We start from the raw sequence: 57,426 nt of genomic DNA on the forward strand, positions 1-57,426 counted from the left end.
GATGATCGTAAAAAATACAGGACCAATAAGAAATGCCAGCACGATGCCGGACACAATTCCATTAATGACGATTTCCATTCACCTGGTTTTGGAGGAACATTTTCCAGTCATCGAGCTGTGCATTTTTCATCACCCTCGGAAATTTATTCTGCCCCCCTACTTTCCCTTTTGATTCCATCCAGTCGTAAAATGTCTTGACTGGCAGGACATCGACAATAACCTCTTTCAACGCAGCGCTCCGCTCCACAGCATAGTCGTCATTCAGCTCCTTCAAATGCAGGTCGATCTTCTCTTTTAAGGCCTTTGGATCAACCGTGTCGTCAGTGCCGACAAACCAGTGGTGTGCAAACAATGACCCGTGTGGTATGCCGGCCACCGTAAACTCGGGAACGACGATGTTAAAATCATTGGCCACCAACTCGATAGCCTTGTTCATGTTGTCTACCGACAAGTGCTCACCGCACAAGCTCAGGAAGTGTTTGGTGCGCCCCGTAATCACGATCTCCGCTTCTTCCAGCGAGGTGAACTTAATAACGTCGCCGATCAGATAACGCCAGGCCCCTGCGCACGATGACATCAGAATGGCATATTCTTTACCTTCTTCCACCTCGTCAATCATAAAGGTCTCGGCGTCAGGCGAAATTTCGCCGTTCGCATCAAAGTTACGCGCTTCAAACGGCACGAACTCATAGAAGATCCCGTTGTTCAACACCAGGCGCATAGAGCGCCGGTTGGGAAACGCCTGGAAGGCCAGAAAACCTTCCGAGGCCAGGTATGTCTCAATGTAATAGATGGGACGGCCCAGCAGCTTCTCAAACCCCTTGCGATACGGATCAATCGAAACGCCACCGTGCACATATACCATCAGGTTGGGCCAGATCTCGTGTATATTCTGCAGACGATGATATTGGATAATCTTCTCCATCAGGATTTGGATCCAGGCCGGTACGCCGACAATGATACCGATGTCCCAGTCCCGGGCTTTGCGAGCGATCTCGTCAAGCTTCGCATCCCAATTGCGGGTTCTGGCGATCTGCTTGCCCGGCTTGTAAAAATGCTGGAACCAGAACGGAATCTTGGCCGCCTGAATACCACTCAAATCACCTTCAAAATAGCTGCCCTTGTGGTTCAGGTGCGTACTGCCTCCCAGCATCAGAATGCCGGACTCGAAGATCGCCGGCGGCAGATCATACTTCGATAGCGTAAGAATCTGCCGGACGCTGGTCTTCTGCATCGCCTTGGTCATATCCTTGGTCACCGGTATGTATTTTGACGAAGCCTCCGACGTACCCGAGCTTAACGCAAAATATTTGACACGTCCCGGCCAGCATACATTCTTGACACCTTTCAATGCAAGCTTCCACCAATCGCCATAGATTTTGTTATAGCTATGGATCGGCACGTGCGCCTTATAACGGCGATAAAATTCCTTGTCTCCCTTGCGAAAGCTGTTCAGTGTATCGGCAAAGTTGTAATACTTACCAAATTCGGTCTGACTGGCAGTGATCAGCAACTCTTTGAGCTCTTTTTTCTGCAAGTCGAACGGAGACGTATATTCCTGTTCAAGCATTTCTCGAATGCGTATTCCTTTTTTCAGCAAGGTTCCCAGGATCGCCATATTTTTGCTTTAGCTTTGATGGATTTAACGGGCAAAAATAGGCATGAATATCAAGAATAACATCACGAATCTCCGGCAAACTTTGCCGCCGGGCTGTCGTTTGGTGGCCGTCAGCAAGACCCAACCCCTGGATAAGATCCAGGAGGCGTACGCTTCCGGACAACGGGACTTTGGCGAGAACCGTGTGCAGGAGCTTACCAGCAAGTACGAACAGCTCCCCCAGGACATTCACTGGCACCTGATCGGCCACCTGCAAACGAACAAGGTAAAATACATCGCGCCTTTTGTATCACTCATACACTCCGTCGACAGCCCCCGCCTGCTCGAAGAGATCAACAACCAGGCTGGCAAGGCTGGACGTGTCATCGACTGCCTGTTGCAGTTACACATAGCCCAGGAGGAGACCAAATACGGCCTGACCGAAGAGGAAGCCCGCACGCTGATCACCTCACCGGCATTGCGCAACTATCAACACATTCGCATTCAAGGGCTCATGGGCATGGCCTCCCTCACCGACAACACGGAACAGGTGCGCCGGGAGTTCCGCTCGCTCAAAACCTTCTTCGATCGCCTGCAGCAGGAAAACCTGCCGCCCAATACCACCATGACGATCCTGTCCATGGGCATGAGCAGCGACTATAAAATTGCCATAGAAGAAGGTAGTACGATGCTCCGCATCGGAACATCGCTATTCAAAACAACCTGATGCTATCTTTACACCAGCAACGCAGGCGCTAACCGCCGCATACTTTTACATTTACCGACTGTATATGAATCATCGTACAACCTTACTGGCCGCCGCCCTGCTCGGTTTCGCCGGCGTCAGCCTGGGCGCCTTCGGAGCGCATGCGCTAAAGCCCTTCCTGGTACAAGCCGGCCGTTTCGACACGTTCGAGCTGGCCACGCGATACCAGTTTTACCACGCCCTGGCCCTGCTGGGCGTGGGCATCCTGCAACTAACCTACCCAGGCAAGAAGCTGCGCCACGCGGCGCTCTTCCTGCTCCTCGGCGTATTGCTCTTCAGTGGCAGCCTGTACATGCTGTGCTTCTTCCAGCCCGGTATATTCGGACCAATCACTCCGGTGGGTGGTATCTTGCTCATCACCGGCTGGGTGTTTGTCTTTCTGGCGGTATACACCCGCGACGGACAAACCCGCTAAAAACAGCAGAGGCTCCCATCGGGAGCCTCTGCTTTGAATGCTTTTTAGAAACGAGCGCTTATTGAGGCTGTTTCTTTTCGGATACCTGTGCGGTAAAGGAGATTTTTGCTTCGTCAGGGTTCGCGGCGTTTGATACAACCGTAACAACCTTGTCCTGGCGACCGATTTTACCGGCGCTGTTGAAAGCCACTACAATTTCGCCTTTACCACCCGGTTGAATCGGATCACGAGGCCAGCCTTTCGGCGTTGTGCAACCGCACGTTACTTGTACGTTGGTAAGGATCAACGGTTCAGTACCCGTGTTGGTGAACTTGAAGGTCTCCTCTACTTTGTCGCCTTGTACGATCTCACCGAAATCATGCGTTTTCTTCTCAAACGTGATCACGGGGCCGCTTACTTTTTTAGTGCTTGCCTGTTGCGCATAAGCACCGGCGGCAAAGGCCACCATTACTATCAGAAACAGATACTTCTTCATACGCTATTTTTTTTCAAATTTAACTAGTTCATACCAACAATGCTGCCAGAATGATCGAAATTTCTGACTTTCTGCCGTGCTTTGCTACGCGGTAGCGGAAAACACTGAGCGAAATTGTTATGGACGGAGAAATAGCCCGGGTCTACGGAAACCGGCTACGTGTGCGGGTTTGCGGCCTGTGCTGGCAGGATGACAACCTGCTGGTGGTCTGCCACCGCGGGGTGTCGGCCAACGGCTTCTGGGCTCCACCCGGCGGCGGCCTCGAAACCGGTGAAACACTGGAAGATGCCCTCGTGCGCGAATTCCTCGAAGAGACCGGCCTGCACGTACTCCCCGGCCGTTTTCTCTTTGGTTGCGAATTCCTCCACCCACCCCTCCACGCGCTGGAGCTGTTTTTCGAAGCCACGATAACCGGAGGCACCCTGCGCGTAGGCGACGACCCCGAGCTCCCCCTCCTGACCGATGCCGCTTTCCTGCCGGTCACAACACTTGCAGGTAAAGCCACCCCCGATGCACATGGCATTTTCCGCCTGGCCGGCACGGCCGCCGAAGTGCGTAAACTGTGTGGTTTTTACAGGATTTAATCGGCGAGCCACCCACCCCAACTTGTGATTTCCCCGCTAAAATCTTTATTATTGCAAAGAACCCATCCCAAAACGCGCCACAAGCGGAAAACAGGAAGACATTGCAACCATCCACACTTCACTATAAGCTCATAAAAAAAGTCAGGGACGAGCGTTTCGATGAGGAATCTATTCATCAATACCATCTGCTGATCCAACTGGGCACCCGCGACTTTCAAATCCTTGTGGTCGACCCCTACGATAACCGCGCCTTGTTGCTGGAAGACTTTGTTCTCCCCAACCTCACCTCACACGAGGCGCTGTTGCAGCTCCTCGATCAACTGTTCGACTCACACGCGGTACTCAAAGCAGGGTTCTGGAAAAAGATCAAAATCTCGATCAAGAATCAAAAATTCGTACAAGTACCCGTGGCGTTGTTTGCAGAAGAATCGATGGAAGACTACCTGAAATTCAACGCGCACGTGGATCCCGACCGTGAAGACCTTCTGGCGACGTACAACCCCACGGCGCAAGCGGTAACCGTTTTTGCCATCAACAAAGACCTGCACCGCTGGCTGCTTAACATGTACCCCAGCAACCCGCCCGTGTTCACACACCAGTCGGCCGCGCTGATCGAAGGCACACTGTCATCATCTCAGGACCGCGAAGACACACCCCTCTATATTTACGTAGATCGGTTCAAGCTCCATATACTCGTCTGCAAAGACGGTAAGTTGATGTACTATAATCAGTTTGCGATTAAGGAGTTTTCCGACTATATCAAATACATCATGCTGGTCATGAAAGCTCTTAACCTGAACCAGCAAACAAGCCAGGTAATTCTCTGGGGGTACATCGGCAAGAACTCGCCGCATTACCACGAGTTCTACAAGTATATCAGCAACGTCTGGTTTGGAAGCCGGCCTGCCACCATGCAGTTCAGCTATATGTTTGACGACATCCAGGACCACCATTACTTTGATCTTTACAGCGTGCACCTGATGCCGTAATTTCCGTACCGTTATGAATAAACGCATTGCGCTTTTCCCCGGTTCCTTCGATCCCTTCACCAGGGGCCACGAAGACATCGTCCTCCGCGGGTTGCAAATGTTTGATGAGATCATCATCGCCATCGGCTACAACAGCCAGAAAAGCAACCGGTATTTCCCGATCGAAAAAATGATCGTCAACATCAACGAGGCGTTCCAGCAATATCCCAATATCACAGTCCTCACCTATTCCGAGCTCACGGCCGAGTTGGCGCGCAAACACAACGCCCACTTCCTGCTACGTGGCCTGCGCAACACCACGGACTTCGAATACGAAAACAGCATCTCGCAGGTAAACCGGCAGCTGTACGACGAGCTCGAGTCGGTGTTCCTCATCACCACACCGCAATTGGCATGGATCAGCTCGTCCATCATCCGCGAAGTACACAAGTACGGCGGCGATGTATCGCAGTTCCTACCCTATAAATTATAAGATTCTCCCGGCTCCGCAAATTAGCGGGGTGTCGACTTTACCTCGAGCGAGGCATAGTATTGTTCAAAGACGTAGTTGATGGACTTATACGAATGCTCCAGCGCGTGGTATACCTCCTTGCTGTTCATCCAGCGAACCTCTTCAATATCTTCGTCCACTGCCGGGCGCATGCGCGAGTCGTCGACAATATCCATGATAAACCAACGCGTCTTTTTTAAGAAGGCGTTCTTGTTCATGGTATAGGTGTGCCAGGTCGTGCAGACCTTCGGGCCGAGCTTAACGGATACGTTGCACTCCTCCTCCACTTCGCGTACGGCAGTTGTACGGTTGCGTTCGCCTTTTTCCTTCTTACCCTTCGGCAAATCCCACTTTTTCATGCGGTAGATCATCAGGAACTTATCTTTCTTCCGGATCAGTCCGCCGGCGGCTTTTACCACCTTAAACCGGCTGCGCAGATAGTCCTTGATACCCGCATAGTCCGTCACGGAAAGTGCCAGCGAAAGCACATTGGTCGGAACCTTCGAATCAAGAAAACCGATGATCGCATCAAAGTCGCGATCGGTAACATTTTTGATCCATACGTGGTGGATCAGATCCGCAGGCGTCAAAGGTCTCACAGCGGCATCGGCAGTCGAGTTGATCCGGCCGCCATCGGGCATTTCGTCGCTTTTAAGTATCCGGACGGGAATGTCGTTAATAAAAATGATCATGGCCGTTTCCTTTTTACACCTTCCATTCAGCGCAAAAGAATAAAATATTCGTAAGGAGACAAGCGGTTGCGAAAAAGATTTTTGGCAGTACCTTCGCGCCCATGGCAACGACCGTACACGTACAAGAGCAAACAGCAGCCTCCGTAGCGTCTATGCTGCTGGAAATCCAGGCTATTAAGCTGAACACCGAAAAACCCTTTACCTGGGCATCAGGCTGGAAATCGCCGATCTATTGCGACAACCGCCTGTCCCTTTCCTTCCCGGCCATCCGCACCGCCATCCGCGACGGCCTCGTACAGGCCATTCGTGCAAAGTTTCCCAGCGCCGAAGCCGTCGCCGGGGTAGCCACCGCCGGCGTGCCGCAAGGCGCCCTGGTAGCCGACGTGCTGCAGCTGCCATTCGTCTATGTGCGTCCGAAGCCAAAAGACCACGGCATGGAAAACCTCATTGAAGGAAAAGTGGTCAAAGGCCAGCGCGTCGTCGTGATCGAAGACCTCATCTCCACCGGTGGCAGCTCACTCAAAGCCGTACAGGCCCTGCGCGATGCCGGATTTGACGTATTGGGCATGGTGTCCATCTTCACATATGGCTTCGAAGTGGCCGTAAGCAACTTCCGGGAAGCAAACGTGCCATTGGTAAGCCTTAGCGACTATAGCAGCCTGATTGCATACGCATCCGCCCACAACCTCATTTCCTCGGACCAGATCACCTCGCTAAAGGCCTGGCGCGTAGACCCCGCCAACTGGCGTGCCATACCCTAAACATTATAAAGGCTGCTGACACACCTTTGTCACCCCCGGGCATGTTATTTGACCTTTGGAATTTAAACCAAAACTCAAATACCATGGAAACAAAAGAAATTGCAAACCGCCTGGCAAGCTACTGCCGCAAAGGTGATTGGGACGGCGCCCAGAAAGAACTGTACGCCGACAATGCTAAAAGCATCGAGCCGTACGCTACACCTGCTTTTTCCAAAGAAACCGTCGGCTTGAAGGCCATTCTGGAAAAAGGCAAAAAATTCGATAACATGGTGGAGCAGGTGCACGGCATCGATGTTTCTGATCCGCTGGTCGCCGGCAACACCATTGCCTTTACCATGGCCATGGACGTAACCATGAAAAACCAGCCGCGTATGACCACGCCTGAACTATGCGTATACCAGGTAAAAGATGGCAAGATCGTATCCGAAGAGTTCTTCGTATAACGTACTTCCAACAATAGCAACAAAGCGCTTCCCGGCAATACCGGGAAGCGCTTTGTATTTTCACGGGATCAACGTTGTCGTGCGAGCCACGCCAGAATATAGTCGGCATCTTCCTGCCACGTAGGCTGCCCTAATACAAAATGATTCCGCCCGGCAAATTCTTTATACTCCGTTACCGATCCGTTCTGCGCATAGCGTTTGAAGTTGCGATAGTTCAGGTGTGCCGGTATGATCGTATCTTCCGATCCCGACGTGAGCAGCAGCGGTGCATGCGGCTTGTCAAAATCTACTTTCGCCACGCGCGTCAGACCACCACGCGCCGCAGTCTTCGACTCGGGAATAACGTTTGCCTGATATGCCCTTTGCTGCTCGGCCAACGGCATGCCATTAACAAAAGCATACTGCCAATCTTTGAACGACATCAGGTAAGTCTCGCGCAAAGAGGTGAACAGACCCAACGCTTTCCATCCTGCACGCAAAAAAGAAAACTCATAGGGAATCACACCCAACGGTGGCACGGGGTGAATAGCAACACCGGCAGCCGCCAGCCCGCGATTCACGATCACTTGCGTGATCAGTCCCCCCAGCGAATGACCGATTACAATGGGCCTTTCTTGTAAGCTTTGTACAATGGCCGCATAGTGATCAATCACTTCGCCCAGCGTCAGCGTTGCCAGCTCGACATCGTGCGGATGTCGTTGCCGCAATACATCGGGCGGCCCATCTTTAAAAGGCCACGGGGGGGCCAGGCACATAAACCCCTTGCTTTCAAAATAATCTTTCCAGGGATCCCAGCCGAGATGCGTAACAAAAGCACCGGTGATAAAAACAACGGTTCTCGCATGAATATTCATAACACGTAGGTAGATAGGTTCTGCTAAATGTAAGCAGTTAATCTCTTTCTTTCCTACAGGCTTATGCCCTCGATACGATCATCGGTGCGCAGTTCTTTTCTTCAATCGTTTACAACGACAACAATACCGTATATATCCGGTGTTGCATAAGCGCATTACTTCTCCACGTATTGCTGAAGCAGCTTGCCGATAAGCTCCGTCCATCCTCCGGCAAAGCTCTCTTTGGCAAAGTCCGGGTTGTTTTGGGGAAACGACTCGAGCCCTGCATGAGTCAGTTTCACACGCGTCTGCTTCCCCTCGGAAAAAAGCTCAAACGTAACGGTCGAATAACCGGGATAATTCTCGTATGTCCACGTGTGCGTGAGCTTCTTCTGTGGAATTACTTCCAGAATCTTGCAGCGATGAATGTACTGCTCGCCTTTGTGACCTTTGCCGGCAAAGGTGAACTCAAACCCTACCTCGGGCTTGAACTCATCCAACACAAAGTACCATTCCTTCATTTGATCTTTATCCGTAAGCGCCCTCCAAACCTTCTCCACGGGCGCGTTGTAAGTACGTTCAATAATAAAAGGCTGATCGTTTTTTTCCATAACAGACGCGTTAATGATTTAGTCGATTCAATAACGAAAATATATGAAACTATTCGGTTACACAAATAAAGTGATAAAAAAAACGGCAACCTGAAACAAACCCAGGCTGCCGCGCATAATTTGGTAGGAAGGACCTACTTATCCCACCAAACAGCTGTGTTGATATTGTCCTCACCCTGGGTGGTAACGGTCGCGCGCCAGTTCACCCCATTTACAGATTGCTCGATCTGGGGATACGCAAACCGCACTGGAATTTTATCATCGTTCAGGTTACTTACACCCGGCTGTAACGCCGGGATACCCGTACGACGCCAGTCGTACCAGGCCTCCAGACCGTTGAAAAACAAGGCAATCCACTTTTGCGTACCGATCTTCCGAAGCTTCTCCTCCTGCGTGCCGGTATACGCAACCGCCGTCTGCGTGAAATAACCCGCTGGCAACGTCAGGTCGGTGCCGTAAGAAGCTGGAACCGTCTCCGCATAATAATCCACATTGGCTTGTATCCCGGCGGTATAGTAAGCCTCGGCATCACCCGTAGTGATCATGTTGCGCTCCCGCGCTTCCGCCAGAATGAACTGCAACTCGGCATAAGTCATCAGTAGACCCCGCGCCACATTCGCCAGCGGCGCAGCCTCGCCCTCGTCGTTACACAACAGGCACGCATACGCAAGGCCCAGACGCGAAACGCCCAACGGACCACCGTTGTAATCCAGTGCTTTGGTATCTTCCAACCCATTGGGAATACCCGCAATCACGGGCGCACCCGCCTTGACAGACTTCTCCGTAGGACGCGCAAATACCTCCAACCGGGGATCGTTCGTCGCGGCAAGCACATCGCCCAGCGTTTTGCTCAACCTAAACTCATCAAATGATCCCACACGCGCGTTGTACAGCGGCCACTGATTCGGTGGCGACTCCAGATATTCCAGCACCGCATGGTCGGCGTTCGATTCAAATACCGGGTAGGAAACCGGATCGTTCACAATGGCCGCCATCTCTTCGTTCACGTCGAGCTTCCCCGACAACCGTAGCAGATAGCGCAGCCGCAGAGAATTGGCAAGCTTCCGCCACGACAGGATAGCGTCGCCGCCACCGCCATACAGAATGTCTCCCGCCAGAATTTCTTTACTGGTACCTAGAATCCCGTTCGCCATACGCAAGTCGGCCAGAATAGCCGCATAAACATCCTCTTGGCTATCGTACACCGGCTGGTATAAAGCCTGCTTCCCTTGCAACGACTGGGTATACGGCACATCGCCGTAGGCGTCAGTCACCAGCGAATACATCCATGCCCGCAGTACCAAAGCGACCCCAAGGTAATTGTTCTGTACAGGTTCCGACTCCTCCGCTGATTGGATGATATTTTGTAAATCGCGCAGGTTGCCATACACGCTGTTCCAGATCCGCGTGCGGTCGCCCCACAGGTAACGGTCTTCATTCACAAACTGTACCTTGGCGGTGTGTTGTACCACGATGTTGCCAATGCTCCACGCCTCGTTTACCTGGTCGTTCATGGTGTTACGAATCACGCCCGACAGCAGAAGCTCCGGCGGTACCGCAGCGGGTACATTGTTGTTCGTATTGACCTCTTCAAAATCTTTCGTACAGGCTGCCGCGGCCAACAGGCAGACAAAGAACAAAGTTACTTTTGCAATGTTTCTCATAACTAATATTGAAAATGCCGTGAGTTAAAACGTAATACCGATGTTGACACCATAGCTCCGCGAAGATGGGATAGACATGTATTCAATGCCCGGCAAAGCTGTGCCGCCAGAATACGACATGACCTCCGGATCGACATGCGGAACATCCGTCCACAATGCCAGATTTCTGCCCACCAGTGCAACACTCACTTTCCGGAAAGGGGTATTCTTGAAAAGACGATCCGGCAGCTGGTAACCCAGTTGCAATTCGCGCAGCTTCACAAACGACGCATCGTAGACCACGCCTTCCGCAATGGTTCTCCCGCCCGTCCAGGCCGAATGCCACTGACGAGGCTGGATGCGGTTGTCGTTCGGACGAAAGCTGCCGTCCGAGTTTTGCTCGACGCCCTTGCCCACCACATACGTGCCCTCAGGCGCGTTCAACAACTCGGGATCGTTGTCGACAGCCGACTGCGGATAATAACCGTTCTCGCGACCTTCCAGGGTCTCTTCAATGATACCACCCTCACGTCCCACGACCTGCGTCTGTGAATATAACTCGCCACCATGGCGGATGTCGAATAGAAAGCTCAACCGCAGACCCTTAAACGTAAACGTGTTGTTTATACCAGCCAGCCAGTCGGGATTATAGTTACCGAGTTTGATCTTGTCGGTCGTGGCAACCGGACGGCCCTTCTCGAATACCATTTGACCAGTATACGTGCCCGTAGCATCGTAGTAGGGTTTGGTATCGTCCGTACTCTGTACACGCGCAAAGCCGAGACCGTACAAGTCACCCATCCGCTCACCTACACGGGCTTCGATCGTTACGCCGCGGTCGGCCATGACCAGGTTCGTCAAACCGTCCGAGAGAGAGCCGATACGGCTTCGGTTAACGGAGAAGTTTAAATCCAGATTCCACTGAAACCCATTATTAAGTTTCACCGGCGTGGTGTTGAGCATAATTTCGACGCCGTAGTTCTTTATTTCTCCGGCGTTGACACCACGCTTCGCATAACCCGTCGCCATGGAGATCGGAATGTCGATAATCTGGTTCTTGGTAACCGTGCGATAGTACGTAACGTCAAGGCCTATACGCCCGCCAAAAAAACGCACATCCACGCCTGTTTCGTACGACGTGCTGATCTCGGGCTTCAGGCTATAGTTCGCCAGACGATCTGTTTCGCCATACACCTGCGTAGACCCGAACGGGTCAGACGGATTGAACGATTGCGAAAAAGTGAACGCATCCGTGTCATTGCCGATCTGCGAAAGTGCCACGCGTGCCTTGGCAAAAGAAATAAAGTCAGGAAGCTCCACCATGTCTGAAATCACACCGCTCAGCGCCGCCGAAGGATAGAAATACGAGTTGTCCTCCGACCCGATGCCGGCAGCTTTCAATACTTCCGGAAGCGTAAGCGCACTGGACCAATCGTTGCGGGCGGTCAAATCCAGGAAGAGCACACTACGGTAGCCCAACTGCACGGAAGCATATAAGCTGTTGATATACTTTTTGGTGTCCGTCTGCGATGTTTGCAACGGCGCCCGAAAGTTGGTTAAATTATAGATGCCCGGAATGTTCAGCTGCGGGGCATTCACCTCTAGAAATTCAGACTTCTGACGAAGTTGGTTTCCACCCGCCGTCACCGTCAGGCTCAGCTGCGAAGGAATGATATCGCGATTCATCGTCAGCAGGAAGTCGGAGTTCCGCTCTTCCGTAACAACCTTCTGCTCACGATACTGCCCGAACGGAAAACGCTGTGTGCTGAACGCCCGACGGAATTGCCGGCGCTCATTGGCATAATCTGTAGCCGTGCGAAGCTGCAGACTCAGCCAGGGCGTAAAGTCGTACTTCAGTGAAACATTGCCGATCAGCCTATCGACATCTTGCCCGTTCGTATTTTCATACATCGTGAAGTAGGGATTGTCATGGTAATTGTAGTTCCAGTTATATTGCTTCAGCCCCTCCTGGCCGGGCATCCAATAATCCCGCAGCGATGACATGTTGACCGAACGTGGAAACCAGCAATTAAACAGGTACATGATATTCTCCGTACCATAACTGATGGACGGCCGGTTGTCGCTCTCACTTTTAATATAGCTCACAAAGGCGCGGGCCGAAAACTTCTCGGTTAGATGATAGCCACCACCAAAAGAAATCGTGCTCCGGCGCAAATCCGTATTCGGAACAATACCCGTCTGATCCAGGTTGGTATAGGACAACCGAAAATCACCTTTATCGTTACTGCCGACAAGCGCAACGTTGTTCGTCAGCGTCCTCCCAGTCTCGAAAAAATTCTTGATGCCGTCCTTGTCGTTCAACCACGGCGTCGCCGTGATAACGCTGCCGTCAGGCGCATTCAAATCGCCTCCGCGACTGTCAATCGGCTGCCCGTTCAGCGTACGTGGCGAATTGAACTGCGGGTACAACTGGCCGTTAAACGCCGGTCCCCAGCTTTCATCCGTGCCATCGGTATTGCCGGCGCCGCCACCGTTGACGAAAGCGAAGTCGCCGCCATTGCCGTTACCCTGCCCATACACGTTTTGGTAGTCAGGCAGTCGCAGCACCGACTCAAACGTGGTGTTGGAATTCAACTCCACACCAATACCCTTCGTACCCTTCCCAGACTTTGTTTTGATAAGAATCACACCGTTAGCCGAACGGCTTCCATACAGTGCCGCAGCCGCCGCACCTTTTAGAACCGTCATCGATTCAATATCATCCGGATTAATAAATCCTGCGCCGTTGCCGAAATCCACTTCCAGGTTGCCCTTGCCAGACGCACCCGTAAACCCGTTGCTGATCGGCACGCCGTCTACAACGTAGAGCGGCTGGTTCTTGTCCAGCAATACCGAGCGCTCGCCACGAATGGTCACACGAGCCGACCCACCAATACCCGACGGACTGCCAATCACCGTAACCCCAGCTACCTTACCGGCAAGCTGATTGACAACGTTTGTCTCCCGCGCGGTCGTCAGCGATTCTGAACCGATACTTTGCACGGAATACCCGAGGGCCTTTTTATCTTTCTCGATACCGAGTGCCGTCACCACAATCTCCGTAAGTTGCTCCGCATCCGGGGCCAGCACAACATCGATAGAAGCCCGGCCGTTCAGTGCAACCTCCTGAGACTGAAAACCGACAAATGAAAAAATCAGGATATCTTGTTCACCGGCCGTCACGGTATAATTTCCACTAGCATCAGAAACAGTGCCTTGCCCGGCACCCTTCACCAAAACATTAACACCCGGTAACGGCGATTGATCTTCTCCTGAAACAATTTTTCCGGACACAGTACGCTGTGCAAAAGTGGTGTGCGTCACCGCGACCATCGCAAAAAACAGAAGCGGAAAGACAAATCGCTTCCACACAATAAATTCTTTCGATATAGATCTAAACATACGGGGGGTTTAAGAGATGTAAACCCCAAAGATCAACGATAACTTTGATGAAGCCTTTAGCCCAACGTTACCGAAGAATTAACAAGTACACCACATCGACCTCGTCCTTTCACGATTCTATAATCTGTGCGCCGTGTGATATATAGTTTATCCGCACAACCGGGTATCATCCGGAAGCGAGCTGCGATCGATCGCGATAGGCAGCGGTCCGTCGATATAGTGTTGCACAACTGCCAGCAACCGCTTCACATCAATCGGTTTCTCCAGGTAACAATCCACACCCGCAGCTTTCGCACGCGCCTGGCTGTCACTGCCCGAGATCATCACGATCGGCACACGCCGTCCGCCTGACTTCAGTCGTAAATACTTGCTGACGGCAATGCCGTCGATCACGTCCATATTTTTATCCAATATAAAAAGGTCGGGGTCTCCATGCAGGCCGTCGACGATGGCCATGGCGCTGGGCAGCCCCAGCACTTCGTAGCCCTTGTCTTGCAAGACCTTGCATAAGATCGAGAGCATATCCTGGTCATCCTCCACAATCAGGATCTTTTTCTTCCGGGAGGTACCGGCATCTGCCGGGCTAGGTTCCGGTGAAGTTGTTACAGAGAGTTTTCGTTCGCGCATAATCATTTTCGCCGGCGTAACATTTATAAATACCCTGCCACCGGGACAACCGCCCTAAGACACAACACGCACGATCAAATTGGGTAAACGAAGGGACAGAATCAATTCAATGCAGCCTCCACATAAGGCCAGAAAACAATCACCCCCATAACGACAGCCATTGCCGATGCCACCACCACCGCGCCCGCCGCCAGGTCTTTCACCTTGCCGGCCAGTGGATGCCGCTCACGCGTCACGAGGTCAACTAAATTTTCGAGGGACGAATTGACAACTTCCAGACTCAACACCAACGCTATATTGAACAATAAGACACACCACTCCAGTCGCGTGATGGAAAAATAAAAGCCAGCCGCCAGCACCAGCAACGCCATGCCCAGCTGTAGGCGAAAGTTCCGGCCGACAAAAGCAGCCTGGAGCCCTTGCAGCGCATACCGTACACTTTGTAGAAAGGTATTCATGATAACATCAGTGCTTCCTCAATCGCCCGGTCCAGCAATATACCGCGCGCACCCGTAACCGGCGCAAAACCGCTATACTGCGATGCTTGCTGCCAGGCCGTCTCCAGGTGGAAATCCTGCTGCGCCACGCTGTAGGCAATTCTCTTTTCCATCAACCTGGCCGCCAGATATTCTTGTTCCGTCTGCCCGGGCGTCGGAACAAAAATAGCATTCCCCCCAACATGTGCCAGATCCATCACCGTGCTAAAACCACAGCGCGCCAACACGCAACGAGATGCCTCCAATGCCTCTTGTAAACCGTCACTTGCCAGGAAGTCCACCACCGCTGCCCGCGTTTCCAACGGCGGCATCTTTCGCCCACCTGGCAACCCGCGTACAATCAATACGCGCAGCGCGCTGCGATTTATTTGCTCCGTAACCGTCTGCTCCAGCAACGTACGCTGCGGCTCAGGCCCGGAGAACACACACACGAGGTCATAACGTTTCTCCCGCGGCACGGCCGGCGACAGTCGTGACAGCGCACCAATATAACGATGCGTGGTATCGCGGATGGGCTCACCACACTCCACCAGCTTTCCCGCCAGGCTCGCCTCACCCGGGTAATCCGGCAACCAGCAACGCGTGAACCGTTTTATGCTCCGCTGATTCATACGCGCCACGATAGAGGCCAGCCATCCAAAGCGACGCGGCATGAGGATCGTACATTGATGCGTAATAAAGATACTGGGCACCAATGCCGACCAGCATCCATACCGGTTGTCGGCAATGACCAGGTCCACCGACTGCTCGCGCACGAGCCGCTCCACGGCCACATGCTCGCGGCGAATCACGGTGAGAAATTTGGGAAGCTGTAGCGCCATCGCCCGAACCATCGAGCCACCCGTTGCCGGATAGCGAGGTTGATAAGCCGGCAACACTGCATAAAATAAGGAAGGAAACTCCTGCCGTAGCAGCTGCAGGGAATCACCGCTGCCGGCCAACAACACCGTACAACCCCTGGCCTGCAGCGCGCGGATAATCGGAATGCAACGCGTGGCATGTCCCAGGCCCCAATCCAGCGGTGCAACCAGCACACGCTTCATTCGTTCAACGATTTAAAACTATACCCCTCCCCTGCCAACTGCTCCAGCAGGCGCGGCAATGCGTAGGTCATATTCTTCTCAGCCTTCAGGCTGTCGTGAAATACTACAATCGAGCCCGGGCGAACAGCCCCCAACGTATTGCGCAGGCAACGCTCCGCAGGCAGTGACTTGTCATAGTCCACCGACAGCACATCCCACATAATAATGCGATAGTCGCGCAGGTGTTGAATCTGGCTCCGTGTAATACGGCCATACGGCGGCCGGAACAAATGCTTCGCAGCCTGCATGCTGCCGGGCGCAAGAGCCTCCGCGCAAGCCTGTATATTTTGCAGGTAGTGATGCGTGGGAGTCTTCCAGCCGTTCAGGTGATTGAAGGTATGATTACCAACAGCATGTCCAGCCGCGACCAATTGGCTAAAGACAGCGGCATGCCGGCGCACATTGTCGCCGATGCAAAAAAACGTAGCCTTGGCGCGGGCGGCCGCCAACGTATCTAAAACAAACTCGGTGGGTCCTGGCACGGGGCCATCGTCGAAGGTAAGATATATCTCTTTCGCCTGCGTGGGCACGCGCCACTCCAGCGAAGGATATAACATCGGCAGAATAAACGGTGTGCGGTGTATCATGACTACCCCACGCGGCACGACAGGATCGTGATGTCGTCGTGGTATCCTTTGTTACCCTTAAACTCGTCCAGCGCTACGATAATGTCCTCGTGGATCTTCTTCAGATCACGCGTGTAGATATGATCGCTCTGGAAGTATTTCAGCAACGTCTCGACGCCAAATTCGCGGCCCGCTTCATTGGTGGTTTCCGTCAGGCCGTCGGTATAACAGAAGATCAGGAAGTCGTCGATGTCGGTCAGAAACCCTTCGTTGAGGAAGGGCAACGGGTCCATCGCGCCCAGTACCGTCGAGCCATCTTCCAACAGGCGAATACCATGCTGGCGATCCCACAGAATGGGCGGGTTGTGCCCGGCGTTCACATACACCATCGTCTTGAGCCGGATGTCATAGATGGCCGCAAAGAACGTGATAAACTTTTCGCCCTTGGTATTTTCGAGTACCTGGTAGTTAAGCGCTTCCACGATATCGGTCAGGTTCGGTGTTTGCCGCACCAGCGTACGCAACGATGCCTGGAAGTTCGACATCATCAACGCCGCCGGTATACCTTTACCACTCACATCCGCCACGCAAATCAGGAACTGATTTTTATTCATGGGAATGTAGTCGTAGTAATCGCCACCAATGCGGTCGTGCGGCAAATAGCTCGCCTCCACTTTCAGTACATCCGTGTTGGGTAGTTTCTTAGGAAACAAGAACTGCTGCACATCGCGCGCAATTTCCAGCTCCTTGCGCAGTGCCTCCTGCTCGAGCTGCTTGCGGGCCAGCTTCTTATTTTCAATGGCTACAATAATGATATTGCTCAGCGCCTGAATAAACCGGATACCGTCTTCGCTTTCATAACGCACATCGTACTGGTCGAGCCCACCCACAAACACCAGCGCCAGCGTTGTAGTCTTGTGCGCTACCGGCACGATAATATCAAACTCCGTAAACTCACAGTGCTTAAACTCGCGCAGGTGCGTAATGTCCTGAATGGTCTTGAACTCCGGCAGCAGCTTGATCTTGTAGTACGGATGTTTCGTGCCGAAGTGGGCCTTGCACTGCCAGTCTTCGTCGAACACAAACAACGCCAGTTTGGTAATATTGAGATTCGACCGGAGCGTGAAGTTATAGATCTTGTAAAGCGATTCTTCGGGCAGGTTGCTATTGATTGCCTGCGTGATTTCGAGCAGAGCATTCAGCTCCAGCTCCTTGATCTCAAATTGCTTCCGTATCTCGAGTTCCTCCATAACGTGTTGTACCGGTAAAGGTAAAGAATCCCATCAGCAATGCCCGTAAAAACTTCACATCTTTCTGCCCTTCCAGGTGTTCGGTAGGATGTTCGACAACAAGCCTGTGGCGATCACATACAAAGGGTACAATAGTTGTAATAACAGGAACGCCGGCCAATGCCAACGCACTCCCACGAACCGGGCTACCGGCCAGAGGAACCACGCATCCGCCAGGCACTTGCCCACCAGAAAGATTGCCGCAACACCTTGCAGTGTTCCTCCTGTCAGGACCAACACCAGGCTCGCACACGTCGTTACCTGAATCGCCCATACATACAACGCCACCAGCACTGTATACGCCGATGGATTATGCCGCCACTTACCCGCCCACCGCAGCCGCTGACGGGCAAAAGCACCCAGCGTCCGCGCCGCACGGGTAGTCACAACTGATTGAGGATGAGTGATAAAATACAGCGACCCGGGATAACGGGCGCCGATCTTGCGCAACAGAAATTCGTCATCGCCCGACGCCACATGAAAGTTGCCCGTATACCCGCCTACTTCCTGAAAAGTCACCTTACGGAAACCCAGGTTCGCGCCGTTGCACATGATGGGAAATCCCAACGCCATCGCCGCACCCGCCGAGCCGATCAAACTAAGAAACTCGATGGATTGTAACGTGGCGAAAAAAGTATCGGCCCGAATGGCCACCCCACCACACACCAGTTGCGTATGCGAGTCGGCAAACCGCGCCGTCAGCATCTGCAGCCACCCCGGCTGCACCCGGCAGTCCGCATCGGTGGTAACAATGATGCTCCCCGTGGCATGAAGGACGCCCGTCGTCAACGCAGACTTCTTCCCTTCTCCCGAGGCCGGAATACACCGGAACCGACTGTCTGCCTGTGCGATACTATCGGCAATGGCCACGGTCGCATCGTCAGAATGGTCGTCAACGACGATCACTTCAAAGTTCGTAGCCGTCTGGCGGGTTAAGTCTTGCAGCAGCATTTCCAGGCACCCCTGCTCGTTGCGGGCCGCAATCACCACCGACACCCGGTGTATGAGCGGCCGCGCCGGCCCCGGCGGAAGCGAAAACAACCGCCGCCACCCGAGGCAAAGCCCCAGGATGAAGCTCACATAGCTTCCCGCGAGGAATGCCAAAAGGTAAACCATGACGCAATTTCAATAATTTCCGGATTGCTGCCTATCTTGTCCCCGTGGGAAATATTATCACGGACAAAGTCATCTTAGGTGTCGATCCCGGCACAACCATCATGGGTTATGGCCTGATCGCCGTGCGTCGCCCCAAAGTTGAGCTAATTCAATTCGGTGTCATTCACCTGAGCAAATACGGAGACCACGCCCTCAAGCTTCAAAAGATCTTCGAGCGGGTGTCGAGCCTTATCGACGAGTACAACCCCGACGAGGTAGCCCTCGAAGCACCCTTCTTTGGCAAAAACGTGCAGTCGATGCTCAAGCTGGGCCGTGCCCAGGGCGTTGCCATGGCTGCAGCGTTGTCACGCTCCATTCCCATTGCCGAATACGCCCCCCGCAAGATCAAACAATCCGTCACGGGCAACGGTAATGCCTCCAAAGAGCAGGTCGCCAAAATGCTGATGAGCCTGTTTGCCATCGAGGAAATGCCCAAATTGCTCGACTCAACCGATGCCCTGGCTGTCGCCGTATGCCACCACTTCCAGGCCGGCAAAATCGAGCTCACCGCAGGCAGCGCCTCGGCACTACGCCCGCAAACAAAAACGCGCCGCGCCACCAGCTCGTGGGAAGCCTTTCTGAAAGATAATCCCGACCGCATCAAACCTGCCTAACGTGTTAGGCCTGCCTAAGACGAAATACTGCTATATACCTTCAACAGCGTCTCGTTCTCCTTCTCCCAATTATACTTACTGAAGATCAGCGCCTGCCCACGTTGCCCCATCGCTTCGGCTTCCGCCGGATGCGTGAATAACCAGACGATAGCATCCGCTACTTCCTGTACATTCAGTGGATCAACGAGAATGCCCGCATCCGCCTCTTTGATAAACGCCGCTGACTCGCCTGCCGACGACGCGATCACCGGCAACCCGGCCGCCATAAACTCAAACATCTTGACCGGATAGTTTGTCTTGTAGCGTTCAATAGGATTGGGAATAATAATACCGACACGCGAAGCAAACAGCACCTCCACCATCGCGTCAAACGAAAGCCACTCCAAAAAGCGCACCGTATAGTGTTTCAATACCTCCGCTTGCAACGACTGCGGTGCAAACTTACCGCCCAACACAAACTCGAACGACGCACGTGACGCCGCCAGCCGCGCACCTTCCAGCATCTCGATCAATCCACGCACCTTGCTCAGCGTGCCCACCGATGTCAGCACCTGTGGCCGCGTGCCATAAGGCACCGGTACATGCGTACGAAAGGCATGCGCCAACGGGAAGTTGCGGATCAGGTAAGTCTTGTTTTTGGGAAAATACTGCGCAATGACCGGCTCCGCGACAATGATCGCATCAAACCAGGCCCCGCAAAGTTTTTCGAGCAGGTAATAAAACGTAGCATACGGTCCCCGCAGCCAGCGCGGCAACCAATGCTGGTAACTGATTTGCAAAGGAGTGTCTTCGTGCGCATCATACACCACCTTACGGCCAAACAGCTTGAGGATCAATCCCACACCGAGGATGTCCGAGTCATGAATGCAAAACACCGACCGGGCAGGTTGCTTCAGGGCCTTGCCCAAAATACGCCAGGGACTGACAAAGAGCTTATCGAATCCTCCCCCCAGGGGTTTCACCACATACAGACGCACGCCGTCCTTTTCCGTGTCCTGCGTATGCGGCAGGATCATCGACACCGTGTAGCCCGCCTGCACCAGCGACCGGGCTTCTTTTATAAAGATGCGGGTATCAAAAGGAGGATGGCCATTGGCCAGCATCACGATGGGTCTTTTTACCTGTTCAGCCGATCTGTTCTCCACAAAGTTTCGTTTGACCGTATTAGTTTATGATTATGCCGTATGAGTTTACAATAGGCCACAAAATGCTTTTCTTTGCTCAAACCAAAGAAAGTACGCCTGGAAACCCTACAGCACCGGTTTCCGGCAAAAGTAAAAATACGGGTGCAACATTCCGCACGCGTGCTTCTGGGGCCGATAAAAACAACGACGTTATGTTCGGATTACTGATCAACTGCCTCACAGCCTTCGGCTGGCGCGGCCTTATTATCTATTTCAAGGTCCGGACCCGCATGACCCGCAGCGTCTCATTGCCAGGTATCCGGCACCCCTTCCGCCTGCGGCCGCAGCGGGCCGATGGTATCTCCTTTCGCGAAATCTTCCTGCGCCGCCTCTACGACCTGTCACTACCCCAGACCCTACAGCCCAAGGTCATCATCGACGGTGGCGCCAACATCGGCATGACCAGCATCTTCTTCGCCAACCGCTACCCGAACGCCCGCATCATCAGCGTGGAGCCCGACGAAAACAACTTTGCCGTCCTGGCCGACAACGTGCGCCCCTACCCCCAGATCACGCCCGTAAAAAGCGCCATCTGGCACAAAAAAGAACAGATTCACGTAGTGGATAAAGGCTACGGCGACCGTGGCTTCATGATCGAAAAGAATGCCACCGGCACCGTACTCGAGGCCATGTCTCTCCCCGACCTGTTGCAAACACACGGCATTACCCAAATCGACATCCTCAAACTCGACATCGAAGGCAGCGAAAAAGAAGTCTTCAGCGAAAACTACGAATCCTGGCTCCCCTACACCCGCTGCCTCATCGTCGAGCTCCACGACCGTATGAAGCACGGCTGCTCCCAGGCCGTCTTCAAGGCCCTCCTCGCCTACGACTTCTCCCTCTCCATCCAGGGCGACAACCTCCTGTTTATCAACGAGTCCCCAGAAATCGTACCCGTACCCACCCCAGCCCATCGCCCATCATTAGCGCAGGCTTAAACGTGGATCTGGTTCAAGTCTTCCGACCGAAGGGAGGGCGACTTGGACCTACCCCAATGCCAGTCTTCAGACTGGCGAGGCAGGGTCATACCCGTCCTACTAAAAGCATACATACTCCCTCCTAACCATATCCCAAAGCAAAAAAAAAGAGGGCGCCCACCGGACACCCTCCCCAAGCGCAAAGCGCTATTCCATCACTCCTTTTCATCATTCCCCGCGCCGTCCTTCCCATCCTTTCCCTTCTTCCCATCCTTCCTGGCATTCTTGGCATCCTTCTTCTCCTGCTTCAGCGCTTCCCACTTCTTCCACTGCTCAGCCGTCAGGGCCGCTCTTAAACTGGCATCGCGGTTATCGCGCAACGCCTTCATCTTGGTTTTCTCCTGACCTTTGGTTAATGACGTGTCCCGGCGCACAGTCGCCTGCTCCTGTTCATATGTCTCGTAGACAGCCTTCACCTTAATATACTGCGTATCGTCCAGGGCCACGTCGGCTTTCAGTTTGTCAGCGTGTTTGGCCGCGGCGGCTTTCGGATCGCCCGGGCCTTTGTGTCCTTTATCCTTCTGGTCACCACCGTGCTGGGCAAATACCAGCGTACAGGCCAGAAGCCATACAAATGTCATTGCATACTTTTTCATGATCGTCGTGTTTTTGTTTTCTGCGAGGAAATAAAGCCAAGTACGGGCCAGAATGTGTACGCCACAAGGAATTTCGACATTTCGGCCAAATTGCTATACTATGCGACACTTCCGACAGACAGAAGGCACAGTTTTTTACCTATTTTTAGTCCCGGTATCCCATCTAAACCCCTGAACGATATGCCCTTCGCTGCCAAAGAGACCGAAATCAATGGAAATAAAGTAAGCTATTTCGACGAAGGGCACGGCGATATTCCCGTGGTGTTCCTGCACGGTTTTCCGTTCAGCAAAAACATGTGGCAGCCCCAGCTCGAAGTCCTCAAAGAATCCTACCGCGTTATTGCCTACGACGTGCGCGGCCATGGCAGCTCCGACGCCGGCACCGCTGAATTTACCATCTCCCAGTTCGCCCACGACTTCATACTCTTCCTCGACGCCCTGCGTATACCCCAGGCCGTGGTGTGTGGATTGTCCATGGGTGGATATATAGCCTTGCACGCCATTGAAAAAGCACCCGAGCGTTTTGCCGCGCTCGTCCTGGCCGACACCCAATGCTTCGCCGACACCGATGCCGCCCGCGAGAAACGCAAGAAGGCCATCGACTCCATACGCGAGAAAGGCATGACCCCCTATGCCGAAGAGTCGGTTAAAAATCTGTTTGCGCCTGCATCATTGATCGACAAACCGGAAGCCGTAAACCGCATCCGGCATACCATTGCCCAGGCGTCTGACGACAACGTCACCAAAACGCTCATGGCCCTCGCTGCCCGTAAAGACACCTGTAACGTATTGCCGGCCGTTACCTGTCCGGTGTTGATCCTCGTAGGCTCCGAAGACAAGGTCACGCCGATCGAAGCCGCGCGCAAAATGCACGAGCTCGTGCCGGGCTCACACCTGCAGACCATCGAAGGTGCCGGCCACGTCAGCAACCTCGAAAACCCGGAAGCCTTTAACACCGCCCTGGAAGCTTTCCTGCATTCACTTTTATACCGGGTAGTGTAAAACAGAGCGAGTGTGAGAGAAAAAAAGCGCCGGCAGGGTCCCTGCCGGCGCGAACTATATAAACAAATCGAGCAGACACTACTACTGCTTGATAAACTTACGGCTTACCGTCTTCTTATTCTTCGTAACAATCACATTATAAAGTCCCGGACGCAGCGTAGATACATCTAACGCGCCTTCACTGACAACACTTGTCAACACCTTGTTACCCGTCTGATCGGTAATCACCACACGACCACCCACAAAGCCGGGCGACAAGCTCAAGCTGCTTTGCACAGGGTTCGGATATACTTCCCAGGAAACAACATCGGCCTCGGCAGCAGTTGCAACAGTTTGTGCAGCCGCCTGTCGCGTAAGCTTCCACCAGTTGATATTCCAACCACCGGTACCCGCGTACAAGCCAACCGCATATGTCCCCGCCGTGATATATACCGTGTGCTGCACCGTCGTCCAGGTGCTCGCGCTGCCCGTCGGCGGCACAGCCACTTCGCCCAGGTAGATCGCACCACCATTCAAGTCCAGGGCGATCAAACCACCGCTAACACTCGACACGCGGTATTCCGCCGTATAATTGCCGCTCTCCGGAATCGTAATGTTTGCATATGCCAGCCAGTCTTCAGTATCGATCGCCGTCACATGCTGCGCACCACCTTGCGGGTCCGTTGTCGTCACGATCGACACTGCTGCAGCCGACGTATACGACTCAGCCTGACGCAAGACCGAGAAAGGTGGCACTGCCACCGGCCCGACCACGACCGAGCTCGCAACATCGTTAAAGCCCTCGTTGTTCAGGCAGTTGTCATCCGCCGTTTTGACCAGCGATGTACCCGACAGGTTACTATTATCATAAAAAGTGACCTGATAACCCGATTGTACTTTTACCGACGAGATATCGTTATCAACAACACCCAGCGCCTGCAACTGCGCCAGCGTGTACGAACCCACCTGCAGCCCGACAGCATAGCCACCAAAATCGCAATGCTTATAGACTGTCACCACACCCGTGGGAGGCTGCGGCGTAGAAACATACTCCTGTCCCTGACGGTTGCGGCGTTTTACACCGCGACCACGAAACTCATCCACAATGGCCTGCACTTCGGCAGGGCTCTTACTCTGATCCTTCACATGCACAAACCAGTCTACCTTCATCGTGCTGCTACGCTGCTGCGTAGAAGGACCAAACGTCGAACCATCAATCGGCGGATACGCCCAGTTGGCAAAACTCACCAACATGTTGTAATCCGGATATACCGACACGCCATCCGACGTTCGCACCGATACGTTGGCTTTCTTTACGCCGTCGATAAAATACTCCACGTTCACGTCGTCTACAAACCGGAACACCAGGTCATGCCAACCCGCCAGGTCCTGTTTCAAAATGACGTGGGCGTTATCGAGCCCCTCGCCGCTGGGCAACACGTTAGACGACTCATAAGACGACATCCACATGGCGTTGTTATACGTACCACCGTACATACCGCTCCACGCATCCCACGGCAGATACTCGAAGTCCACCTCCGCATACGTCGCCGGATTAGCACCACCCGCCGCCGGTGAAATGGCATAAAACGTTTGAATGATCGGATCCTGGTTGTTGCGCGGCGCATTATCAAAATACACGCGCGCCGCATAAGTACCTTCAAAGTAATTTACATCGGAGCCCGTTTCAATACGGGAGTGTGTGGCACTGGCAGGCGTGCCCGCATTCGAGCAACGCAGCTCCATAATACCGTCCGTGGTAAACGTAACATTCGACTTCAGATAATCGGCACCCGACGGCGGCCCACTGTTCAGATCGTTCACAATATGCCACTTGTTAAAGCTCTCAATCGCCGGATCATCCGCGTTTGTGTAATTGAAGTCGTCAAAAATAACGGTCTGCGCAAAGGCCGGACTGCAGAGCAAAAGGATGATGGCCATAAGCCCCACCGCCACGCGCCCAAAGCGCAGCACCGTATATCGTGTAAGGGTAGTAGTAATAGTAATGTTTGATTGTTTCATAACGTTGTGTTTAAAGTAACAGAATGCGATAAACCAGCTACGACAGAACAAGTGGATCTCAATATTTTTCTTCTACCTTAGTTTTCAGGGTTTATGTTTCAACGCCCCAGTGTCCCGGAATGCTGAAGCAAAGATTTACACCAGGACCGACCGCGCGAAATTTCCAAAGGCTACATCAACTCCTACAACCCGTAGATTTTTGGGCTACAGATTTTAGAAAAAAGGCTTTAGAACACGAGCATTGACTTTTTTTAGGGCTACGCATGCTCCAGTGACTGAACCACCCGGTCTCCTGGCGTGTTAAAATTCTACAACTAATTCCAGGAATCTTATAACCCCGACCACCTCCGAATCCGCATATTTGTCCATGGCAACGACGTTCTTCATAAAAAATATGGTCTGCAACCGGTGCATCACCGCCGTCACGCAGGTATTCGATCAGGTCGGACTACACCCCGACCACGTAACCCTGGGCGAAGTGACCATCCCGGAAACCGACATTTCCCCGCAAACGATCGAACACCTCGACACCAGCCTGGTAGCGTTAGGATTCGAGCGCATCGACGACCGCCGCGCCCGGCTTATTGAAAGCATCAAAAACACCGTCATCCGCATCGTCCACAACCCCGACGGCATCGACCGCAAATTCAACTGGTCACACCTCTTGTCCGAAGCATTGCACTACGAATACAACTACCTGAGCAACCTCTTTTCCTCCGTGGAAGGCATCACCCTCGAGCACTACATCATCCGCCAAAAGATCGAGCGCGTCAAAGAGCTGCTCTTCTACGACGAGCTCAGCCTGAGCGAAATCGCTCACACCCTGGGCTACAGCAGCGTTGCACACCTCTCGGGGCAATTCAAAAAGGTAACGGGCCTGACACCCTCCGAGCTCAAAAAGAGCCGCGAGTCCGAAGCGCACCGCAAGCCCCTGGACAAGATCGCCTGACGGTAATTATATAATCCGTTCGGTGAATTCTGTAAAACCACCGTGGCGGCTTTCCGGTATACTTGCAGTGTAATCATTACCGGTTGCTATGACAATGACAACAAACATTCACCCCGGCAAAAACGCCTCGCGCACGCGCACCACCTTCCCGGTGTTGGAAATGACCTGTGGCGCCTGTGCCAGCAGCGTCGAGTCGATGCTGGCCGCATCGCCCGGCGTTTATACAGCCTCTGTAAACTACGCCAACCAAACGGCGCTGATAGAATACGACACAACCCAAACACAGCCACAAGCCCTGCAGGCCGCCGTGCGTTCCATTGGCTACGACCTCGTCATCGACACGGAAGACCCACAGGCCCAGGCCGCCGACGCGCAACAAAAGTACTATGCCGCGCTCAAGACCCGCACGCTGTGGGCATGTATCCTGTCCGTGCCCGTCGTGGTCCTCGGCATGTTCTTCATGGACTACGCCTATACACCCTATATATCGCTTGTCCTCACCGCGCCCATCGTATTTTACCTTGGCCGAAGTTTCTTTACACACGCCTGGAAACAGGCGCGGCACGGCCAGGCAACCATGGACACCCTGGTAGCATTATCGACGAGCATCGCCTTTCTATTCAGTACATTCAATACATTCTTTCCCGGCTACTGGCATGCCCGCGGCTTACACGCCCATGTATACTATGAAGCCGCTGCCGTCATCATCGCATTCCTCTCCATCGGCAAACTGCTCGAAGCACGCGCCAAAGCCAGCACCTCGTCAGCCATACGCAAGCTCATGGGTCTTCAACCCAAGACTGTTTTGGTTGTACAGGATACAGTCGAGCAGGAACTGCCGATCGCTGCCGTACGCATCGGGAACATCGTAGTCGTACGCCCCGGCGAACGTATTCCTGTCGACGGCGTGGTAGAATCGGGAACGTCGTATGTCGACGAAAGCATGATCAGCGGCGAGTCGATCGCCGTATCAAAAAAGGCCGGCGACAAAGTATTCGCCGGCACCGTCAACGAACGTGGCAGCTTCCGGCTGGAAGCCCGGCAGGTAGGTAGCGACACCGTCCTGGCCCGCATCATTCGCATGGTACAAGAGGCACAAGGCAGCAAAGCCCCCGTGCAACAGCTGGCCGACAAAATCGCAGGCATCTTTGTCCCCGTGGTGATTACCCTGGCGATACTCACCTTTGCCACGTGGATGCTGGCCGGTGGTGAGCACGCCTTTACCCATGGCCTGCTGGCAGCTGTCACCGTGTTGGTCATTGCCTGCCCATGCGCGCTGGGACTCGCCACCCCTACAGCCCTGATGGTCGGTGTCGGCAAAGGTGCCGAAAACAACATCCTCATCCGCGATGCCGAAAGCCTCGAACGCGCCCACCAGGTAACAGCCGTCGTACTCGACAAGACCGGTACGCTCACCGACGGCAAGCCGCGTGTCACCGACCTGGTGTGGCAGCAAGACACCGGCAACAATCTGGCGGCCTCTGTGCTCTACAGCCTCGAAACGTCGTCGGAGCATCCACTTGCCGCCGCCGTTGTACATCACTTAAAAGATACCGGCACGCAAGGTGTACTCCTGCAACACTTCGAAGCACTCCCCGGCCGCGGTGTAGCCGCCATGTATCAAACTATACCGTACTACGTAGGCAACACACGACTCCTGACGGAACACCAGATTCTGATACCACCGGCCTTACAAGTGCAAGCAGAACGTCTGCAAGAACTAGCCCGTACAGTGGTATACTTTGCCGACGCCCAACGCGTCCTGGCGCTGATCGCCATTGCCGACATCCTCAAACCTACCTCCCGGGCCGCAGTAGAAGCCCTGCAAGAAAAAGGAATCGCAGTGTACATGCTCACGGGCGACAACCCCCAGACCGCACGCGCCATCGCCCGGCAGGCAGGCATTGCGCACTACGAAGCCGAAGTCATGCCCGACCAGAAAGCAGCCTATATCAAAAAACTGCAAGCGCAGGGACACGTCGTCGCCATGGCCGGCGACGGCATCAACGACTCGCAGGCATTGGCACAAGCCGACGTCAGCATCGCCATGGGCAAAGGCTCCGACATCGCCATGGACGTGGCCAAGATGACCCTCATCACATCCGACCTGCAAGCTATTCCCAAAGCGCTGACCCTATCCACACAAACCGTGCGGGGCATTCGCCAGAACCTCTTCTGGGCATTTATATACAACGTCATCGGCATACCCATCGCCGCCGGTGTATTATACCCTGTCAATGGATTTCTGCTCGACCCGATGGTGGCCGGCGCCGCCATGGCGCTCAGCTCGCTCAGCGTAGTGGCCAACAGCCTGCGGTTAAAAGCCCGGAAGATCTGAACAGAAATTCTGTAAACCATACCCGGAAAAGTATAAAGCCCCCGCCCATCTATTCCGTTTCTTTACACAGCAAACAAGCACAACTATGAGTACACAAACATTCAATACCAATATCAAATGCTCGGCCTGCGTCGCCAAAGTAACACCCTACCTCGACGAGGCCGTGGGCGCCGGCAACTGGCAGGTAGACCTCAGCCAACCCACACGTCCCCTGACCGTCACCAACAACACCGACGCACATACCGTGCAGGAATCGCTTCAAAAAGCAGGCTATCGCGCCGAAAAAGCCTCCTGAATTCGGGTCGGCATCCACCGGGAAGCATGAGCACAACGCTCAAGGCTATGCAAACCTCGCCCGCTAACCTCGACGACCAACGACAGCAAAACCATCCGCAATCCCTACTTCGGTGACAAGATGTTGACCTGTGGGGAAGTGCGCGAAACTCTGTAGCGCAGACCGAACTTATTGGGGAATTTAATACACTCATAACTAGACGGCTATGTGTATTAAATTCCTCAATAAACGTCAAAATGCCATATATAAACGTTATTTTAATTGGTCGGGATATTGCATAGATGCCTGCTTCACGCTTCCCATAACCATTCATGAAAAACGAATCTATTAAAGTTCTCCAAAAGAAAAAGACGGCAATTTTAGAACTGTGGATGCAAAATCAGTTAGCCGAAGAAGGCCTGCGCGAAGACCTCATGAGCAATGACGATTTGCGCGTACAGTCGGAAGAGCTGCTGGATGCGTTGCTGGCCAACCTCTCCGATGAAAACCTGAGCAACGCGCAGTCGTCACATTTCGACACCGTGCTGGACATCCTGGCCGGCATTTCTGCATCACGGGCCAAACAGGGTTTTTCGCCCCGCGAAACCGGCGCCTATGTATTCAGCCTCAAAGACGCCCTGATTGACACCCTGCAACAAGAAATAAAAGATCCCGCGACGGTTCTTGCGCAAACCATCCGGATCGGTAAACTGATCGACAATTTCGGCATCGTCACCTTCGAAACCTTTATCAAAGGCCGCGAAGAAGTAATCCTCCGCCAGACCGATGAAATCACAGATATCTCGACACCGGTCATCCGCGTGTGGGACGGCGTCCTGGCCCTGCCCATCATCGGCACCCTCGACAGCTCCCGCACCCAGATCGTAATGGAAAATTTGCTGCAAGAGATTGTTGAAAGCGGCAGCAGCATCGCCATCCTTGACATCTCCGGCGTGCCGGCAGTCGACTCGCTGGTAGCCCAACACTTGATCAAAACAGTGAGCGCCACCCGCCTCATGGGTGCTGAGTGTATCATCAGCGGCATCCGTCCCGAGATCGCACAAACCGTTGTCCACCTGGGCATCGACCTCTCTCAAATCATCACTAAAGCCAGCCTGGCAAGCGCGTTGCGCACGGCCTTCAACATGCTTCAGCTGGAAGTTGTGAAAAAACGCAGGTTCGAAAAAGAGAACGCATAAGATCGTATGGAGAAGATACCGATACTACGGATGGGCCCGTTTCTGTTGGTTACTATCCAGGTGGACCTTTATGACCGCCTGGCAGAAAACCTGGAAGCGGACCTCGTTCAGATGGTAAGCAAAACCGGCGCGATGGGTGTGTTGATAGACATTTCCGCCGTATCTATAATAGACTCATTTATGGGGCGCATCATCGGCAACATCGCTTCGATGTCTAAAATCATGGACGCAGAGACGGTGGTAGTCGGCATGCAGCCCGCAGTCGCGATTACACTTATCGAATTGGGATTACCCCTGAAGGGAGTTCAATGTGCACTAAATGTCGAGCGGGGAATGGACCTGCTTCGAGCTAAGATTGCGCTAAATGAGGGAACTCCGGATGACTATTTTGATACTGAATAAGGAAATGATGCCGGTTGTGAAAGAACAAGATGTTGTACCCTTTCGCAACCGCGTCAAAGAATACGCCACGAAGATCGGCATGGGGTTGGTCAACCAAACCAAGCTAATCACTGCGGCCAGCGAGTTGGTGCGCAATATGCTCAAATATGGAAAAGGAGGAAAAGTGTACATAGAAGTAGTCAGCAAAGGTAGAGAGAACGGCATCCGCCTGATATTTGAAGACAAAGGCCCGGGTATACCGGATGTCTCGCTGGCGATGAAAGACGGTTTCTCCACCGGCAAAAGCCTGGGGCTCGGGCTGCCAGGCACCAGGCGCCTGGTCAGTGAATTTGACATACAGTCCGTGGTCGGCGAAGGAACAACGGTTACAGTGATCAAGTGGAAAAATGGATAATCCCCCACACTTCACCAGCTATAGCGTCGAAGACCGGAGTCATGTCGCGATCGTAAAACGGGAGATCCACTCACGGGTGGTCCAGGCCGGTTTTTCGAAAACCCGCGTCGGCGAAGTGGACATCGTCGTGTCGGAGGTTACATCCAACCTCATCAAATACGCCGGCAGTGGTGAGCTGCTATACCGTATCGTGCTATTCGGCGCAGACAATCCCGCCCTCGAGGTATTGTGCATCGACAACGGCCCGGGCATGACCGACCCCGCGCGCATGGTAAGAGATGGTGTTTCTACCCGTGACACCCTCGGACAGGGACTCGGCGCCATGCAACGCCTGAGTGACATCTTTGAGCTATACTCCCTCAAAGGCTGGGGCACAATTGTTTACACGCAATTAAAGGCAACAAAATGTGAGCCGGCTGCAAAGGCGAGTATCCGCATCCGCAGTCTCAATGTTCCCAAACCGGGCGAGACCGTCTCAGGCGACGGGCACCTGGTCAAACATGAAAAAAACGGCGTGCGTATTTTCGTTGCAGATGGTTTGGGGCATGGCGAGGCAGCGCACGAGGCGGCGAAGGCCGGACTGCAAGCATTTCAATCCACGCGGACAGAATCGCCCGTGGAAATGCTCCGATATGTGCACGAGCAGGTAAGAAAAACGCGGGGTATGGTCGGGACAATCGCATCATATAATAAGACGGAAAATGAGTGGACCTTTTGTGGCATTGGCAACATCAGCAATCGCACCTATACCGGCCTCGAGTTCAAAAACTATATGTCCTATAATGGCATCATTGGTCTCAATATCCCCGGCACCATGAAAGACGCCCGAATCCCCGGTGAAAAGAACCAACACCTCATCCTATGCTCTGATGGCATCCGTACACGCTGGGACATCACCAAATATCCCTCTGTCTTCAAACACGACACCATCATTCTGGCCGCATGTCTCTATAAAGATTTTTCGCGCCGTAACGACGACGCCTCGATCCTCATAGCCACCATCAACCCGAGCCGATGAAAGAGATCGTACGTGTAAGCCTCGAAAATGAAATGGACCTGATCCTGGCCCACAAGCGGTCTATGAAGCTAGCCGAGCTGTGTGGCCTCTCGCTTTCCGTACAAACTACCTTTGCCACCGCAGTCTCCGAGATCGCCCGTTGCGCCATCGAGTCCGGCGCCGAAGCCTTTATGATACTGGGCGTCGACTTCCTCAAAGCCAATCGCAAGCAGGTCACCGCCATAGTCTACGACACCGCCCCCTACACCGACAGATGGCAGGAAGCCGTATCGTACGCCAAGCGCCTGGCCGACAACGTAAAGGTTGTACGCAATGGCCCCCGCATCGAAGTAAGCATCCACCTGGAGATCAACTTCGCCGGCATCATCAGCACATCGAAGCTCGAATCGTTCACCCAGTACTTCGCCGAAGAGCCACCCATTTCGCCCTACGACGAGATCCGCCGCAAGAACATCCAGCTACAAGACCTCGCCCAACGCCTGCGCGAAAGCGAAGCGTCTTACCGTTTCCTGTCCGACCGGTTGCCGCTCATGATCTTTTCCGTGAACCACCGCGGCACGATCACCTTCTCCAACAAGTGGCTGCAAGACTTCCTCGGCATACCCATCACCCAGCTCGACATCGCCAGCTGGCAACAAGTAGTACACGCCGACGATCAGCACCGCATGGCCTCCGACCTCAGCCAGTTGCTGGTCCAAAAAAAAACACTGCGCGCACAATACCGGCTGCGGCAAAAGAGCACCGCCAAATACCTCTGGCACATGATCAGTATTCTGCCGGCCGAGAACGATCGCGACATGACGACACAATGGATCGGCTTCATCGTCGACATCCACGCGCAGAAGCAGGTCGAGCAAACATTAAAAGACAACACCGAGTTAAAAGATACCCAGCAAAAACTGGTATACCATCAGCAACAGCTGGAGCTCAAGATTGAAGCGCTCAACCGCAGCAACTACGAGCTGGAACAATTCGCGCACCTCGCCTCCCACGACTTGCAGGAACCGCTCCGCAAGCTGTTCTTTTATGCCGACGTGCTGCAACAAAAATACCGCGACACCATCGATACAGGTGGCGTGCAGATTCTCAACAACATGACCCAGGCCGCCGGACGCATGAAGGAGCTTATTCATGACCTGCTGGCATACTCCGAGCTTAACCAACACGAGTTTGAATTCGGCGACGTAAACCTCGATACGATACTCGAAGATTTGTTGAAGGATTTTGAGATCGCGATCCGCGACAAAGGTGCCGTCGTGCATAAACAGCCACTTCCCATCATTCACGGCAATGCCCTCAAGCTTCGCCAGCTCTTTAGTAACCTCCTGTCCAATGCCTTGAAATATTCCAAAACCAGCGCGACCGGTGTGATGCCCCGAATCGACATCACCTGTTTGCAAACGCCCGACGCGCTCGCCATTACCGTACGCGATAATGGTATCGGCTTCGACCCCAAACAACAACATCGCATCTTCGAGCTATTCGAACGCCTGCATAGCCGCGCGCGGTATCCTGGTACGGGCATCGGCCTTTCGATCTGTAAACGCATTGCCGAACTCCACCACGGTAGCATCAGCGCCTCCGCCGAGGCCGGCGAGTATGCCAGCTTCCAGGTAACACTACCCCTCTCTCAACAATCGTATACCCATACAGCATGAACCACGACTACAAAATACTCGTCGTAGACGATGACCCGGAAGACCACTTCATCATGCAGGAGTACTTCACCGAAGCAGGCCTGGGCGATGCCGTGGTCTTTCGCGAAAACGGCGAGGAAGCCCTTACCTACCTGGCCACGCTGCCGGCCAACGGCATGCCTGCGCTCATTGTACTCGACCTGAATATGCCCGTGCTCAACGGCCTGCAAACCCTGACCATGCTCAAAGCGCAGCCCGACTTCCGTCACATACACGTCGTAATCTACTCGACCTCCAACAACGATCATGAGCGTCAGCAATGTATGGAACAAGGCGCCCGCGACTATTTTGTAAAACCCTTCACCCTGCAAGACGGTACCACTATGGTGGAACGCTTCCGCCAAATGCTGCAGGACGAGCTGCACCAATCGTCGTAGGCACCCCCACCCCACTTCACCAGGCGGCAACAAACATCGCCGGCTCTGCCAACGCTGTAGGCTACTGTTACTTTGCATTTATTTTCGTATCTTCCACTACGAACACTTCTCCCCATGCAACCTATTGTCGAAAACCCCAGTGTCGATCTGCTGGTCACCGCCGTACAGGAGCTATCGTTGGCCCGAGACCTGGAAACCGTCATGCGCATCGTCCGCACCGCGGCCCGTAAGCTCACCGGCGCCGACGGCGCAACCTTTGTGCTACGCGACGGCGATCTGTGCTTCTACGCCGACGAAGATGCCATCTCGCCGCTCTGGAAAGGCAGCCGCTTCCCGCTGCACACGTGCATAAGCGGCTGGGCGATGGTAAACCGCCAGGCCGTCGCGATCGAAGATATCTACAACGACCCACGTGTGCCGGTAGAAGCGTATCGGCCCACATTTGTGAAAAGCCTGGCCATGGTGCCCATCCGCACACAGGAACCCATGGGCGCCATCGGCAACTACTGGGCCACCCGACATATGCCCAATGCGGCCGAAATGAAGCTGCTGCAATCCCTCGCAGACATCACCGCCGTCACCCTGGAAAACATCGAGCTGTACCGCTCGCTGGAAGCCCGCGTACAAGAGCGTACGTCGCAGCTGGAGGCCGCCAACAAAGAGCTGGAGGCATTCTCCTATTCCGTATCACACGACCTGCGCGCGCCACTGCGCTCCATTGACGGCTACCTGCATATACTCCTGGAAAATCACCTCGACGGTATGAGTGAAACGGGCAAAGGTCTGGCACAACGCGTGATGGCCAATGCCAAACACATGAACCAGCTCATCGACGACCTGCTGGCATTCTTCCGCATGGGGCAAAAGCCCCTCATCAAAACAACGGTGCCGGTAAACGACCTGGTACGCGCCGCCTGCAAGGCTGCTCAGGAAGCCGAAAACCCCAGCCGCGACATCGCCTTCACCATTCAAATGCTGCCCCCCATTCAGGCCGACGCCGCACTGTTGCAGCAAGTATGGGTAAACCTCATTTCAAATGCAGTAAAATATACACGCCGCCGGGAAAAAACCCTGATTGAGATCGGCTTCTACGAAGAGGGCGGGGACATTATTTACTACATCAAAGACAACGGTGTAGGCTTCAACATGGACTATGCCCACAAACTGTTTGGTGTATTCCAACGCCTGCATTCACCCCGGGAGTTTGAAGGAACAGGCATCGGCCTCTCCATCGTACAACGCATCATCACTAAACATGGTGGATCGATCCGCGCCCAAGCCGAAGAAGGCAACGGCGCAACCTTCTACATAGCATTACCGAAGACCTGATTACCGCGTGCCTTCCAGGCTTAACACATTCGCCCCCAGCGCGTCTTCAAATACCCGCTCGAGGCGTTGATCGTGTACGGTTACTAAAATCTCCACCGAGCCCGTGCCCACCGTCCCTTTCAGGATATGCCCGCCATACGCCTGAAACGTTTTATCCGTCACCACACCGTGCGCGTGCAAAGACACCTCGCCCTTCTGCCAGGCAATCGTGCCCTGCATCGAGGCCAGCTCTACATCGCGAAACTCTTTCGGATCGTATTGGCGTGTCTTGAAATCAAAGAACCCGAACGTAATACTCACAAAACCCATTCCGCTAAACGTAGCCGACGGAATCTTTTCCGCTTGCGCCAATGCCTCGATCTCGTTCAGAATGCTATCGCCCTGGCGCAGCACCATCAGGTACCCTGCCGGCACACGGGTATATTTCTTCATAGGGATCTGAGTTTTTCGGTTCGATTGTGCCAGTGCCACGGCGCCTGCCGATACCACCAGTAACATCGTCAGAACAAGATGCTTCATGGATAGTTGTTTATATTCTTACCCACGGCGGGAAAATACCATGCCATAAAACAGCGTGAACGTGAGCGAGAGAGAGACTGTAAATACGCTGCCTTTTCTCGCGCTCACACGCACGCTCACGCCGTCTCCTCGGGTATGATTATTTCGCACCCGCTTCCATTACACGCTTAAACAATACGACTATGGCAAAGTATTCCAAAACAGCACAAAAGAAAGTAGGACGTGCCATGCATGAAAAGAAAAAAGGCACGCTGAAAAGCGGACGCAGCGGTAAGAAAGTAACAAGCCGCAAACAAGCCATTGCTATTGGCTTGTCCGAAGCCCGCAAAGCAGGTGCAAAAGTACCTGCTAAAAAAGGCGCAAAGACCACGAAGAAGACCGGCCGGGGACCAGCCAAAAAGACGGCACGAAAAGGAACCGCCAAAAAGACCGCGAAACGGTCGAGCCGTTAATCGTCTTAAGTTAATCGTCTTAAAAAGAATGTTTCACCGGGCCTGTTCACACAGGCCCCCTTTTATCCGTCTATGATTCAAATCGACAAAGTAGCACTCGCAGCACTCACCGGCACAACCCTGATGACAGCATTCAGCTACGGCGCCTCACGCCACGAGCGCAAACAGTTCCGCGAGCCGGAGCTCCTCAACAAACTGCTGGACCGGATACCCGGCGCTCCCGCTATACCCACAAAAAGCCCTGCCGGCTGGCTCGTGCATTACGGTGTAGGGATATTCTTCACCTCGGTATATGATCAGCTCTGGCAACGCGACATCGGCAAACCCACCCTGGCAAACGGGTTGCTCCTGGGCACCATCAGTGGCCTGGTCGGCATCGGCGGCTGGATGTTGACCTTCAAGCTTCATCCCCACCCGCCCAAAACCGACTATACCGGCCACTACAAACAACTCCTCATCGCACACATGATCTTTGGCGTCGGCGCCGCGTTAGGGTATAATAAAATGAAAAAGCTGTCCTAAGCCGCCGGCGCCCTGTGCAAAAGTGGTATATATAAAATATCTGATTTTGCAAATCACCAATCTATCAGCTTTTTCCGGGCCTGTCAGATATAATCGCCAGTCATAACTCTGTAAAGCGGTTGTTTTCAGTATATTCACGCCCATGTATCGTATTTCGTTTCGTCGCCTGTTACCCCTGTCATTGGGGCTTGCAGCGATCTGTACCGGTGCCCGGGCACAGGGACATGTACCGGCAACAATGAATTTTAAGACAGAGGCCTTCCTCCTCAAGAACAAGATTGTAGCCGAGCACTACAGCCCGCCGGCGATAGACGATGCATTTTCCGCAGCCGCGTTCGACCTTTTTATGGACAACCTCGATCCGGAACGTCTCATCTTTACTGACGGCGAGGTACAAGCCCTGAAAACTTATCGCGACAAGCTCGATGACGAAATAAACGGTAAAAGCTGGAGTTTTTTGCCGGCAGCCACCAAAGGTTACCAAAAGGCTCTTGCCCGGGCTACACAGGCAATAAACCAGGGTACACAACGTGCGTTCGATTTCAGCGCAAAGGAAACCTATAATGAAGACACCCTCTGGACGAAAGACGAAGCCTTTATTTTTGAGCGCTGGCGTCTGTTGCTTAAATACGAAACACTCGTCCGTTTAACAAACACGAGGAGCAGGAATACCGTTGAGCCCGAAGCGATCTTCCTGAAGAACCAGGAACCGGCTACGCGCAACCTGGTAAAGACAATAAACCTTGCCCGGCTCAATCGTGTAATAAACAACGCCGCCGGCTTTGAGAATTATGTGGGAATAGCGCTGCTCCGGGCGGTCGCCAATACCATCGATGCGCATACGAACTATTTCTCGCCCAAGGAAATGGAAGATTTTATGAGCGAGCTGAGCACGGAAGGATACCTGTTCGGATTTCAGCTGAAGACCAATGACATGGGCGACCTCGTAATAGACCAGCTTACGCCCGGTGGCCCCGCCTGGAAGTCGGGAGCGATCCACACCGGCGATGTGCTTGACCGGCTGCGATGGGAAGGCGGTAACTGGATAGAGCTTGCCGGCCTCGACCCACACGAGGCCGGACTTATACTCGACGAATCGAATCACCAGACATTGGAAATAGAGTTTCACGGCCCAGGTGGCCAGCAAACAAAAGTGCTCCTGAAAAAGGAGAAAATGTCCGACGATGATAATATCGTAAAAAGCTTCGTGCTGCAGCGCGACGAACGGAAAATAGGCTATATCTATCTGCCCGGATTTTATACAGACTGGAACGGTACCGAAGGGTCGAAGAGTGCCAACGATGTGGCTGCGGCAATACTTAAATTGAAAAAGGAAAACATAGAAGGTATAATTCTCGATGTTCGCTTTAACGGCGGTGGATCTTTACAAGAGGCCGTAGCGATGGCAGGAATCTTTATAGATGCAGGGCCGATCGGGCTACTGAAAAACAAAGGAGGCGATATCGTAACCGTGAAAGACATGAATCGCGGCACGATCTATAACGGCCCGCTGGTACTGATGGTAAACGCGCTCAGCGCATCGGCATCGGAGTTCCTGGCGGCGGCGTTAAAGGACTACCATCGCGCTATTATTGTTGGAAGTCGCACGTATGGCAAAGCAACGTCGCAGCTTATTTACCCACTGGATCCTAAAAACGCAAGCGCCAAATTCACCGGTGTAACGAAAAGCCCGCTCGGCTATACGGCTATCACCGTAGAGAAAATCTATCGCATCAATGGCAAAACCATACAACGCAAAGGCGTCGTGCCTGATATTCAGCTGCCAGATTTGTTAAATGCCTTGCCCATTCGCGAACAAGACGTGGAGCATACACTGCCATCCGACTCGGTACAAAAAAAAACCTACTACGATCCGCTTCCATTCCTACCGCTGAAAATGGTGCGGGCTAAAAGCGACGAGCGCGTGGCAGCTTCCGGAGCATTCAAACAACAGCAATATTACGCAACCGCGCTGCGGCAGCAGGATGGCGGGGGCGAGTCGTTGTTATTTAAAGATATGCTGGCCGCCAGCCAACAGGAACAAACCCTCGGGACCGGCGCCAATGTAACGAGAGGTACAACGGCCTATCGCGTAAACCTGCTACCCGGTGATGTAGTGGCCGACCCAGCCGACGATTACAAAAAAAACATCAACACCGCCTGGATAACCCGCCTACTACAGGATATATACATTGAAGAAAGCTTTTATATATTAAACGATCAACTAAATCAATCTAAAAAACCATGACACACACTAAGTTGGCGCTTACTGTTGCACTGATCAGCCTGACCCTTTCAGGCTTTACAAAAGAACAACCCCATGCTGCGGGTACGGCCGTAGAACACATGGCCTTTCTGTCTGACCTGGAAGAAACACTCTCGGAAAAATACATGAGCTACATGAGCGAGGTGGCGCACGGCGGCCGCGCGCGCAAAATGGATAAACGCCGTCAGGACCTCATCGCCGCAGTGCGTACATCCATTACACAAGGCAATAAGCTCAAACCTTTTGAGGGCGACGCCACCCTTAAAACGGCTTATGTACAATACTGGAACGTATTGCTTTCGGTCTTCAACGAAGATTACCGCAAGATTGTAGACATGGAAGAGATAGCCGAGCGCTCGTACGACGAAATGGAAGCCTATCTGCTGATGCAGGAAAAAGCAGGCGACCGCCTCGATGAGGCCTATAACCAGGTATCGAGTGCCTACCGTACGTTCGCGGAAAAACACAACGTACGCCTGTCTGAATCCCAAAGCTCAAAGCTCACGCGCAAGCTCCAGCAAACCGGCAAAGTGAACAGCTACGTGAATAAGATGTACCTTCTTCATTTCAAGAGCACCGTACAGGAAGGCAACATGATAACGGCCCTGAATAATAAAGATGTAAACGGCATGGAGCAAAGCCGCGAGGCGATGAAACGCTATGCGGATGAAGGTCTGTCACGTCTTGACACCATAAAAGGCTTTAAAGGCGACGGGTCTCTCGTAACCGCATGCCGTAAAATACTCGAGTTCCAGGTGATGGAAGCTGGAAATATTACGGCACTGTCGGATTTTATGATCAAATCCGACGACCACGAAAAAGCGCGCAAGACCTTCGAAGCCAAGCCTGCCGCTAAACGTACCCAAGCTGATATAGACACCTACAATAAAAGTGTAAATACCTACAACCAGGCAGTTCAAAACTACACCAAAGTAAACGACGATCTCAACAAGAAACGCACCAGCGTCCTCAACAACTGGGATAACTCCCGAAAACGCTTTATGGACAGTCACGTACCGCATAAATAGCGAAAGCGCTCGAAGCCATAGTAAAAAGAACGCCGCGATAAGCGGCGTTCTTTTTACAATATCCCTTACCATCCCATGATCTGCGTCAGATTGGGATTCAGCAATACCTGCGGCTGTGGCACCGGCCGGTAATAAAACTTAGGCTCCTCAAAAGTACCCAGGTCACTTGCCGTAGCGATGTTACCATGCTCACCATCCTTCAGGTAGAACGTAGCGCCTTCTGTGCCAATAGCCCCCACTCGGTAATAGACCAGCGTCTTACCCAATGAATTCTTCTCTTTATTGGCTTCCCCCGGAATCTCAGCATCGGCCGGCAGCAAAATGATATCGTCGATATTATCCCCCGTCAGGTCATATTTACCCAGGCCAGGGAAATAAACTCCCTCCGGTTCTATCTCCGCGCGCTCGCCCGCATGCCAGCGCATCAAATCATCAAAACGATACCCCTCCAACGCCAGCTCCACACGACGCTCGCGACGAATCTCCAGCAACACCGCCGCCTGCCCACCGGCTACCAGGGGATATTGCGCTTGCAGCACCGGGTCAACGGACGGGTTGATCGCAAGTGCCGGCATACCCACGCGCGCGCGGAGCAGATTTACCGTACCATCCAAATCGCCCTGTGTCAGCGTGCCCAATTCGGCTTTCGCCTCCGCGAAGATCAGGTAGATTTCCGCCAGGCGAATCAGCGGTATATCCAGGTTGTTCTGCACATCGGTATCGGTATTGTTCACAAAACCTTTGATCTGGTGGTACCCGGTAAAATTCCGCGACAATTCTTGTATATAAATGCCGGCACCCTGCGCATACGTAGAGTTATTGATCAGCTCCCAGCCTGGGTAAGCAAAAGTTTGCTTCAGGCGCGGGTCGCGGTCTGCAAACTCTTCCACAAACTGATTAGTGGCGTAACCTGCCTGGCTGGTATACGGCGTGCCGTCGGCCATCAGGTAGGTTTGCAGCAAGTCTTTCGACGGGCTCACCTCGTAGTTACCGAACATATATCCCCACCAACCGCTGTTTAACAAGCCCGCCTCATAGAAACGGCCGAGAATGACCTCGGTGTTACCTTCCAGACTTCCACTGGTAAACAGCGACGCGTAATCCGATTCAGGCTTGCCGGTATTGTACAGCGCAAAGCCGCCATCGGTGATGACCTCATCCGCCACTTCACTCGCCAGCGTCAGGTATTTATCCGCCGTTGATTGCAGGTTGAGCTCTGTATGATACTTGCGAAATGTGCCTTCAAACAAGGCAGCGTCCGCCATAAAAGCACGAACAACCCATTTCGTTACAGCACCCGGACGGTCCTCGCTCGCATCTGCGTCAACATACTGACGGGCAAATTCAAGGTCTTCAAAGATCTTATCAACGACCGTTGTGCGCGTGTCACGTCCCTTGTACAGGTCCGGATCGTCTTGCGTCAACGTCTTTTCATACCAGGGCACGTCAGAATAGCGTGCTACTTTGCCCATATAAAATTTAGCCCGAAAGAACCGTCCCAGGCCCTCGTAATGACTGCGCTGCGCCTCGGTCAGCGTGGCTGTACCAAAGTGGTCAAGGTAATAATTGATCTTGCGCAACTGATCCCAGGTCCATCCTTCCGTAACGTTGGCTGCAGTCGGGCTCCCCGCCATCATGTTCTTGAGCTCGGTTACACCGGTTGTCGCGGTATTATCCGTCGACACATCCTCCACGTAAATGCCGACACCTCCAAAATTATACACACTATACAGGTAGGTATCGAGATCGTCAGCCGTGTGAAAGAAATCCTTTTCACTAATCTCTGTCTGTGGAGAACGCTCCAGGAAGTCATCGTTGCAAGCCTGCGTAGCCAGCAGGAACACAACAAACAGTATACTATATTTCTTCATGTTGTTGAGAGTAAGAATGTAAGTCCGACAGATTAAAATTGAAGCTCGATGCCAAACGAGTACTTCCGTTGAAAAGGATACGCATATCCCCAGCCGTTCTGATCACCGGTGGGCTGGTAGCTCGGATCGGTCTTGCCGATGTTGTTGGTGATCGCCTCAGGGTCAAAGTACTTCTTCAGCGCCGACCACTCCGTCAGGTTCTCGCCGCTAACATATACCCGCAGCTTGTTGACGTGGATGCGGTCCAGCAGCGCATGCGGCAACGAGTAACCAAGGGTGACGTTCTTCAGACGCAGGTAAGCAGCGTTCAGCAAATAATTCGTTTGAGGGATAGCAAGGCCTTGCGACTGGTCTGTCCGCTCACCCAGGTTCTTGTCGGCAAGCCACGCTTGCAACACCGGATACCTGGAATCGGTGTTGGCTTCCGCCAGACCCGCGTTGATATACGATTGCGAGTGTTGTGCACGCAGTGCTTCGCTATCCGCTTCGCCGCGGTAGAAGTCCAGCAAGTGTGCATAGCCACCCGCGTACGGCTGCTGATAAAAACCCCAATACAGGTAATTGGTGGGATAGTAGTCCATCTTGCCCACGCCCTGGAAGAAGGCGCGTAGGTCAAAGCCGTTCCACTCGGCACCCAGTGTAAAGCCAAAGCGGAAGCGCGGCGTGATGTTGCCGATCACCGACAGGTCTTTCGGATCATTTACCGTAGCGCCTTTCTCAATTGTACCACTGCCATCCAGGTCCCTATACTTAGGCCAGCCTTCTACAATCTCCAACGCGCCCCAGGGAATGATCGACGACTCGTCAAGATTAGCTATTTCCTCCTGATTCTTAAATAGACCGTCGCTCTGCAGACCCCAGATTTCACCCAGCGTCATACCTTCATAATATTGCGTCAGGTTGCGATTGGGGTTATCGAAGCGGGTGATCTTGGTTTTGTTGTCCGAGATGACAAAGCTGAAATACGTATGCAGCGATTTTCCACCGACACTGAACTCATCATCATACCCCAGCGACAGCTCCCAGCCAGTCGTGCGCAGGTCCGCGGAATTCTCTTTCGGCGGGGCCACGCCCAGTACCGCAGGCAGTTCCTTGCCGCGCATCAGCATACCTTCGGTATCACGACGGTATACATCAAACGACGCTGTAATACGCTGTTGCAGGAACCCCAGGTCAATACCCAGGTCACTGGATTTAACGTCCTCCCAGGTATAGTTCTTCGACACCAGGTAAGGTGACGATACCATCGACGGTAGACCACCGCCAATCAAATAGTTACCCTCGTTGAGCGACGAAAGCGGGAAGTAGCCGTACTCGTCAATGGCCGACTGGTTACCGAGGGAACCAAACGAGCCTCGAATCTTCATCGTGTTTACCACGGTAGATACCGGCTCCCAGAACGCTTCCTCGTCCACCTTCCACGCCGCCGACACCGACGGATAGAAACCGAAGCGCTTGTCTTTCGCGAACTTCGACGATCCGTCATACCGACCATCGAGCTCAACGATATACCGGTCATTAAAGATATAGTTCAAACGATAGAAGCCACCACGCAGCGCCCATTCACGAATCGATTCATCCACCGTGGCCAGGCCTGTAGCCAACCCAATAGAAGGGATCGAAGGCGAAATCACACCAACTTTCTCTGACTCCACCGAATCCAGCCGGCTATATTCCTGATTAAAGCCCACAATGGCGTTTACAAAATGCTTGCCCTTCGTTTTTTCGAACGTGGCATAGGTATTCAAAACATAATATGACAAACTGTTACCCAGACGGGAAGCGGTATTATTACCTTCTTCGCGAACATCTTCCGGCCCATAGCCGATCAGCAGCTTATTTTCGTTACTGCGATTGGTCAGGTTATCACGACGCACCGTAAAGTCCGCATTCACACGCAGCATCCGTTCGAAGAACGACAGCTCGCCGCTGAACGTACTTTGGAACATATTGATCCGGGTAATACTCTGACCACCATCAACCATTTTTGCGGCGGCACGGCCTACATCGGTGTTAGCCCACGTACCGTCAGGGTTGCGGTCCCAGCTGGTCGGGAACAGGTTGAAAAGATCTTCCATCGACAGCTGCGAAGGCGTTACCCGCTCCGTCATAGACAATGACGTATTATTACCAAACGACAGCCATTTATAAGGAGTAAAGTTTACTTTAGCCCGCACACTGTATCGGTCATATTTATCGTCCGCTACCTTCAGCGCGCCGTTTTGTGAATCGTACGCACCCGACAGATAATACGCCGTAGTGCCAGACTTGCCAGACATGGTTACATTGTGGCGCACCGACAGCGTGGGGTTGTCGAGGTAGTACTTCGTCCAGTCGCGATTGCCCATATAGGCCCAAAGCGAATTGTCGTCCGGATCGATACGAACCGGCCCGGAAGATGCCGGGTTATCAGAGCGCTCGCGAGCCCACGCATACTGGGTGGGTGTATAATCTACATAGTCCCACGGAGTGTTGTTTGTAGAGGTCTCCAACGTCCGCATGAAAATATAGGGATCCGCTACTTTGTTCGGCAGTACCGTAGCATTTCCCCACGCAAAGTTATTGTTGTACTCTACATTAAAACCTTCACGCACGCCGCTCTTCGTTGTCACAAGGATCACACCAAACGCAGCCCGCGAGCCGTAAATCGCAGCAGACGAGGCGTCTTTCAGAACCGACATACTCTTGATATCCGACGGTGCAATCAGGTTCAGGTCCGCCACGCTCATGGGTACATTGTCCACCAGTACCAGCGGCTGGCCACCATTGATCGAAGTAATACCACGGATGTTAATGTTCGGCGAAGCCCCCGGCGCACCACTTCCAAAGTCAACGTTCAGACCGGGAACAGCACCCTGCAACCCTTGCCCCACACTTTGAATAGGACGTGATTCCAGCACTTTGCTATCGACGACACCAACAGCGCCCGACAGGTTGGCTTTCTTCTGCTCGCCAAAACCTACGACGACTACTTCCTCTAAAGAAGTCGAGTTGACCTGCAACGGAATGTCGATTGTCGAACGATTGCCGACTGTTACCTCCGAGGTGACATATCCAATAAACGTGACGACCAGCACGTCACCGGCGGCAACGTCCAGCGAAAAGCTGCCGTTCACATCGGTCATCGTACCGGAAGCGGTGGATTTGATCAGGATGCTGGCGCCGATCACAGGCGATCCATCAGCAGCATCCGTCACCGTACCACGCAGCGTCATGCGCTGCGCAGGCGAGGCGTTCTGAGCCATGACCCATCCTGGAAGACACGCCAGTAAACAGGCGAGCACCACCACCTGGGCGAGGCCGGAAAGATTGTAGAGTTGCTTCATTGCAAAGGGATTGATGTTGTTTTACCGACCAAAGGTATAGGTAGAATAAATATTGAATGACCATTCAATCAAAAATTAACAGACTCTTCATATCGGGTCTGATTGAATTAATGTAGTTTTGACAAAACATTAACACGCATGGGAAGAACAAGCCTCAAGGAGGTACGACAACAGGAAATTATACTCGCCTTCTATAAAGTAGCCAAAAAAATAGGTCTCGAAAATGCCTCGATAGCCAAAGTGGCCGATCACCTCGAAATCAACCCCAGCCTGATCGTACACTATTTTAAAACACGCGAAGCGCTCATCGAAGGGCTGATCCACTTCATACTCGAACGGTATAGCGACATCTATAAAACCAACGGCGGACACTATACTACGGCAAAAGAGCTCACCACCCTGATGGACAATCTTTTCTCGCGCACCTGGGACAAGCTCTTCGACGACAGCGTATTCTATAGCTGTTACGCACTCACCTACCGGGATAAGAAGATCCGCGCATCGTTTAAATCGCTGCACGACTCCTTGCGCGAATCATTACGGGATGCACTCCACAAAGCCCGCGCAAACGGTGTCATTGAGGTAAAGAATGAAAAAGAAACGGCAGAGGTCATCTTCGCACTGATCGAAGGAGCCTATTATTACTTAGGGATGGTAGACTCACCAACAGAAAACACCCGCAAACTGAACATCATGAAGCGGCAGGCACTCACCCTGTTGGGCCTTTAGCGTGGGTATGATCGCTCTCACACTCACGCTGTTTTTTGTCGCTGACTCTTTTTCCGGACGATATAAATACGCAAAAGTGACGCCGCCGCAATCACAATCCAGAGTGCATTGACCACCAGGTTAGGCATATCCATGAGCGTATACGAAACAACCACCAGGCAAAGGCCACCGAGGGCATTGAGCAAATGATACGGTACCCCTTCCGCACGCATCCATCCCAGGCTCAACAGCGCATACGCCGTAACGTATGCCAGCACACCCGTCCATCCGATAATCTCGCCTGTAGAAAAACTTAACGTTTCATTCATGTGCCCGATTTTATTAGCTGCACGAAGATATTCAATTTTGAATGGTCATTCAATCTATTCATGTAGTACCTTTAACAGCATGGAGAGCGAATGCGCCCATACCGATTTACTACAAATCTTTCAAAGCATTTTATGACCAAGATTAAGTTTCTGTTATCAGTCGCTTGCTGCTGTATGCTGCTGAGCGCGGCTGCCCAAACGCGCAAGGCAGTATTTATGATCCTTGACGGTATTCCCGCCGACGTCATCGAAAAGACCGACATGCCCGTATTAAAAGAGATCGCAGCGCGCGGCGGGTATACCCGCAGCTACCTGGGCGGCGAAAAAGACGGCTTCAGCCAATCTCCGACCATATCAGCCGTGGGTTACAACCACGTCCTGACCGGCGTGTGGTCGCACAAACACAACGTGTGGGACAACGACATCCGCGAGCCCAACTACGCCTACTGGAATATCTTCCGCATCGCCGAGCAGGCCAACCCGTCGCTGCAAACCGCCGTCTTCTCGTCGTGGATCGACAACCGCACCAAGCTGGTCGGCGAAGGCCTGCCCGCCGCCGGCAACGTCAAGCTGGACTATAGCTTCGACGGTCTCGAGCTGGATAAAACACGCTTCCCCGCCGGTGAAAAAAGAATGTTCGACATCGATGAAAGCGTCTCCACCGAAGCCGGCCGCTACATCCGCGAAAAAGGCCCCGACCTGTCATGGGTATATTTGGAATATCCAGACGACATGGGCCATCTGTACGGCGACAGCCCGCAGTTCCTGGACGCGGTAAAAAAAGCAGACGCCCAGGTAGGCCGCGTATGGGAAGCCATCAAAGCCCGTGAGCAACAGTACGGCGAGCAGTGGATGATCGTCATTACCACCGACCACGGTCGCGATGCACAAACCGGCAAAAACCACGGCAGTCAAACCGACCGCGAGCGCACCACGTGGATCTACACCAACCTGGCCGACCGCAATGCCCGGTTCAAAACCAACACCGCCACCGTGGACATCATGCCGTCCATCCTGCGTTTCCTCACCATCCCCCTACCCGCTACTACCGAGCAAGAGCTCGACGGCGTGCCCTTCACCGGCAAGGTATCGGTGCACGACCTGAAGGCCGTACGCAATGGCAAGAACATCGAGCTGACCTGGGGTATATTTGACGGCGCCGGAAAAGCAGAGATCCTGGTCAGCACCACCAACAACGTACGCGACGGCAAGGGCGACGACACCTACACCCGTGTGGCAGAAGTGCCCGTATCCGCTGGAAAATATACGTTCACACAGCCGGAAACAACTTTCTGCAAAATCGTCGTAAAAGCCCCCAACAATACCATCAGCACATGGATCGTTGACAACAAATACGTCAAACACGTCCGCCCCTTCGGCCGCCAGTACTAACAACACAAAGGCCGCTGCCTGGCAAAACCCAAGCAGCGGCCTTTAAATTTACATTTCACACGCACATTATTCCTCCACACTCACGCTGTTTTTCGCTCTCACACTCCACACTCACACTGTTTTATCGTATCGCGCAGTCGTGCAAAAACTCATCAAAGATCAGCGAAATAATACGCTGATAGCCGTCACCCGGAGGCAGATCATTGCTGCCTTCAATATATTGATCGGGATTGCGCACGACACTTTCACGGGTGCGTTGCACCAGTGCCATCCATGCCTCGGGCGTCAGCGTATGGCGCAAATCCACCAGCATGACCTTCATGGGTTCTAAAGAACTATTAAACCGGCGCTTATATACTTTATCTTCTTTTTCCACAGCGATGCGTTCGGAAAACGAGATTGATCCGCCTATACCCATACGAATGACGGATCAATCCGGGCAAATTATGCTTTAGCAACCTTCGGTGCTTTTGCCTTTTTTGTAGTAGCTGCTTTGGCAGTAGCGTTGTTTTTACGCTTGATCTCGCGCTTTACACGAACCGACACTTTTTTAGAAATGCGGTCCAGCAGCTTCTTTGTTTTCTTCGAAGGCGCAGAGATCTCCAGCTTGTTTAGTGCAGTGCTTATCGCCTCGTGCAATACATCCTGGATCTCCTTCTTTGAAATCTTCTTGGTCATATAGGGGATTTACGTAAGTTGTTTAAACAAAAGTAGACCATGTTACTGAAATGTTAAACCACTTAACAAAAACTTAATATTAGATAGCCGGTAAATGCCAGAAATGTTCCGCCTATATCCCCTCATACAGGATGTATTCGCTATTAGTTTACTCCGCGTAAACTTAATTATACCATCATGAAACTCCACAAATCTGTTGCTAATTGACGGATTGCAGTGTCCCGTTCTTCTTTAACGTGCGAATCTCCGCTTCGAGCATCCGTTGTTGTCGCGTCATGTCCTCTTGCATCGCCTGCATTTCTTCGGCGTGCTGCCGTATTTCTTCCTCCTGCGCCTGGAGCCGCTGATTATTCTCGCGCGCATCCGCCAGCAACTTTTGCGTGTCGTCATATACCTGGCGCGAGCCCAGTGCCGACGCCACATATTCAGCAATCTTTTCGAGGAATTGTACCTGGTGAGGTTTCAGGCTATGGAAGCCCGCCAGCTCGATCGCACCGACTACATCCTCGCGTACTTTGAGCGGCAGCACGATAATATACCGCGGCGTAGCTTCGCCCAACCCCGACGTGATCTGCACATAGCCCACAGGAATATCCGTCAGCACAATGGTATTGCCTTCCGCAATGCACTGCCCGATGATCCCCTGGTCGGGGTCCAGTCGCTGGCTCACAAAACGTTTCCGTTCGTAGGCAAAAGTTGCCAGGCGATCCAGGTAACGCTCACCTGCACGATCCACCACACTGTACAGTGCTCCCTGGTTCATGCCCACGTATTTCACCAGGTGCTTGAGTACGGTATCTGCCAGCGCTGCGGTGTCCTCTGCCTGGTTCTTCAACAGCTCGCTAAACAACGCTGTACCTTCGTTCGCCCAGTGAATCATCGACTGACGCTCCTGCGCTTCCTTCAGCTTCTCCTGCATTTTGATGAGCGAACGCGCCAACACATCCTCGCGGAAATTCGCATCATAGCGCGACGACAGCTCGCCGTTGCCTAAAGCTTCGGAAAACGACGTGGCCGCCTGCATCCGGTCCAGCAGTTGATTAAAAGCTTGTTTCGTATCACCAATCTCCTCCGTGGTTTTGATAGGCATCTTGCCCGGGAATATACCGTCGGCCAGAGATTTCATCGCCTGCCGTATTTCTTTGATGGCACGCGAAAGAATATCCGCGTAAACAAACGCCAGCACAATGCCCAGGCCCAGCTGTACCAGGAACAGTACACCGACAAAGATGATGCGCTTCCGGGCATACGCATCGCTAAAATCCTTCACTTTCGTACGCAGCATGCCAATGGATGCTTTCAAACCGATCAGGTCGTTGCGAATCAGGCCCTTTAACCCGCCGGTATCTTTCAGGCCAATGACCGAATCGATGGCCACCACCTCGTTGAATTGCTTTTGATAGGCCGCGATCTTCTCTAGTATATCATCCTTTTCGGGGCCTTCGTGCTCGGCGGCAATACGCGCCGTGAATTCACCTACCTTGTTGTTAAATTCCTGGGGATACTTCATATCCTTGCGCAGGAAGAAGTCTTTCTCATGCCGCCGCAGCATCAGCATGTCGACCTTGTCGTAGGGAAAAGATGAGTTCTCCACCGCGTGAATCGCACGGCGCAGGTCACCCTCCAAACCGTAATCCTTAAAGCCCCGCTTCCGCAGAAGTTCTTGCAGGCTCTTAAACCGCAGGGCGATACGATTGACGCGGTCTTTGATCGACGCCGTCAGCGTATCTTGTTGGAAGAAACCCTGCTCACCACCAATACCCGCCAGCAGCGTGCGTACCGTGTCGTCGTGTTGGCGGTAGGTGTCTGTATACAAATTGGTACCCTCCTTCTGAAAATCCTCTTGTTTGAAGGCTTCCAGCATAAAATACTGCGCCGCCATGTCCATCTCCAGGATGTGAATGTTGACCGCGTCGACCTCCCCGCTGATTTTTTTATACTCACCAATGTTGGTGAAAGTCTGCCAGATCATAATCACCATGATCGCCGAGAGCAGCATGATTGATCCGAACGCCAGCAATAGCTTAATCCGAATCCTCAGGCTAAGAAAGAATTCAATAAGTTTCATGAGTACCCCACAGTAAAAACGCAAGATAACAGCCAACGGCTGGCCCACTGCGCCCGTCCGATTATGAAATTATTATACTTCCGGAAGAGCCCTTGCTGACCATAAAAAGGGCTTTTTGAGGCCGCTTTCCTTGACAATAACATCAACGTGGCGTAATATAAAGGTGATACCGGCCTGGTATCTTTACGCACGATTAAAAGAAGCGCATGCACATTTTAGTTGTCGACGATCTGATTACAGACCGGTTCATCGTGAAAAAAATACTCCAACCGGAGTATCATGTCACCACCCTTGCTTCCGCCCGTGAAGCCATGGCCTTTGCCTCTACCCGCCCCTTCGATATCGCCATTCTCAACGTCATGCTGAAAGACGACCTCGACGGCATCGATCTCTTACAAGATTTACGGGAAATGAAGGGACCGTCGTTCCAGGCATTTGCCATCACCTGCCATGTAGACGACCGGCGCGCCACCCTCCTGCTCGACTCCGGCTTCGTGGAGATTCTCAAAAAACCATTCGACAAGGACCTCTTCAATCGCCTGCTGACCAAATACCGGCCCGCACCGACCTTCGCAGACGCGCCCAAGCTACGCCGGCGCGCCGCCTGATCTCAGGCCATCTGCGGGTCGGTCAGGCTGTCCTGCCCCGTCTCTACGTGCCCGGCATATTGTTTCCGAAAGGCATTATACCCTTCCGCCGTGATTGTCACGTCATACCATCCTGCACTTTTCTCTAACTTCAGCTGACATATAGCCGTTTTACCCGCTGCAATGGTCTTTACCTGTGCGGGTGCATGGTAGGCATTGTCCACAACATGTACCACCAGCGTGCTCTCGCCCGTATTTCTCAGGTTCAACATGACATCGCCCTTCGCGCGCCCCTTGCTGTCAAACGCATATACATACACGCATGTCGTCACCAGCATCGGGTCCTGCGCATCGCCCGCAAACGCCCGGTAAAAGCCGTTCGGCCCATAGACCTGCAATGTATATTTTCCATCAACGAAATCTGACACCTTCCAGGAATCGTGCAAACGGTCACCGGCCGTGACGGCATACGCCCGCGGCGCAACAGTGTGTACCAGGCCCCGTGCATATACCTGAAACGGCGCGCCCGCCGCCGCATGGCTAAACATGCGATTGTTTGCCTCCAATGTCATCTGAAAGATTTTGCCCCCTTCGCGGAGCTCACCATCGGCGTATAGCTCATACGGTATGGCGCGGGCCGTGCGCGTACCGGGCTCCTGCGGGAACAGCGAGGAAGCCTTACGCGGCGCGCGGCGCAGGGCCGCCACCTCGTCGGTCGTCAGGGCACGATACCCCGAAGGCACCTGCTTGAACCGTGCCCGGTGTATAGACGCAATCACTTCATCGTGTTCCAGGAAAGACGGCAGCGGTATCTTTTCCCCCTGGTAAGGTTTAAACACCGACGTCAGGTCGCCACATACCGCGCGGCGCCACGCGCTGATGTTGGGTTCGGTCACAGGCTTACCAGTCTTGTGCGAAAGGAACTTCTCCAGGAACTGCAGCACCGACGTATGGTCGAACACCTGCGAGCAGACCGCGCCGCCACGGCTCCACGGTGAGGCTATCACCAACGGCACGCGGTACCCCAGGCCGATCGGGCTTTCACGTGCTTCCGGACCCGGCTTGCGCAAACGGTCCTGCGCCAAGGTTACATACTCCACCGCCGTATCGATCCCCGCCGACACCTTACCGGAATCAGGCTTGCCCGGGTGCGGCGGCACAAACGGCGGCACGTGATCGAAATAACCATCGTTCTCGTCGTAGCAGAGTATAAAGATCGTTTTCTTCCATACCTCCGGCTTGTTTGTCAAAATGTCCATCACCTCCGACACATACCAGGCACCATACCACGGTGCACCCGGATGGTCCGAGAAGTTCTCCGGCGCCACCACCCACGACACCGCGGGCAATGTATCCGCCGCCACATCCGCCCGGAACTGCGCCAGGATGTCACCTTTCGGCACCTGCACCTGTCGCGTATCGGTACCTTCCGTATAGGGCAGTGAAGCCAGTGTATGATAATCGGGGTCGATGCGATTGGTCGTAAACGCCTTCTCGTGCAGGTTACGGGCCCGCTCCGTCAACGCGGCGTAGGCTTCCGCCGTAAAACGTCGCTGATCTTCCAGGGCCTGCTGCAGCGCTTGTTCCTTTGCGATCCGCTCGGGACTCGTGGCGTCCAGGCGTGTGATCTCCTGTCGTAAAACGTCGATGCGCTTCGGCAAATAGCGACGATACGCTTCCGAAAACTTTACGTGATATTGTTCAAACCACTCCAGCGGATTGTCGGTAAAATTGGCCAGCCAGGCATCCTCCTCTCCTTCAAACCCTACCCCTACACTCAATTCATTCTGATATACTTTCCAGGAGATGCCATGCTCTTCCAGCCGCTCGGGAAACGTCGTCCAATGCGCCAGGCGTGCATCGTCGTAATCGAGATCTTCATTGCGCACCATGGCCGGCGCGCTGGTAGTGGGCTTTTCGCGGATCGTGCCGGTCCATAGATAAAGACGGTTGGGCGTCGTGCCGGTAAGCGACGACGAGAAATTCTGATCGCACACCGTAAAGGCATCCGCCAGGGCGTAGTAAAATGGAATATCCTCCCGGGTATAATACCCCAGCGTCAGCGGCATGTCTTTGTATCCGTCACGTCCCGAGGGTTTGGCTTGCAGCCACTGATCATGGTATCCTTCGTTGCGCGCATCCACCTGGTTAGACCACGAATGCGGCAGAGAGCCCATCCAGGTCGCCTGCGTATCCTTGATGTCGAGACGGAACGGAAAATATGTTTGCCCCGCGGCATTGGTTTGCAACCACACCGGATTCTGGTTGGGTAGTGTCACAGCACGCGGATCGCGAAAGCCGCGCACACCGCGCAGCGAACCATAACAGTGATCAAACGAACGGTTCTCCTGCATCAGGATCACCACATGTTCAGCATCACGCCACGTCGTACCGACCGGTGGATCGATCGCCAGCGCCCGCTGAATAGCCGGTGGCAGTGTAGTCAACATTCCCGCGGCACCCGACAACAGGGTCGCCTTCTTGATAAACTCACGACGTGTTTCCATGATCAACAAACTATACGGTCTAAAGATAGCCCTTATTCGCCACAACTTTTGTGCCCGCCGATTGGAATTAACGGTTTGGTAACGCACACACGCGTACCGGGAACAGACTCCGCGGTCTACGTCAGAAACACCGGGGTCTTCCGGTTATATAGCCGTTAGTCGATTTGACATACAGTTCCCGTCACCCACCCTGCATCTTCACCATACTATAAAACAAATTCATAAACAAATCACGCTATCTATGAAAACACCACTACCCGGCAAACGATCGCTGATCTTTTGCTTGCTCGTTCTGCTGGCACCGCTCTTCGCGGATGCGCAATCCTGTTACAATATCGTGGGATACTTCCCAAGCTGGTCCGGCGCTGCCTCCGCCATCGACTACAGCAAGTATTCACACATCAACTACTCCTTCGGTATTCCGAACAGCAATGGTACCATTCCTGCCATTGAAAACTCCGGCAAACTCTCCGAGCTTGTAACACTCGGGCACGCCTCCAACACTAAAATATTGTTGGCCATTGGTGGCTGGTTAGGTTCTTCGCCTGACAACACACCGTTCGAAGCCATTGCAACGAACCAAACCGCAATCAACCAGTTCGTGAACAGCTGCGCGAACCTCATCACGCAATACAACCTGGACGGTATCGACATCGACTGGGAATATCCTACGTCACAAGCACGCTGGAACGCCCTGATGAATCCGCTGGCCACCCGCATCCACGGCATGGGCAAGTTGCTCACAGCCGCGGTACCCGCCGGTTCTTACTATGGAAACAACTATGGCAACCTCGCCATCCTCGACCTGGTCAACATCATGTCCTACGACTGCTCCTGCCCGTCGAATGCACCCTACTCACAAGCCGTTGACGCCATCAACTACTGGACAAGCCGCGGTGTAACCAAAGAAAAGCGTGTGTTGGGCATTCCTTTCTATAGCTCCGACAACAACACCAACCTGCACGTACAAAAAGCAAACCTGGCCAAGACCAGCGCGGGCGGTATCATGATCTGGGAGATCTCCACCTGGGGTGACATCAACGCCGTATACAACACACTGGGCAGCGTCTGCAAAGGCGGCGACCAACCACAACCTACTTGTTCAACGGTTAGCCTGCCCGGCACACTGCAAGCCGAAAGCTTCTGCTACATGAGCGGCATCCAAACCGAAGCAACAACCGACGCAGGCGGTGGCCAGAACATCGGCTACATCGAAACCGGCGACTGGGTAGGATACAAAATTAACGTACCCTCTACCGGCACCTATACCGTACAATACCGTGTAGCCAGCGAAAGCACCGGCGGCCAGATCAGACTGGAGTCCTATGGCGGTGGCACCGCGTTTGGCACCATCAACGTCCCGGCAACCGGCGGCTGGCAAATCTGGCAGACGATCTCACACACCGTGCAGCTGACGGCCGGCGTACAGGAAATCGCACTTGCATTCCCGGCCGGAGGTATCAACATCAACTGGTTCAGCATCACCGGCGGTACAGGCTCTACAGGCAACCTGGCCCTGAACAAATCGGTAACAGCATCGTCTACAGAAGAAGCACAATTCTCCGCCGCTTTTGCCGTAGACGGCAACGCCACCACACGCTGGTCCAGCGGCTATAGCAACACCGAGACACTGACCGTAGACCTCGGCGCCACCTACAACATAAACCGCGTGAAGATCACGTGGGAAGCTGCCTACGGCCGCGACTACAAAGTACAAGGCTCTGCAAACGGCTCTACCTGGAACGACCTCCGCGCCGTCAACGGCAACACCACCCTGGTGAATGACCTGACAGGCCTGAGCGGCAGCGCGCGTTACATCCGCGTACAAGGCGTAACCCGTGCCACCGAGTGGGGCTACTCCATCTTCGAGCTCGAAGTATATGGATCCGCCGCCGCACAAGCTCGCGTAGCCGAAGCTTCGGGCACAGTATACCCGAACCCCTTCACTAGCACAACAACCGTATCCGTTGATCTGCCCGAAGCCGGCCCTGTCTCCCTGCGCGTAGCCGGTACGACCGATGGCCAGGTAATCGAAGTGTTCAACGGCTACCTGGAAGCCGGCCACCACGAAATCACCGTAGACGCCTCTTCCCTGAAGCCCGGCCTTCACGTCGGCACCCTGATCTACAAAAACACACAAAAACAACTGAAACTGCTAAAGAAATAATCACCCACAGGGTATAAACACAAACAGCCCGGCCAAAAGCCGGGCTGTTCTTTTATCGTCATTAGTTTATATATAGTATTAACCCAATATATAGTATTACACCGCGTTAGCGGCATAACTGGCGCAAGTCTTAGCGCCGCCCCGGCGCGGAGACTTGTGCCTCGTATGGGGGGAGTCTCCCGACTCCCCAACGGTAACGTCGTAACCCGTGACAACTATATAACCCAATGATCAAAACTACCTCACCACAACCCTCCCCCGCAACCGCACCGTCTCATTCTTAACCTCCACCACATAAACCCCCGCCGCCAATTGCCCATCAAGCCCGTCCTCCCGAATCATCCGCTGCGCCTCCCCCTTTACCATCCGCACCACCTGCCCCGTCGTGTTCACCACCGTAATAGTATAAGCCATCGCCGTACCCTGATCATAAAAAGCCGTCAACGTCCCAGCCGACGGATTAGGATACAACGTCAATCCACCCGCCACCGGACCATCACCCGTCATAGTAGTCAACGCCCGATAAGCATTCACACGCCCATACCCATAGTACCGATCCCATCCCGGAGTATCCTCCAACGGATCACCAACCCCATCCTCTGCCGAGCCCGTCAATCGTTGCACCAACGACTCAAGCGTCAGCCCCGGCTCATGCCCCCACACCAACGCCGCAATACCCGTCACCAACGGCGCTGCCTGCGACGTCCCGCTCATCTGCGTGCCAAAGTCCGTATCAGAAACATGCGAAAGCCCATAAATAAAATTACCCGGCGCTACCACATCGATATGATCACCGTAATTACTTCCATACTCCTGTAACCCCGCCAGCACCGTACTCCGCCGATCATCAGGATCGGACGAACCGACCGCCAATGTCAGCGGATGTCCCGCAGGATAGTATATCTCGTCATTGTTGAAGTTCTGCATACTGGCAACAACCAACACGTGGTGGTCATACGCATACTGCACAGCATCCGCCAGCGTCTGCAACTCAGTCGTACCGCCCAACGACATATTAATAATATCCGCGCCATTGTCAACCGCATAATGTATAGCCTTCGCCCACCAGCTATACAACCCCGAGTGATCGTTACGCAACACCTTCAACACCATTAGCTTGCAATGCCAATCCACACCGGCATACCCCAGTCCGTTATTACCACTCGCCCCAATGATCCCCGCCACATGCGTACCATGCCCAATCTCATCGCGAACATTAGGACTCTCTTCCACCATGTTCCAACCGTTTATATCGTCAATATACCCGTTGCCATCGTCGTCCAAACCGTTGTCGGCCACCTCGCCCGCATTCACCCACAACCGCCCCGTTAGCTCAGCGTGGCCCAGTCGCACGCCACTGTCCAGTATCGCTACCGTAATACCTTCGCTGCCTTGCGTAACCTCCCACGCTTCCGGCATATCAACATCCGCATCAACTTTTGCCCACGAGCGAAAAGAACCGTCGTTGTTCAGCGACCATTGCCGATCAAAATAAGGGTCATCAGGAAAATCTTCCGCTCCCACACTCACTCTCACACTGTTTTCTGCTGCATACCCCACAGCATCCCGCTCGACGTACGCCACCAGGTCATTCGCTTTCCATTCCGCCAACACCGACTGTATGTCACCCCGCGCCGGGAGCGTCAACACAAAATGTTCCGCAGCCACAGCACCCCGACCTGTCGCAGCCGCACGCACGGGATACAAAGGTTGCAGCGACGACATTGGCAAACGCGCC

General features: G+C 53.4%; 54 protein-coding genes (2 of these 54 only partly in view). 28 read left to right on the forward strand and 26 right to left on the reverse strand.

Annotated elements, in window-relative coordinates; translation table 11 throughout:
• Positions 1-78, reverse strand: the beginning of a protein-coding gene (locus K7P01_RS26195) for a LysE family translocator (protein WP_267297558.1). 552 nt of this gene lie to the left of the window's left edge; 78 of the gene's 630 nt are visible here — the first part of the coding sequence; the start codon lies at positions 76-78; its stop codon lies off the left edge, out of view.
• On the reverse strand, positions 62-1,618 hold the full coding sequence (locus K7P01_RS26200; protein ID WP_267297559.1) for a GH3 auxin-responsive promoter family protein: 1,557 nt from the start codon (positions 1,616-1,618) through the stop codon (positions 62-64). The genes K7P01_RS26195 and K7P01_RS26200 overlap by 17 nt, the downstream gene beginning before the upstream one ends.
• A gap of 43 nt (positions 1,619-1,661) precedes the next feature.
• On the opposite strand from K7P01_RS26200, the gene K7P01_RS26205 reads away from it, so the two are divergent.
• Together K7P01_RS26205 and K7P01_RS26210 are read left to right on the forward strand one after the other, a co-directional pair.
• Positions 1,662-2,324: a YggS family pyridoxal phosphate-dependent enzyme gene (locus K7P01_RS26205; RefSeq protein ID WP_267297560.1), complete on the forward strand. Its 663-nt coding sequence runs from the start codon at positions 1,662-1,664 to the stop codon at positions 2,322-2,324.
• A gap of 64 nt (positions 2,325-2,388) precedes the next feature.
• The gene (locus K7P01_RS26210) at positions 2,389-2,778 is read left to right on the forward strand and encodes a DUF423 domain-containing protein (protein WP_267297561.1); all 390 of its coding nucleotides are present in this window, start codon (positions 2,389-2,391) and stop codon (positions 2,776-2,778) included.
• 58 nt (positions 2,779-2,836) lie between these two features.
• Here K7P01_RS26210 and K7P01_RS26215 read toward each other — a convergent pair whose 3' ends face one another.
• Positions 2,837-3,253 (reverse strand): DUF1573 domain-containing protein, encoded by a 417-nt coding sequence (locus K7P01_RS26215; protein WP_254087308.1) that lies wholly within the window; start codon positions 3,251-3,253, stop codon positions 2,837-2,839.
• 119 nt (positions 3,254-3,372) lie between these two features.
• On the opposite strand from K7P01_RS26215, the gene K7P01_RS26220 reads away from it, so the two are divergent.
• The 3 genes from K7P01_RS26220 to coaD all read left to right on the forward strand — a co-directional run bounded on the left by K7P01_RS26220 (position 3,373) and on the right by coaD (position 5,298).
• Entirely contained in the window at positions 3,373-3,837 is a 465-nt protein-coding gene (locus K7P01_RS26220) for an NUDIX domain-containing protein (protein WP_267297562.1), read from the forward strand.
• A gap of 101 nt (positions 3,838-3,938) precedes the next feature.
• The gene (locus tag K7P01_RS26225; protein WP_267297563.1) at positions 3,939-4,826 is read left to right on the forward strand and encodes a DUF3822 family protein; all 888 of its coding nucleotides are present in this window, start codon (positions 3,939-3,941) and stop codon (positions 4,824-4,826) included.
• Positions 4,827-4,839: 13 nt separating this feature from the next.
• Positions 4,840-5,298, forward strand: a complete 459-nt coding sequence (coaD, locus tag K7P01_RS26230; protein ID WP_267297564.1) for a pantetheine-phosphate adenylyltransferase — start codon at positions 4,840-4,842, stop codon at positions 5,296-5,298.
• 20 nt (positions 5,299-5,318) lie between these two features.
• Here the strand turns inward: coaD and K7P01_RS26235 are convergent, their stop codons facing one another.
• On the reverse strand, positions 5,319-6,008 hold the full coding sequence (locus tag K7P01_RS26235) for an NUDIX hydrolase (protein ID WP_267297565.1): 690 nt from the start codon (positions 6,006-6,008) through the stop codon (positions 5,319-5,321).
• Positions 6,009-6,109: 101 nt separating this feature from the next.
• Between K7P01_RS26235 and pyrE the strand changes: the two genes are divergently transcribed.
• Positions 6,110-6,769 carry an orotate phosphoribosyltransferase gene (gene pyrE / locus K7P01_RS26240; protein ID WP_267297566.1) on the forward strand — a complete coding sequence of 220 codons (660 nt, stop codon included), beginning with the start codon at positions 6,110-6,112 and terminating at the stop codon, positions 6,767-6,769.
• 83 nt (positions 6,770-6,852) lie between these two features.
• On the forward strand, positions 6,853-7,212 hold the full coding sequence (locus K7P01_RS26245) for a nuclear transport factor 2 family protein (RefSeq protein ID WP_267297567.1): 360 nt from the start codon (positions 6,853-6,855) through the stop codon (positions 7,210-7,212).
• A 68-nt stretch (positions 7,213-7,280) separates the two neighbouring features.
• Here the strand turns inward: K7P01_RS26245 and K7P01_RS26250 are convergent, their stop codons facing one another.
• The 10 genes from K7P01_RS26250 to K7P01_RS26295 all read right to left on the reverse strand — a co-directional run bounded on the left by K7P01_RS26250 (position 7,281) and on the right by K7P01_RS26295 (position 18,878).
• Complete coding sequence (locus K7P01_RS26250; protein ID WP_267297568.1) at positions 7,281-8,066, reverse strand: alpha/beta hydrolase; 786 nt, start codon at positions 8,064-8,066, stop codon at positions 7,281-7,283.
• Positions 8,067-8,221: 155 nt separating this feature from the next.
• On the reverse strand, positions 8,222-8,656 hold the full coding sequence (locus K7P01_RS26255) for an SRPBCC family protein (RefSeq protein ID WP_267297569.1): 435 nt from the start codon (positions 8,654-8,656) through the stop codon (positions 8,222-8,224).
• A gap of 134 nt (positions 8,657-8,790) precedes the next feature.
• A complete protein-coding gene (locus K7P01_RS26260) occupies positions 8,791-10,320 on the reverse strand; it encodes a SusD/RagB family nutrient-binding outer membrane lipoprotein (RefSeq protein ID WP_267297570.1) in 1,530 nt (509 codons plus the stop codon).
• A gap of 24 nt (positions 10,321-10,344) precedes the next feature.
• The gene (locus tag K7P01_RS26265; RefSeq protein WP_267297571.1) at positions 10,345-13,701 is read right to left on the reverse strand and encodes a SusC/RagA family TonB-linked outer membrane protein; all 3,357 of its coding nucleotides are present in this window, start codon (positions 13,699-13,701) and stop codon (positions 10,345-10,347) included.
• 147 nt (positions 13,702-13,848) lie between these two features.
• Positions 13,849-14,328, reverse strand: a complete 480-nt coding sequence (locus tag K7P01_RS26270; RefSeq protein ID WP_267297572.1) for a response regulator — start codon at positions 14,326-14,328, stop codon at positions 13,849-13,851.
• Between the two features lie 101 nt (positions 14,329-14,429).
• Positions 14,430-14,786 carry a diacylglycerol kinase family protein gene (locus tag K7P01_RS26275; protein ID WP_267297573.1) on the reverse strand — a complete coding sequence of 119 codons (357 nt, stop codon included), beginning with the start codon at positions 14,784-14,786 and terminating at the stop codon, positions 14,430-14,432.
• On the reverse strand, positions 14,783-15,868 hold the full coding sequence (locus K7P01_RS26280) for a glycosyltransferase (protein ID WP_267297574.1): 1,086 nt from the start codon (positions 15,866-15,868) through the stop codon (positions 14,783-14,785). The genes K7P01_RS26275 and K7P01_RS26280 overlap by 4 nt, the downstream gene beginning before the upstream one ends.
• Complete coding sequence (locus K7P01_RS26285; protein WP_267297575.1) at positions 15,865-16,494, reverse strand: polysaccharide deacetylase family protein; 630 nt, start codon at positions 16,492-16,494, stop codon at positions 15,865-15,867. Before K7P01_RS26285 ends, K7P01_RS26280 begins: the two co-directional genes overlap by 4 nt.
• Positions 16,495-16,496: 2 nt before the next feature.
• Complete coding sequence (locus tag K7P01_RS26290) at positions 16,497-17,723, reverse strand: GAF domain-containing SpoIIE family protein phosphatase (protein ID WP_267297576.1); 1,227 nt, start codon at positions 17,721-17,723, stop codon at positions 16,497-16,499.
• A 54-nt stretch (positions 17,724-17,777) separates the two neighbouring features.
• Positions 17,778-18,878, reverse strand: coding sequence for a glycosyltransferase (locus tag K7P01_RS26295; protein ID WP_267297577.1), 1,101 nt, complete (start codon positions 18,876-18,878; stop codon positions 17,778-17,780).
• A 101-nt stretch (positions 18,879-18,979) separates the two neighbouring features.
• Here K7P01_RS26295 and ruvC point away from each other — a divergent pair, with 101 nt between their 5' ends.
• Positions 18,980-19,531: a crossover junction endodeoxyribonuclease RuvC gene (gene ruvC / locus K7P01_RS26300; protein ID WP_397311143.1), complete on the forward strand. Its 552-nt coding sequence runs from the start codon at positions 18,980-18,982 to the stop codon at positions 19,529-19,531.
• A gap of 14 nt (positions 19,532-19,545) precedes the next feature.
• On the opposite strand, the gene K7P01_RS26305 is transcribed toward ruvC, so the two are convergent.
• A complete protein-coding gene (locus tag K7P01_RS26305) occupies positions 19,546-20,676 on the reverse strand; it encodes a glycosyltransferase family 4 protein (RefSeq protein WP_267297578.1) in 1,131 nt (376 codons plus the stop codon).
• A gap of 26 nt (positions 20,677-20,702) precedes the next feature.
• On the opposite strand from K7P01_RS26305, the gene K7P01_RS26310 reads away from it, so the two are divergent.
• Positions 20,703-21,653: an FkbM family methyltransferase gene (locus tag K7P01_RS26310; protein ID WP_267297579.1), complete on the forward strand. Its 951-nt coding sequence runs from the start codon at positions 20,703-20,705 to the stop codon at positions 21,651-21,653.
• Positions 21,654-21,847: 194 nt separating this feature from the next.
• Here K7P01_RS26310 and K7P01_RS26315 read toward each other — a convergent pair whose 3' ends face one another.
• The gene (locus tag K7P01_RS26315; protein ID WP_267297580.1) at positions 21,848-22,288 is read right to left on the reverse strand and encodes a hypothetical protein; all 441 of its coding nucleotides are present in this window, start codon (positions 22,286-22,288) and stop codon (positions 21,848-21,850) included.
• Positions 22,289-22,468: 180 nt separating this feature from the next.
• On the opposite strand from K7P01_RS26315, the gene K7P01_RS26320 reads away from it, so the two are divergent.
• Positions 22,469-23,290 carry an alpha/beta fold hydrolase gene (locus K7P01_RS26320; RefSeq protein WP_267297581.1) on the forward strand — a complete coding sequence of 274 codons (822 nt, stop codon included), beginning with the start codon at positions 22,469-22,471 and terminating at the stop codon, positions 23,288-23,290.
• A gap of 81 nt (positions 23,291-23,371) precedes the next feature.
• Here the strand turns inward: K7P01_RS26320 and K7P01_RS26325 are convergent, their stop codons facing one another.
• Entirely contained in the window at positions 23,372-25,291 is a 1,920-nt protein-coding gene (locus K7P01_RS26325; protein ID WP_267297582.1) for a carbohydrate-binding protein, read from the reverse strand.
• Positions 25,292-25,658: 367 nt separating this feature from the next.
• Here K7P01_RS26325 and K7P01_RS26330 point away from each other — a divergent pair, with 367 nt between their 5' ends.
• The 10 genes from K7P01_RS26330 to K7P01_RS26375 all read left to right on the forward strand — a co-directional run bounded on the left by K7P01_RS26330 (position 25,659) and on the right by K7P01_RS26375 (position 35,268).
• Positions 25,659-26,240: a helix-turn-helix domain-containing protein gene (locus tag K7P01_RS26330; protein WP_267297583.1), complete on the forward strand. Its 582-nt coding sequence runs from the start codon at positions 25,659-25,661 to the stop codon at positions 26,238-26,240.
• Between the two features lie 88 nt (positions 26,241-26,328).
• The gene (locus K7P01_RS26335; protein ID WP_267297584.1) at positions 26,329-28,578 is read left to right on the forward strand and encodes a heavy metal translocating P-type ATPase; all 2,250 of its coding nucleotides are present in this window, start codon (positions 26,329-26,331) and stop codon (positions 28,576-28,578) included.
• 85 nt (positions 28,579-28,663) lie between these two features.
• Positions 28,664-28,873 (forward strand): heavy-metal-associated domain-containing protein, encoded by a 210-nt coding sequence (locus K7P01_RS26340; protein ID WP_267297585.1) that lies wholly within the window; start codon positions 28,664-28,666, stop codon positions 28,871-28,873.
• A gap of 311 nt (positions 28,874-29,184) precedes the next feature.
• Positions 29,185-30,051, forward strand: a complete 867-nt coding sequence (locus K7P01_RS26345) for an STAS domain-containing protein (protein WP_267297586.1) — start codon at positions 29,185-29,187, stop codon at positions 30,049-30,051.
• Between the two features lie 6 nt (positions 30,052-30,057).
• The gene (locus K7P01_RS26350) at positions 30,058-30,453 is read left to right on the forward strand and encodes an STAS domain-containing protein (RefSeq protein ID WP_267297587.1); all 396 of its coding nucleotides are present in this window, start codon (positions 30,058-30,060) and stop codon (positions 30,451-30,453) included.
• Positions 30,431-30,847, forward strand: coding sequence for an anti-sigma regulatory factor (locus tag K7P01_RS26355; protein WP_267297588.1), 417 nt, complete (start codon positions 30,431-30,433; stop codon positions 30,845-30,847). Before K7P01_RS26350 ends, K7P01_RS26355 begins: the two co-directional genes overlap by 23 nt.
• Positions 30,840-31,865, forward strand: coding sequence for an ATP-binding protein (locus tag K7P01_RS26360; RefSeq protein ID WP_267297589.1), 1,026 nt, complete (start codon positions 30,840-30,842; stop codon positions 31,863-31,865). The genes K7P01_RS26355 and K7P01_RS26360 overlap by 8 nt, the downstream gene beginning before the upstream one ends.
• Entirely contained in the window at positions 31,862-33,523 is a 1,662-nt protein-coding gene (locus K7P01_RS26365; RefSeq protein WP_267297590.1) for a sensor histidine kinase, read from the forward strand. The genes K7P01_RS26360 and K7P01_RS26365 overlap by 4 nt, the downstream gene beginning before the upstream one ends.
• The gene (locus K7P01_RS26370) at positions 33,520-33,939 is read left to right on the forward strand and encodes a response regulator (RefSeq protein ID WP_267297591.1); all 420 of its coding nucleotides are present in this window, start codon (positions 33,520-33,522) and stop codon (positions 33,937-33,939) included. The genes K7P01_RS26365 and K7P01_RS26370 overlap by 4 nt, the downstream gene beginning before the upstream one ends.
• A 114-nt stretch (positions 33,940-34,053) precedes the next feature.
• Positions 34,054-35,268: a sensor histidine kinase gene (locus K7P01_RS26375; protein ID WP_267297592.1), complete on the forward strand. Its 1,215-nt coding sequence runs from the start codon at positions 34,054-34,056 to the stop codon at positions 35,266-35,268.
• Here the strand turns inward: K7P01_RS26375 and K7P01_RS26380 are convergent, their stop codons facing one another.
• A complete protein-coding gene (locus tag K7P01_RS26380; RefSeq protein ID WP_267297593.1) occupies positions 35,269-35,787 on the reverse strand; it encodes a PPC domain-containing DNA-binding protein in 519 nt (172 codons plus the stop codon).
• 182 nt (positions 35,788-35,969) lie between these two features.
• Between K7P01_RS26380 and K7P01_RS26385 the strand changes: the two genes are divergently transcribed.
• From K7P01_RS26385 to K7P01_RS26400, 4 genes are all read left to right on the forward strand, one after another.
• Positions 35,970-36,239, forward strand: coding sequence for a DUF6496 domain-containing protein (locus tag K7P01_RS26385; RefSeq protein WP_267297594.1), 270 nt, complete (start codon positions 35,970-35,972; stop codon positions 36,237-36,239).
• A gap of 72 nt (positions 36,240-36,311) precedes the next feature.
• Positions 36,312-36,761 (forward strand): hypothetical protein, encoded by a 450-nt coding sequence (locus K7P01_RS26390; RefSeq protein ID WP_267297595.1) that lies wholly within the window; start codon positions 36,312-36,314, stop codon positions 36,759-36,761.
• A gap of 142 nt (positions 36,762-36,903) precedes the next feature.
• Entirely contained in the window at positions 36,904-39,009 is a 2,106-nt protein-coding gene (locus tag K7P01_RS26395; RefSeq protein ID WP_267297596.1) for a carboxy terminal-processing peptidase, read from the forward strand.
• Positions 39,006-40,055: an LIC11966 family surface protein gene (locus K7P01_RS26400; protein WP_267297597.1), complete on the forward strand. Its 1,050-nt coding sequence runs from the start codon at positions 39,006-39,008 to the stop codon at positions 40,053-40,055. Before K7P01_RS26395 ends, K7P01_RS26400 begins: the two co-directional genes overlap by 4 nt.
• A 65-nt stretch (positions 40,056-40,120) precedes the next feature.
• On the opposite strand, the gene K7P01_RS26405 is transcribed toward K7P01_RS26400, so the two are convergent.
• Both K7P01_RS26405 and K7P01_RS26410 read right to left on the reverse strand, forming a co-directional pair.
• A complete protein-coding gene (locus K7P01_RS26405) occupies positions 40,121-41,926 on the reverse strand; it encodes a RagB/SusD family nutrient uptake outer membrane protein (RefSeq protein ID WP_267297598.1) in 1,806 nt (601 codons plus the stop codon).
• Between the two features lie 32 nt (positions 41,927-41,958).
• Positions 41,959-45,252, reverse strand: a complete 3,294-nt coding sequence (locus K7P01_RS26410; protein WP_267297599.1) for a SusC/RagA family TonB-linked outer membrane protein — start codon at positions 45,250-45,252, stop codon at positions 41,959-41,961.
• Positions 45,253-45,390: 138 nt separating this feature from the next.
• Between K7P01_RS26410 and K7P01_RS26415 the strand changes: the two genes are divergently transcribed.
• On the forward strand, positions 45,391-45,981 hold the full coding sequence (locus K7P01_RS26415; RefSeq protein ID WP_267297600.1) for a TetR family transcriptional regulator: 591 nt from the start codon (positions 45,391-45,393) through the stop codon (positions 45,979-45,981).
• A 23-nt stretch (positions 45,982-46,004) separates the two neighbouring features.
• Here the strand turns inward: K7P01_RS26415 and K7P01_RS26420 are convergent, their stop codons facing one another.
• Entirely contained in the window at positions 46,005-46,289 is a 285-nt protein-coding gene (locus K7P01_RS26420; RefSeq protein WP_267297601.1) for a CBU_0592 family membrane protein, read from the reverse strand.
• A 132-nt stretch (positions 46,290-46,421) separates the two neighbouring features.
• Here K7P01_RS26420 and K7P01_RS26425 point away from each other — a divergent pair, with 132 nt between their 5' ends.
• Complete coding sequence (locus K7P01_RS26425; protein ID WP_267297602.1) at positions 46,422-47,681, forward strand: alkaline phosphatase family protein; 1,260 nt, start codon at positions 46,422-46,424, stop codon at positions 47,679-47,681.
• Between the two features lie 121 nt (positions 47,682-47,802).
• On the opposite strand, the gene K7P01_RS26430 is transcribed toward K7P01_RS26425, so the two are convergent.
• From K7P01_RS26430 to K7P01_RS26440, 3 genes are all read right to left on the reverse strand, one after another.
• Positions 47,803-48,099 (reverse strand): hypothetical protein, encoded by a 297-nt coding sequence (locus K7P01_RS26430; RefSeq protein WP_267297603.1) that lies wholly within the window; start codon positions 48,097-48,099, stop codon positions 47,803-47,805.
• Positions 48,100-48,125: 26 nt separating this feature from the next.
• Complete coding sequence (locus tag K7P01_RS26435; protein WP_267297604.1) at positions 48,126-48,359, reverse strand: hypothetical protein; 234 nt, start codon at positions 48,357-48,359, stop codon at positions 48,126-48,128.
• Between the two features lie 199 nt (positions 48,360-48,558).
• A complete protein-coding gene (locus K7P01_RS26440) occupies positions 48,559-50,427 on the reverse strand; it encodes a GAF domain-containing protein (RefSeq protein ID WP_267297605.1) in 1,869 nt (622 codons plus the stop codon).
• Positions 50,428-50,633: 206 nt separating this feature from the next.
• On the opposite strand from K7P01_RS26440, the gene K7P01_RS26445 reads away from it, so the two are divergent.
• Positions 50,634-51,035, forward strand: coding sequence for a response regulator (locus K7P01_RS26445; protein WP_267297606.1), 402 nt, complete (start codon positions 50,634-50,636; stop codon positions 51,033-51,035).
• A 2-nt stretch (positions 51,036-51,037) separates the two neighbouring features.
• Here the strand turns inward: K7P01_RS26445 and K7P01_RS26450 are convergent, their stop codons facing one another.
• The gene (locus K7P01_RS26450; RefSeq protein WP_267297607.1) at positions 51,038-53,521 is read right to left on the reverse strand and encodes a phosphocholine-specific phospholipase C; all 2,484 of its coding nucleotides are present in this window, start codon (positions 53,519-53,521) and stop codon (positions 51,038-51,040) included.
• Between the two features lie 241 nt (positions 53,522-53,762).
• Here K7P01_RS26450 and K7P01_RS26455 point away from each other — a divergent pair, with 241 nt between their 5' ends.
• Positions 53,763-55,688 (forward strand): glycosyl hydrolase family 18 protein, encoded by a 1,926-nt coding sequence (locus K7P01_RS26455; protein ID WP_267297608.1) that lies wholly within the window; start codon positions 53,763-53,765, stop codon positions 55,686-55,688.
• A gap of 237 nt (positions 55,689-55,925) precedes the next feature.
• On the opposite strand, the gene K7P01_RS26460 is transcribed toward K7P01_RS26455, so the two are convergent.
• Positions 55,926-57,426, reverse strand: partial view of a S8 family serine peptidase gene (locus tag K7P01_RS26460; protein WP_267297609.1) — the 3' portion only. It continues 107 nt past the right edge of the window; only the last 1,501 of its 1,608 coding nucleotides appear in the window; its start codon lies off the right edge, out of view; its stop codon occupies positions 55,926-55,928.

Origin of the sequence: Parachryseolinea silvisoli (assembly GCF_021190955.1) — a bacterium.
In the GTDB taxonomy this organism is placed as follows: Bacteria; Bacteroidota; Bacteroidia; order Cytophagales; family Cyclobacteriaceae; genus Ohtaekwangia; species Ohtaekwangia silvisoli.

What these genes read in the sequence shown, in the direction of transcription:
- K7P01_RS26260 (WP_267297570.1), bottom strand. Translation starts at nt 10,320, where the DNA reads ATGAGAAACATTGCAAAAGTAACTTTGTTCTTTGTCTGCCTGTTGGCC.
- K7P01_RS26405 (WP_267297598.1), bottom strand. Translation starts at nt 41,926, where the DNA reads ATGAAGAAATATAGTATACTGTTTGTTGTGTTCCTGCTGGCTACGCAG.
- K7P01_RS26370 (WP_267297591.1), top strand. Translation starts at nt 33,520, where the DNA reads ATGAACCACGACTACAAAATACTCGTCGTAGACGATGACCCGGAAGAC.
- K7P01_RS26275 (WP_267297573.1), bottom strand. Translation starts at nt 14,786, where the DNA reads ATGAATACCTTTCTACAAAGTGTACGGTATGCGCTGCAAGGGCTCCAG.
- K7P01_RS26430 (WP_267297603.1), bottom strand. Translation starts at nt 48,099, where the DNA reads ATGGGTATAGGCGGATCAATCTCGTTTTCCGAACGCATCGCTGTGGAA.
- K7P01_RS26385 (WP_267297594.1), top strand. Translation starts at nt 35,970, where the DNA reads ATGGCAAAGTATTCCAAAACAGCACAAAAGAAAGTAGGACGTGCCATG.
- K7P01_RS26315 (WP_267297580.1), bottom strand. Translation starts at nt 22,288, where the DNA reads ATGAAAAAGTATGCAATGACATTTGTATGGCTTCTGGCCTGTACGCTG.
- K7P01_RS26365 (WP_267297590.1), top strand. Translation starts at nt 31,862, where the DNA reads ATGAAAGAGATCGTACGTGTAAGCCTCGAAAATGAAATGGACCTGATC.
- K7P01_RS26410 (WP_267297599.1), bottom strand. Translation starts at nt 45,252, where the DNA reads ATGAAGCAACTCTACAATCTTTCCGGCCTCGCCCAGGTGGTGGTGCTC.
- ruvC (WP_397311143.1), top strand. Translation starts at nt 18,980, where the DNA reads ATGGGTTATGGCCTGATCGCCGTGCGTCGCCCCAAAGTTGAGCTAATT.
- K7P01_RS26215 (WP_254087308.1), bottom strand. Translation starts at nt 3,253, where the DNA reads ATGAAGAAGTATCTGTTTCTGATAGTAATGGTGGCCTTTGCCGCCGGT.
- K7P01_RS26340 (WP_267297585.1), top strand. Translation starts at nt 28,664, where the DNA reads ATGAGTACACAAACATTCAATACCAATATCAAATGCTCGGCCTGCGTC.
- K7P01_RS26390 (WP_267297595.1), top strand. Translation starts at nt 36,312, where the DNA reads ATGATTCAAATCGACAAAGTAGCACTCGCAGCACTCACCGGCACAACC.
- K7P01_RS26285 (WP_267297575.1), bottom strand. Translation starts at nt 16,494, where the DNA reads ATGATACACCGCACACCGTTTATTCTGCCGATGTTATATCCTTCGCTG.
- K7P01_RS26420 (WP_267297601.1), bottom strand. Translation starts at nt 46,289, where the DNA reads ATGAATGAAACGTTAAGTTTTTCTACAGGCGAGATTATCGGATGGACG.
- K7P01_RS26400 (WP_267297597.1), top strand. Translation starts at nt 39,006, where the DNA reads ATGACACACACTAAGTTGGCGCTTACTGTTGCACTGATCAGCCTGACC.
- K7P01_RS26290 (WP_267297576.1), bottom strand. Translation starts at nt 17,723, where the DNA reads ATGGAGGAACTCGAGATACGGAAGCAATTTGAGATCAAGGAGCTGGAG.
- K7P01_RS26355 (WP_267297588.1), top strand. Translation starts at nt 30,431, where the DNA reads ATGACTATTTTGATACTGAATAAGGAAATGATGCCGGTTGTGAAAGAA.
- K7P01_RS26380 (WP_267297593.1), bottom strand. Translation starts at nt 35,787, where the DNA reads ATGAAGCATCTTGTTCTGACGATGTTACTGGTGGTATCGGCAGGCGCC.
- K7P01_RS26360 (WP_267297589.1), top strand. Translation starts at nt 30,840, where the DNA reads ATGGATAATCCCCCACACTTCACCAGCTATAGCGTCGAAGACCGGAGT.
- K7P01_RS26335 (WP_267297584.1), top strand. Translation starts at nt 26,329, where the DNA reads ATGACAATGACAACAAACATTCACCCCGGCAAAAACGCCTCGCGCACG.
- K7P01_RS26330 (WP_267297583.1), top strand. Translation starts at nt 25,659, where the DNA reads ATGGCAACGACGTTCTTCATAAAAAATATGGTCTGCAACCGGTGCATC.
- K7P01_RS26220 (WP_267297562.1), top strand. Translation starts at nt 3,373, where the DNA reads ATGGACGGAGAAATAGCCCGGGTCTACGGAAACCGGCTACGTGTGCGG.
- K7P01_RS26295 (WP_267297577.1), bottom strand. Translation starts at nt 18,878, where the DNA reads ATGGTTTACCTTTTGGCATTCCTCGCGGGAAGCTATGTGAGCTTCATC.
- K7P01_RS26320 (WP_267297581.1), top strand. Translation starts at nt 22,469, where the DNA reads ATGCCCTTCGCTGCCAAAGAGACCGAAATCAATGGAAATAAAGTAAGC.
- K7P01_RS26425 (WP_267297602.1), top strand. Translation starts at nt 46,422, where the DNA reads ATGACCAAGATTAAGTTTCTGTTATCAGTCGCTTGCTGCTGTATGCTG.
- K7P01_RS26435 (WP_267297604.1), bottom strand. Translation starts at nt 48,359, where the DNA reads ATGACCAAGAAGATTTCAAAGAAGGAGATCCAGGATGTATTGCACGAG.
- K7P01_RS26250 (WP_267297568.1), bottom strand. Translation starts at nt 8,066, where the DNA reads ATGAATATTCATGCGAGAACCGTTGTTTTTATCACCGGTGCTTTTGTT.
- K7P01_RS26235 (WP_267297565.1), bottom strand. Translation starts at nt 6,008, where the DNA reads ATGATCATTTTTATTAACGACATTCCCGTCCGGATACTTAAAAGCGAC.
- K7P01_RS26255 (WP_267297569.1), bottom strand. Translation starts at nt 8,656, where the DNA reads ATGGAAAAAAACGATCAGCCTTTTATTATTGAACGTACTTACAACGCG.
- K7P01_RS26450 (WP_267297607.1), bottom strand. Translation starts at nt 53,521, where the DNA reads ATGGAAACACGTCGTGAGTTTATCAAGAAGGCGACCCTGTTGTCGGGT.
- K7P01_RS26210 (WP_267297561.1), top strand. Translation starts at nt 2,389, where the DNA reads ATGAATCATCGTACAACCTTACTGGCCGCCGCCCTGCTCGGTTTCGCC.
- K7P01_RS26245 (WP_267297567.1), top strand. Translation starts at nt 6,853, where the DNA reads ATGGAAACAAAAGAAATTGCAAACCGCCTGGCAAGCTACTGCCGCAAA.
- K7P01_RS26265 (WP_267297571.1), bottom strand. Translation starts at nt 13,701, where the DNA reads ATGTTTAGATCTATATCGAAAGAATTTATTGTGTGGAAGCGATTTGTC.
- K7P01_RS26445 (WP_267297606.1), top strand. Translation starts at nt 50,634, where the DNA reads ATGCACATTTTAGTTGTCGACGATCTGATTACAGACCGGTTCATCGTG.
- K7P01_RS26415 (WP_267297600.1), top strand. Translation starts at nt 45,391, where the DNA reads ATGGGAAGAACAAGCCTCAAGGAGGTACGACAACAGGAAATTATACTC.
- coaD (WP_267297564.1), top strand. Translation starts at nt 4,840, where the DNA reads ATGAATAAACGCATTGCGCTTTTCCCCGGTTCCTTCGATCCCTTCACC.
- K7P01_RS26270 (WP_267297572.1), bottom strand. Translation starts at nt 14,328, where the DNA reads ATGCGCGAACGAAAACTCTCTGTAACAACTTCACCGGAACCTAGCCCG.
- K7P01_RS26440 (WP_267297605.1), bottom strand. Translation starts at nt 50,427, where the DNA reads ATGAAACTTATTGAATTCTTTCTTAGCCTGAGGATTCGGATTAAGCTA.
- K7P01_RS26345 (WP_267297586.1), top strand. Translation starts at nt 29,185, where the DNA reads ATGAAAAACGAATCTATTAAAGTTCTCCAAAAGAAAAAGACGGCAATT.
- K7P01_RS26350 (WP_267297587.1), top strand. Translation starts at nt 30,058, where the DNA reads ATGGAGAAGATACCGATACTACGGATGGGCCCGTTTCTGTTGGTTACT.
- K7P01_RS26375 (WP_267297592.1), top strand. Translation starts at nt 34,054, where the DNA reads ATGCAACCTATTGTCGAAAACCCCAGTGTCGATCTGCTGGTCACCGCC.
- pyrE (WP_267297566.1), top strand. Translation starts at nt 6,110, where the DNA reads ATGGCAACGACCGTACACGTACAAGAGCAAACAGCAGCCTCCGTAGCG.
- K7P01_RS26325 (WP_267297582.1), bottom strand. Translation starts at nt 25,291, where the DNA reads ATGAAACAATCAAACATTACTATTACTACTACCCTTACACGATATACG.
- K7P01_RS26205 (WP_267297560.1), top strand. Translation starts at nt 1,662, where the DNA reads ATGAATATCAAGAATAACATCACGAATCTCCGGCAAACTTTGCCGCCG.
- K7P01_RS26395 (WP_267297596.1), top strand. Translation starts at nt 36,904, where the DNA reads ATGTATCGTATTTCGTTTCGTCGCCTGTTACCCCTGTCATTGGGGCTT.
- K7P01_RS26280 (WP_267297574.1), bottom strand. Translation starts at nt 15,868, where the DNA reads ATGAAGCGTGTGCTGGTTGCACCGCTGGATTGGGGCCTGGGACATGCC.
- K7P01_RS26310 (WP_267297579.1), top strand. Translation starts at nt 20,703, where the DNA reads ATGATTATGCCGTATGAGTTTACAATAGGCCACAAAATGCTTTTCTTT.
- K7P01_RS26455 (WP_267297608.1), top strand. Translation starts at nt 53,763, where the DNA reads ATGAAAACACCACTACCCGGCAAACGATCGCTGATCTTTTGCTTGCTC.
- K7P01_RS26200 (WP_267297559.1), bottom strand. Translation starts at nt 1,618, where the DNA reads ATGGCGATCCTGGGAACCTTGCTGAAAAAAGGAATACGCATTCGAGAA.